This window comes from Pantoea sp. SYBGC1, from assembly GCF_057197005.1.
The window spans coordinates 338521-395687 of record NZ_JBXUNM010000001.1; the positions used below are offsets into that span (position 1 = coordinate 338521).

The following is a 57167-nucleotide window of genomic DNA, read 5'->3' on the forward strand; positions in this document are numbered from 1 at the left end:
TGGTGCGCTCTAATGGACTCGAACCATCGACCCCCACCATGTCAAGGTGGTGCTCTAACCAACTGAGCTAAGAGCGCAACACGCTGTCAGGGCGACAGCGGGGACGAATATTAACGGTACGCCGGAAAGCTGGCAAGGGAAAAAAACAGATAATCGGAACGACTGACCAGCATCTGTGCGAAGCGTCGCTTTTTTCAGCATTGCGGGCCAGATAAACGCCCGCTCAGCCACTTAGCGCGCCGCCCGCGCCAGAATAACCTCTGCGGGCAGACGCTGCATACGGCGAATACGCCAGATCATCATCGCGGCGGCAGAGGTCAGGCCCACAATAAAGCCGCACCAGAATCCGGCCGGACCCAGCGCCGGAACAATCCAGTCAGTCAGCGCCAGGATATAGCCTGCCGGCAGTCCCAATACCCAGTAAGCGATCAGCGTAATGAAAAAGATCGAGCGGGTATCTTTATAACCGCGCAGGATCCCGCTGCCGATAACCTGAATCGAATCGGAGAACTGATAGATCGCAGCCAGCAGCATCAGCTGGGCAGCCAGCGTAATGACCGCAGGGTTCGCCGTATAGAGCGCGGCGATATCGTGACGGAACGTGACGGTAAACAGGGCAGTGCAGGCCGCCATGGCGATGCCCACGCCCTGACCGGTCCAGGCGGCGGTGCGTGCACCTTCCGCCGAGCCTTCACCCAGCCGGTGACCCACGCGAATCGTGGTGGCTACCCCCAGCGACAGCGGCAGGACAAACATCAGTGAGCTGAAGTTAAGCGCGATCTGGTGTCCTGCGACATTCACAATGCCCAGTGGTGAAACCAGCAGCGCCACTACGGCAAACAGCGTAACTTCAAAGAACAGCGCCAGCGCTACCGGTAATCCCAGCGAAAAGAGCCGCGTGAGAATAGCGCGCGAGGGCGCTGACCAGCGTGAGGCCATGCGAATATCGCGCATCGCCGGCATACGCCGGAGCCAGAAGCGCATCACCAGAAACATCACCCAGTAGACGGAGGCGGTTGCCACGCCGCACCCCACGCCGCCGAGACGCGGCATACCAAAGTGGCCATAAATGAAGATGTAGTTCAGCGGAATGTTGGTCAGCAGCCCGAGAAAGCCCAGCAGCATGGCGGGTTTGGTTTTAGACAGACCGTCGCACTGGTTACGCGCCACCTGGAAAAAAAGATAGCCCGGTGCCCCCCAGAGCAGCGCATGCAGGTAACCTTCCGCTTTAATGGCCAGATCGGCGTCAATGTCATGCATTGCGCGGATAAGATAGCCCGCGTTCCATAACACAACCATAATGACAAGCGACACGGCCAGCGCCAGCCAGTACCCCTGGCGCACCTGCTCGGCAATGCGTTCACGTCGTCCGGACCCGTTGAGTTGCGCAACGGCTGGCGTCAGTGCCAGTAGCAGACCGTGGCCAAAAAGAATGGCGGGAAGCCAGATAGAGGTGCCAACAGCAACGGCGGCCATATCCGTGGCGCTTACCGCACCGGCCATAACGGTATCTACAAATCCCATCGCAGTCTGGGCTACCTGAGCGAGGATCACCGGGATTGCGAGGGCCAGCAGCTGACGCGCTTCTGTTAAATACTTCTGCACGTATCACCTGTTTAATTAAGAGAGAGAAATTATTCCCGGCGAATGCGCGCTCAATGCAGCCAGAGCCCGCACGCGGAACAAATAATGATAACAAATTTATTTGCCTTTTATGCAACCATTGCGCATGCGCAAATTAAGTTGTGCTGGCAGGCTGTGATAAGCTAAGACAAACGCGTGGAGAGGATAGTTATGTTTACGGGTATTGTGCAGGGCGTGGCGGAAATCGTCGCCATTGAAGAGAAAGAGCTGTTTCGCACTCATACTGTACGTCTTGATGCAGCCCTGCTGCCAGGGCTGGAGCTGGGGGCGTCTGTGGCGCACAACGGCTGCTGCCTGACCGTAACGGCCATCGAAGAGGATCGGGTCAGCTTTGACCTGATCAAAGAGACGCTGCGCATTACCAATCTGGGTGCGCTGCAGGTGGGTGACAGAGTCAATATTGAGCGTGCGGCTAAATTCAGCGATGAAATTGGCGGACACCTGATGTCGGGTCATATTATGACCACCGCTGAAATCTGCAAAATCATTCAGTCGGAAAATAACCGCGAAGTCTGGTTCAGACTGCAGGATGCAGAACAGATAAAATATATTCTGCGCAAAGGCTATATCGGTATTGATGGCATCAGCCTGACGGTCGGCGATGTAACCAAAACCAAATTCTGCGTCCACCTGATCCCGGAAACGCTGGAGCGCACCACGCTGGGAAGCAAAAAGCTGGGGCATAAGGTCAATATCGAAATCGATCCGCAAACGCAGGCGATTGTGGATACCGTTGAGCGCGTTATGGCGCAGCGTGAAGCCGCCCTGATTGCCGCGGCAACAGCGCCGGCCGGACCGGCAGAATAAACTTCAGTAAAGGCGCGCAGCGCGCCTTTTTAACCTAGCGCGCAACGCGCAGCCCGCCTTCATAGCCGCGACTGAACATCACCTGCCACAGCTGAATATCCCGGGCGCGAAAGGCACCTGCACACGCATTGAGATAGTAGCTGAACATACGCTTAAAACGCTCATCATAGCGGGCAGAGAGCTGCGGCCACGCCGCCAGGAAACGCGTATGCCACGCCATGAGCGTGGTGTCATAATCGGTCCCGAAGTTGTGCCAGTCTTCCATAATAAAATAAGGCTCACTGGCGTCCGCTATCTGTCGCACAGAGGGCAGGCAGCCATTCGGGAAAATATATTTATCGATCCACGGATCTACCCGCATATCGGTTCTTACCGCCCCGATAGTGTGCAGCAGAAAGAGGCCGCCGGGTTTCAGGTTGCGGTTAACCACACTGAAATAGGTCGCATAATTTTTCGGGCCAACGTGCTCAAACATCCCGACGGAAACGATGCGGTCAAACTGCTGCTCAAGGTCGCGATAATCCTGCAGCAGTATCGTGACGTCCAGCCCGGCGCAGCGCTGCTGTGCCATCTTTTGCTGCTCCTGGGAGATAGTGACGCCATATACGCTGACACCGTAGCGGCGGGCAGCAAACTCCGCCAGCCCGCCCCAGCCGCAGCCGATATCCAGCAGAGACATGCCGGGTTCAAGCTGCAGTTTACGGCAGATCAGATCCAGCTTGGCTTCCTGCGCCGCTTCCAGCGTGTCCGCATGATGCCAGTAGCCGCAGGAGTACTGCATATACGGGTCCAGCATCAGGCTGAACAGGTCATTACCCAAATCGTAGTGCGCTCTGCCGACCTGCCAGGCGCGCTTTTTTGATTGCAGATTGGTCAGCCGTGCAGCGGCGATGCGCAGCGTATCTTTGAAGTGGTGCGGCAGCTGGTGATCGAGATGATGTCTGAGCGCGCGCTGAAAAAACATATCCAGTCGTTCGCACGTCCACCACCCATCCATGTAACTTTCGCCCAGACCCAGTGAGCCTTCCTGTATCACGCGCTTAAAAAAGTCAGCATGATGAACCTGAATATCCCACGGTCGTGAACCATTAACGCGAATATTTGCCTGTTCAAGTAACTCCCGGGCAATACGAAACCACGCATTCTCTTCGGGAGTGACTGCTTCTGCACATGATGAACTCATAGCTTCTCCATCACCTTGTAAATAGGACCCGGGAAACAGAAGGATCTGCATCAGGTCTGTGAAAGAACGCAGGGTGGTGCCGTGCGCAGCTAAACCACATTAACAGAGGTATGAATAGTCCGGACTCACGCAATGCGCAGCGGCCTGGCCGCACGCAGAGGCTGTCCCGGTAAGACCGGGAGCGCTGTTCTTGTTATGAATATCAGAAGAGACAGCGACCTGCCGCGGGACGGCGGGCAGATCGCTCTCTGGCAAAATAGCACCAGACCGGCTTATGCGTTGTCTTCGCAGGGATGGGCGATATCGGCTGATTTTGCTGTTGCGCGCTGCCAGGCGAAGCCCATCCAGGCGAGCACCACCGTACTTACCATTACCAGCGTAGTGTGATAAAGCGCCTGCTGCAAACCAGCCGAGACAATCAGGCTGGCAAGGAAGCATAAGCCAAGCTGCAGCAGATTCTGTAAACCGGCTGCTTTACCGCTGGCGTGCGGGAACGGCGCCAGCGCGCTGGCAACCACAATCGGGTAGATAGCGCCGTTTGCCAGCGCCATCCCGCAAAAAGGCAGCAGCAGGGCAAAGAGCGACGGCGCGGGAAGCAGCGCAACGGCAAAGAGGCTCAGAATGCTCAGGCTGTAAATCAGCAGCAGCCACGGCAGCAGCTGCGCGCCCTGAAAGCGATTAAGCAGCGCACGACAGCCAAAACCGCCAATCAGGAAAGCCATCGTCTGCGGCACATAGCTGAGCCCGATATCGGCCGGGGTTAAGCCTGCGGCCGCCAGAATAAAGGGGGAGCCCGTCAGCCAGGCAAAGAAGCTGGCAGAGCAGGCGGAGTAAATCAGCACATTGCCACTGTAGGCGCGGGTAGCGAGCAGCGTCAGCCAGCCAGGCTGATCGCCGCGCGCCGCCTGAGAGATACGCGGCGAACGAAGTCTGAGGGTACCTGCCAGCAGCACCAGCGTAATCAGCGTCAGCACCAGGAAAATAGTGCGCCAGTGAAAATGACTCATCAGCCAGGCACCCAGCAGCGGAGCCAGAGCAGGAGAGAGCGCCACCAGCGGCATAATAGTGGCAAACACTTTATTGGCCTGCGCTTTAGGGTAGCGATCGATAACCAGCGCCTGCCAGCTCACGGCGGCGGCACAGACGCCCACAGCCTGAATAAAGCGCAGTGCCAGCATCAGCCAGACGTTGTCGGCCCACAGCATGGCCAGACAGCTCAGGGCAAATATTGAGAGGCCCGCCAGTAAAACCGGTTTGCGGCCAATTCGGTCAGAGAGGAGTCCCCAGCCCACCTGCGCACAGGCAAAGCCCGCCAGAAACAGGCTCAGGCTGGCGCTGATAACACCCGGAGCGGTGGCAAAATCACGCTGCATATCGCTGAATGCGGGCAGATACATATCCGTGGCGAGAAAGCCGAGCATGCTCAGCAGCGCCAGATAGGGCAGAAATCCTTTAGATGACATCACTATTTTTCTCATTCGGCAGGGAAACGCGGAGGAGTGTAAAAGGGTGCAGTCAGCTTTGTGAAACGCTAATATTTGCAGAGTGCTGTTAAATTTTTTGAAGGCAAAAATATGTGGTCTGAATATGCGCTTGAGGTGGCGGACGCCGTCGCCCGCACCGGCAGTTTCAGCGCGGCAGCGCAGGAGCTGCACCGCGTGCCTTCTGCTATCAGCTATACCATCAGGCAGCTGGAGAGCTGGCTGGCCGTGGAGCTGTTTGAACGCCAGCATCGGGAAGTGGTTCTGACGCCAGCCGGCGAGCATTTTGTGCGTGAAGGCCGCTCTGTTATCAAAAAAATGCTGGCGACGCGACGGCAGTGTCAGCAGCTGGCCAACGGCTGGCGCGGCCAGCTCACTATTGCCGTTGATTGTATCGTCAAGCCGCAGCGCACGCGCCAGCTGGTGAAAGATTTCTATCGCCACTTTCCCGATATGGAGCTGATCATCAGCTATGAAGTGTTTAACGGCGTATGGGATGCGCTGGCTGATGGCCGGGTTGACGTAGCCATTGGTGCCACGCAGGCGATCCCGGTTGGCGGACGCTTTGCTTTTCAGGATATGGGCGCCCTTAACTGGCGCTGCGTGGTCAGTCCGGATCACCCACTGGCGCAGAGCGCGCATCCTGACGAAGAGGCGCTGCGCGCCTGGCCGTCGCTGGTGCTGGAAGATACGTCGCGCGCGCTACCGCGCCGTATGACGTGGACGCTGGATAATCAGCGCCGGCTGGTGGTGCCGGAGTGGGAAACCGGAATCGACTGCCTGCAGGCTGGCCTGTGCGTAGGGATGATCCCGGGACACCTGGCGCGGCCGCTACTGGATAGCGGCGCGCTGGTGGAGCTGATATTGCCGCAGCCTTTTCCGGAGAGTCCCTGCTGCGTCAGCTGGGCCGGGCAGCGGGCGTCGCCGGCGCTGGCCTGGCTGCTGGAATACCTGGGAGATGCTGAGACGCTAAATCATGAGTGGCTCAGCGAGCGCCGCGCTTAGCGGCGATAGTCGCGAAACGGACCATCCCCGACCGAGCGACGCTCAATCAGGCTGGGCTGAACTTCAATCGTTTGCGGCTCTTCGCGTTTACTGGTAATGCGGTCCAGCAGCATCTCCAGCGCTTTTTCACCCAGCTGAGCTTTGGGCTGATGCACTGTCGTCAGCGCCGGCGTAAAGTAGCGGGCGTTGCGCACATTGTCATAGCCGATCACCGAAATATCCTGCGGAACGCGCAGGCCCATCTCATCGGCGGCGCAGATCGCGCCCATTGCCATGATGTCGCCGCCGCAGAACACAGCGGTAGGACGCTGCTTCTGGCTCAGGATCTGCTGCATCGCCTGATAACCCGACTCAGGTTCAAAATCGCCCTGCACGATCCACTCCGCACGCACCGCGATCCCCGCCTCTTGCATCGCCTGCAGGAAGCCGGCGTGCCGTCCGCCGCCGGTATTGCGCTCCAGCTGGCCCGGGATAGCGCCAATATCGCGATGACCGCGCTCGATCAGGTAACGACCGGCCAGGTAGCCGCCCTGAAAGGCATTATCCTGCACGGTATCGGTAAAATCACCGCGGGAAGCGCCCCAGTCCATGACCACCATCGGAATATTGCGATTCTCTTCCAGCATCTGAAGCAGATCGTCCGGATACTCAGAGCACATCACCAGCAGGCCATCTACCCGCTTTTGCGCCATCATCGACAGATAGGCGCGCTGCTTTTGCAGGTCATTGTGCGCGTTGCCCAGAATCAGCGTGTAGCCCTGAGCGAAGCAGTGATTTTCAATTGCTTCGATGATTTCAGCAAAGTAGGGGGCTTCACTGGACGTTGCCAGCAACCCCAGTGTTTTAGTGTGATTAACCTTCAGGCTGCGCGCCACGGCGCTGGGAGAATAGTGCAGCGCTTTAATCGCCTCCCACACGGCATTACGCGTCTCTTCAGCGACAAAGCGCGTTTTATTGATGACGTGCGAAACCGTGGTCGTTGATACGCCAGCGCGTTTTGCCACATCTTTAATTGTTGCCATGAAAATGGACCTCTTAAACCTATCGCAACTTTATGATAAGTATAGTGTTAAACGTTTGCGTCTGCGCAGGGTTTTCTGCCTCATTCCAGCGTAAAAATGGCTGATTCAGGGCGAGTAATTAACCGCAACAGATAATGACAGCAGCGTGCGCAAAAGGTGTTGCGCAACGAAAGGCGGCGATTCTAGCAAGGCAAGGGGCATAAAACGAGATTTTTACCTGCGGTCAGATGAAAATATTTAGAGTCCGACAACTGGCGTGTAGTCAGGCCGGGACGCGCGCGGCATGTTGCGCAACTGCTAACGAATGGTTTTAGGCGTCATCATGCGGCGTGCGCCAACATAGTGCTTCTGCCAGTAATCTTCACCCAGCGCGCTGATCTGGATATCTTTGCCGGTACGCGGCGACTGAATAAATTTGCCGTTACCCAGATAAACGCCAACATGATCGGCTGTGCCGCGATTATTGATGCGGAAAAACACCAGATCGCCTTTCTCCAGCATTTCGCGCTTGATGGGAGCGGCATCGCGCAGATGATACATTTCATTGGCCGTGCGCGGCAGCTTGAAACGGACCAGATCTTTATAGGCGTACCAGACCAGGCCACTGCAGTCGAATCCGGTAAGCGGAGAGGTGCCACCCCACTGATAAGGTTTGCCCAGCTGGCCCATAAGTTTAGTCATGGCGGTTTCACGCGCCTTCTGATAGCGCAGGCGGTGGGATTTGCTGAGCCTGATACCGGTCAGCGCATCATTACTCTCTTCCGCTGCCGCTGTTTTCCGGCTGGTACGCTGATGACCATATTTTTTGCTGGCAGAGAGGGCGGGCGCTTTTTTACGGGCGGTACGGGAAGTCACAGGCGGTTCTGCGTGCAGGCTTTTTTTCGATTTAACTTTTTGTACGGGCGTGACGCGTGTTTTTTTAGCCGAGGTTTTAACCGGACGTCGTTTGCGGCGTTCATCGTCGCGCGCACTCTTTTTCTCCGCTTTCTGCAGGCTGGCGTTAACCGGCTTGTGCGGTGAAGCAGCGGCCACGTTAAAAAACAGCTGAGCAAAAGCCAGTATGAAAAGCGTAATCAGTAAACGCATAGTCCGGTTACAGGTTCGGCAGGCTGCAGAAGCAGACCGCGGCAATATTAGAAAATTCTGATCAGCGATCAGCGCCGGATTGATTCTAATCCACTTTTTTTACAAAAGGTAAGGTCTTTTTTATTAAATCCATCAACACAAGGGCTGTGCAGCAAAAATGAGCGGTTTCAGGCGGTTAACGCAGCATATTTATTGCTAATCGTGTATTAATACACACTTCGTCATACGCCCGTGGCGGCAAACTTAACAAACATGGCGATTCATGCCGCAACGAGGCAAATTCCCGATTTCAGTCGCGGGATGAAGTCGCTACAATAAACAAACACGAAGTGAAGAATTAAGGAAGGCAAAAATGAGTACTGTTGAAAAAATTCAGCGCCAGATCGCAGAAAACCCGATCCTGCTGTATATGAAAGGATCGCCAAAACTGCCAAGCTGCGGCTTCTCAGCTCAGGCTGTTCAGGCGCTCTCTGCCTGTGGCGAACGCTTCGCGTATGTCGATATCCTGCAGAATCCTGATATCCGTGCTGAACTGCCAAAATACGCTAACTGGCCAACCTTCCCGCAGCTGTGGGTGGATGGTGAGCTGGTCGGCGGCTGCGATATCATCGTTGAAATGTTCCAGCGCGGTGAACTTCAGCCGCTGATCAAAGAAACCGCTGAGAAGCACAAAGAAGCGGAATAAATCAAAAGGCCGGCGCAGCGCCGGCCTTTTTTATTCTCTTACTCTGCCGCGCTTTCGCCTGCGGCTTCGCTCTCTGCTTCAGCGTCATTCAGCGCCAGCGGCCAGCCACCTAAACGCTTCCAGCGGTTTACCAGCTCGCAAAACAGCATTGCCGTCTGCTCTGTATCATAGAGCGCCGAGTGCGCCTGCGTGCTGTCAAAATCGATACCTGCCGCCTTGCACGCTTTCGCCAGCACCGTCTGTCCCAGTACCAGCCCGCTCAGCGCTGCCGTATCAAAGGTGGCAAACGGATGGAAGGGGTTGCGCTTCAGGCTGGCACGCTCAGCCGCCGCCGTGACAAAGCTGTGATCAAAGTTGGCATTATGCGCCACGATAATCGCCCGGTTGCAGCCGCTCTCTTTGAGCCCTTTGCGCACCTGTTTAAAGATGGCGTGCAGCGCTTCATATTCGCTCACTGCGCCGCGCAGCGGGTTTGCAGGATCGATACCGGTAAACGCCAGCGCTTCAGGATGAAGAAGGGCACCTGCAAAGGGTTCGATGTGGAAATGCAGGGTTTCGTCACGCTGCAGCCAGCCATCCTCATCCATTTTCAGGGTCGTGGCGGCAATCTCCAGCAGTGCATCAGTCTGCGCATTAAAACCGGCGGTTTCAACATCAATAACTACCGGATAAAAGCCGCGAAAGCGTTGGTTAAGGGCGTTCTGGGCGTTCGATTCAGACATCAGGATCTCATAGCAGTGAAAAGGGCAGCGCGCATTATGGCAAAAAAGGCGGGAGGGTGCAGCAGATGAGAAAAACCAGCCCGCAAATTTGCGGGCTGGCGTCAGGCATCAGTTACCAAGACCATTGCCGGCATGCTTGTTTTCAATCAGCTCAATTTTATAGCCATCGGGATCTTCAACAAACGCAATAATCGTGCTGCCACCTTTAACCGGGCCCGCCTCACGGGTGACGTTGCCGCCCGCGCTGCGGATGCGCTCGCAGGTGGCGGCGACATCGTCCACGCCCAGCGCGATGTGACCATAGGCGTTACCGAGGTCATATTTTTCCGTACCCCAGTTATAGGTCAGCTCAATGACCGCACCTTCGCTCTCTTCGGTGTAGCCAACAAATGCCAGAGTATATTTATATTCTGCATTTTCACTCTGACGCAGCACGCGCATACCCAGTACGCGGGTATAGAAGTCAATTGAGCGTTGCAGATCGCCAACGCGTAACATGGTGTGAAGTAAACGCATAACATCCTCTTTTTTAACATGGTCAGATTTTGACGCAGAAACAGTACAAGTATAGCGGGTGACGGGGCTGCCGCATCGTTATGCGGCAGCTGCCGGTTACAGCGTCGGGTAGTCGATGTAACCTTCCGCACCGCCGCCGTAGAAACTCTCCGGGCGCTGCGGGTTAAGCGGAGCATCCTGCTGCAGGCGGGCAACCAGGTCCGGGTTGGCAATAAAGTCGCGGCCAAACGCCACGGCATCAATCAGGCCGCGCGCGATCAAATCATCCGCTTTTTCCACGCTGTAGGCACCGGCACCGATGATCACACCGGGGAAAGCCGCGCGGACTTTTTCGCGGAACGCATCAGTGTAAGGTTTGCCACCCGCCCAGTCTGGCTCAGAAAGGTGCAGATAGGCCAGGCCGCGTTTGCCCAGTTCACTGATATACCAGAGCGCAGCTTCCTCTTCATCCGGGCCATTTTCCAGGTTCTGGAACGCCCCGACAGGTGAAACGCGGATCCCGACGCGATCGGCAGACCAGTTGGCGATCGCGGCATCCACCACTTCCAGCGCAAAGCGGCCGCGCTTTTCAATCGAGCCGCCATACTCATCGTCCCGCTTGTTTGAGTCAGGCGACAGGAACTGGTGCATCAGATAGCCGTGCGCTGAGTGCAGCTCAAGCAGGTCAAAGCCAGCCTCGCGGGCATTGGCTGCAGCCTGGCCGAAATCCTGCACAATCTGTTTAATTTCATCGACGGTCAGTTCGCGCGGCACGGAGGTCTCTTCGCGATACACGCTGCCGTCAGCGGCGCGCAGCGAGGTACGGGTACCGGCTGGCAGGGCAGACGGCGCAACCGGTGCATTGCCCTCGGGCTGCACGCTGTAATGCGAAATGCGGCCGGTATGCCACAGCTGAACCGCAACGTGGCCCTGAGCAGCGTGAATACCTTCGTTGATCATCTTCCAGGCATCAATCTGCTGCTGCGTATGCAGGCCCGGTGCGCCCGCATAGCCTTTAGCCTGAAAAGAGACCTGCGTCGCTTCAGTAATGATCAGGCCCGCTCCGGCACGCTGCTGGTAGTACTCAGCCATCATCGGCGTGGGAACATCACCCGGCTCAATGCTGCGCAGCCGCGTCAGCGGTGCCATAAATACGCGGTTAGGAACGGTAACTGCACCCACTTTCAGCGGGGAAAATAGCTGTTTGCTCGCCATAGTAATTCCTCTATTAGACCGGTCGTCTATAAACATCTGTTTTAAAAATGCGGGCCGTTAAGCCACTGTTCGATAGTGCTGAGTGCCAGATTAATTGGATCGGGCTCGCGGGAAATTTTACTCTGCAGGCTGGCGCCCAGCCAGAGCAGGTAGCAACGCTGCGCAAGCTGCACCGGAGTCTGATTAAATAGCAGCGGCTGTTCAGCCGCAGCCTCGGTCAGGCAGTGTGCGTAAGCGGCAATAATGGCGCTGGCGCCGCGCTGCAGCGCATCGCGCATCGGCTCTGAGAGATCGCATACCTCAGCCGACAGCTTGACGCCCAGGCAGCCCATAATAAGCCCCTGCTCAGTAAACAGCTGCTGGCCTGAACGAAAATGCGCCAGCAGCCGCTGACGCGCGGGCAGGGATGGCAGGGTCAGCTGCTGATTGATCTGCTGCAGATAATTGACGAAATAGCGCTCCAGCAGCGCGACGCCAAACGCCTCTTTAGAGCGGAAATAGTAATAGAAGGACCCTTTTGGCACGGCCGCCAGCGTGAGCACTTCGTTGAGTCCCATTCCGGTAAAGCCGCGCTGCAGACAAACCTGCTCGCCGGTAGCGAGCAGGTGTTCACGGGTTTCATTACGTTGCACACTTTTATTCATGAGCAGAAGCCTAGTAGACCAGTCGGTCTAATGCAAGCGTCAGCTTTTCTGCTGGCACGATTTGATCATATCCAGCTGCGGCTGATAAACCTGTGTCCGGATATCGAACAGGCCCAGCAGCGTATGAAACAGGTTATCCTGGGAGACCGGCTGCGTTGCGGCCTGCTGCCGCAGACAGGTTTCATCCAGATGAAACGCGCTGGCATAGCCGGGTGAAAACCACATCAGCAGCGGAATGTGCGTCTGCTGTGACGGGGCAAGCATCCAGGGCGCACCGTGCAGGTACATACCGTGTTCGCCCAGCGACTCGCCGTGATCCGAAAGATAGACCAGCGCCACGTTAAAGCGGTCGCTCAGCGCTTTCAGCTTGTCGATAGTCTGGCTCAGCATGCTGTCGGTATAAAGCAGGGTATTGTCGTAGGTGTTGACCAGCGCCTGCGGATCGCAATCCTGAATCTGATTACTGTCGCAGGTGGGTGTAAAACGGCGGAACGCAGCCGGATAGCGCAGATAGTAGGCCGGGCCGTGGCTTCCCATCTGATGCAGCACGATCACGCTGTCGTTATGTAAACTGTCAACGTAGTTATCGAAGCGATGCAGCAGCACGTCATCGAGGCAGAATCCGCTATGGCAGTATTGCGGTAACGACCACTGCGTCATGTCAGTGTGCGGCACGCGGTCGCAGGCGCCTTTACAGCCGCCATCATTCTCACGCCACAATACGCTGACTCCGGCGTGCGCCAGCACATCCAGTACGCCCTCCTGGTGATGTGCCAGGTCAGCATCGTAATGCTCGCGCGGCATCACCGAGAACATACAGGGTACAGAAACCGCCGTCTCGGTGCCGCAGGAGGTCGCATGCGGATAGTAAATCACCTGCTGCTTCTGCAGTTCCGGATTGGTCTGGCGCGCATAGCCGCCCAGCGAAAAGTTCTCCGCGCGTGCCGTTTCTCCGACAACCAGCACCACCAGCGTTTTTTTAGCCGCCTGCGCGATTAGCGGGCCTTTGCGGGCATCCTGACCGATTTTAATCAGCGCCTGGCTGCCCTGCAGATAGCGCTTATCAACATAGTGGCCGGCGCCGCTGATCACATTGGCTGGCGTGATCATTTTTACCAGCCCTTTGTTGTTACGGATCAGTGACGCATAATCTTTGTAGAACAGGGCTGCCATCAGCAGGATCACCAGCAGCGCCCCCAGCGCTCCCGCCAGCCGCTGCAGGATGCTCCACCACCAGCGCTGACTGCGTCTGACGCGCACGAAGGCGATCAGCAGCACCGGCAGCAGCCCCATTAGCAGCATCCAGACCAGCCAGCGCGGGCTTACCAGCGCATCCGCCTCCTGCACGCTGGACTCAAAGACGTTGGCCACCATATTGGTGTCGATCACCGTCTCAAAGCTGAACATAAAGTAGCTGGCTGCTGCACTGATCAGCACCAGGACAATCAACAGTGGCTTACGTACCCACGGCCAGGCAAACAGGCAAAACAGGAGATAGAATGCGGCCGTCAGCACGACCGGCATGCTGGCAGCAAAAAGGTAGTCGTGCAGTCGGGTATACGTAATGATTTTCCACGCCTGATGCAGAAACAGCGCGTTCAGAATCAACGCGAACAGCAGGGCAGCCAGCAGATTAAACCGGTTTTCGTGACACTGTAACTTAATGGCAGATTTCATTGAGGTTCATTATCAAGTCAGAATGGACGCACAATAGAGAAGAAATCTGAGGATAACCTTAAACGCCCTGCAGATGGCATTATTGTTAAAGTTAAATAACACTTATTGATTAGTTCAGAGAGCCGGGCAGGCACGCTTTCTTTTTGCCCGCCGCTTGCAGTTCACGCGGAAACTGTTATCACTATGTTATCCAGTAGCGAATCAGAGGCAGATGTGGCTGAACAACTCGAGTTTTTCCCGGTACCCAGCCCCTGTCGCGGCATCTGTCAGACCGATGCGCGCGGCTATTGTCGCGGCTGCCTGCGAAGTCGTGAAGAGCGTTTTAACTGGATGCGCTTCAGCGATGCGCAGAAGCGTGAAGTGCTAAGGCTGTGCCGGCAGCGCTATCTGCGCCTGCAGCGTCAGCAAAAGCCGGATGCGGATCAGGATCCGCAGCAGCCCTCGCTGTTTTAAACGCCGCTTCTGTCCTCATTTCGTTATACTCCCTTTTTTAACATTCAATGCAGGGAGTTTTGTTATGTTACAACCTCAGGCCATCTCCCCTCAGGGGCCGGCGTTCTCTCCTCTGGTAGTCGGCTACTGGCGGCTAATGGAGTGGGGGATGACACCACAGCAGCTGGTCTCATTTATTGAGTATCATCTCTCCCTCGGGCTGACCACGGTCGATCATGCGGACATCTATGGCGATTATCAGTGTGAGGCGGCGTTTGGGGCTGCGCTGCGCCTGGCGCCACAGCTGCGCGAACAGCTGCAGATTGTCACTAAGTGCGGCATCGCAACGCGGGCCAAACCTGAGCATCAAATCGGACACTACATCACCGATGCCAGCCATATTCTTCGCAGTGCGGAAAACTCGCTCACGCATTTTGCGACTGACTACCTCGACCTGCTGCTGATCCATCGTCCCGATCCGCTGATGGATGCCGATGAAGTGGCCGAAGCGTTTATGCAGCTGCATCAGAGCGGTAAAGTGCGTCATTTTGGCGTCTCGAATTTTACCCCGGCGCAGTTTTCGCTGCTGCAGTCGCGCCTGCCGTTCACGCTGGTGACTAACCAGCTGGAGATCTCGCCGCTGGAGCAGACCGCGCTGCTGGATGGCACGCTCGATCAGTGTCAGCAGGCGCGGATGCGTCCTATGGCGTGGTCCTGCCTCGGCGGCGGCCGTCTGTTCAGCGATCCACACTACCAGCCGCTGCGCGACGAGCTGAGCCAGGTTCAGCAGGAGATCGGTGCGGCCACGATTGAGCAGGTGGTCTATGCCTGGATCATGATGCTGCCATGCCGGCCACTGCCGATCATCGGCTCCGGTAAAACCGGCCGCATCGGTCAGGCGGCAGAGGCGGCTGCGCTGACGCTTAATCGCCAGCAGTGGTTCCGGATCCGTAAAGCCGCGCTCGGCTACGATGTGCCCTGAAGCGTAAAGCTTCGTCAACCTGCAGCAGCGCGGGCAAAAAGCGTCCAGACTTATCGGGTCTATCAACCGTAAGGAGACGTTATGAAAAGAACGCTTATTGCTCTTATGACGCTGGCCTGTTCGGCCGGTGCCAGTGCTGCTTCTCAGGAGGTCACGCTGCATCAGGTTTCCGCCCAGGGCGTCGGCGAGGCCGTGGGTAAAGTGACCATTACGGAAACGGACTACGGTCTGCAATTTACCCCGGCGTTATCCGGTATGAAACCGGGCATTCATGGTTTCCATGTGCATGCTAAAGGCAGCTGTGAACCTGGCGAGTCGCAGGGGAAAACCGTGGCCGCCGGCGCTGCGGGTGGCCATCTTGATCCGCAGAACAGCGGCAAGCACCTCGGCCCTTATGCCGACGGGCACCTCGGCGATCTGCCGGCTCTCTATGTCACAGATGACGGCAAAGCCAGCTATCCGGTGGTTGCACCGCGTCTGAAATCGCTCAGTGATATTAAAGGTAAGGCGCTGATGGTTCACGTGGGCGGTGATAACCATGCCGATCATCCTGAACCGCTGGGAGGCGGAGGGGCGCGTCTTGCCTGCGGCGTAATCTGATCGACAGCGGGTAGCGCAGTAAGAGCTGCCCGCTGCAATAAAATTCTGACACCGTTTAATGCTACTCAGTACGATTATTCCGCTCTATCATAGCGATACAGTCAGGGAACCACTCAGGGGCAGGAATGAAAAGCTTAGGGATAGTGCTACTGGCACTGTTACTTGCAGGGTGCGATCGGCCCAGGGATACGCAGCTGCGTCTCGACGCCAGCCGTCAGCTGCAGCGCAATATAGATACCAGTCCGCTGCGCGTCAGCTGCGAGCATATCGCCCGCGGCCGGGAGTGGCTGACGCCGCATAGCGTGCAGCAGCTGGAGAAGCACCATTGCCAGAACGTGCTGCGCAGCGCCAGCGAAACTAATTTCCTCAATACGGCAATCTATACGCAGACTATCCCGGTGGTCTGCGGCTCAATTCAGGGGCGCAGCTTTACCGGAACCACGCTGACCCGCCGCTTTATCTACTCTTATGATGAAAAAGCGCTGGTGATCAGGCCGGAGAGCGAACAGGATAAAAGCCGGTTTGAAGATCGTAAAACGCTGGCGCAGCTGCAAACCGATTTTCAGAATCAGTGGGCAAAATATTGTCGGTAACTACTCCGGCAGTGCCTGCTGTAGCTGAGCCAGCGCACGCTTCGCGAGTGGTCAGGGACTTTACAAGCAGTTAAGCCACATACCCTGGCGCAGCCGCCACAGGGCTGGCCTGCTATTTGTATTTTGTCCTGTAAACTCGCAAAATGGTGTAAAATCTGGCTTGATAGCTAGCAAGCTAATTATAAGGAGATGAAATGGATACGCCACTTGGAACCGACCTGTCGCGCCTGGTGCGCATCTGGCGCGCGTTAATCGATCAGCGCCTGAAGCCGCTGGAGCTGACACAAACGCACTGGGTGACTTTGCATAATATTCATCAACTTCCGCCAGAACAGTCGCAGATCCAGCTGGCTAAAGCGATCGGTATTGAGCAGCCTTCGCTGGTGCGCACGCTGGATCAGCTGGAAGAGAAGGGGCTGATCACCCGCTCTACCTGCGCAAACGATCGGCGGGCGAAACGCATCAGGCTGACCAAAGAAGCCGCACCGATTATCGGGCAGGTAGAGCACGTTATTGATGCAACCCGCGACGATATTCTGGCTGGCATCAGCGCCGAAGAGATCAATCAGATGGTTACGCTGATTGCGCGGCTTGAAAAAAATATTCTCGAACTACAGCATCGCGAAAAATAAAAAACCGACGCCAGGCGTCGGTTTTTTTGCGCAACAGAGTTAGCGCGGAGAGACCGTGACCTGGCTGCCGTTAGAGGCCAGTACCACGCGCTGGCCTGGTGAGTAGCGGCTCGCATCCTGCTTCTGCACGACCATGATGGTATTACCATCATCTTTGCGGATTTCCAGCTCAACGCCGTTAGATTTGTTAATGGCTCCCTGTACGCCCTGGCCCGCAACGCCGCCCAGTACCGCACCGCCTGCCGTCGCCAGGCTGCGACCTGCACCACCGCCGATGGTGTTACCCAGGAAACCACCCAGCACCGCACCGCCAATAGCGCCAATAACATTGCTGTCATCGCCACCCTGAATCTTAACCGGGCGCACTGACACCAGCGTACCGTATGATACATTTTGGACCTGCTTGGCTTCACTGGCGCTGTAAACATCGCCTGAGAGGGTGTCATTGCTGACACAGCCTGCCAGCGTTACACCAGCGAGGGCCACGGCTATGAAACGCTTAATCATCAGAAAGCTCCTTTATAAAAAACGCCATGTTCTCATCCTGCTCTGCACAGAGTATAAGACAGAAAGCGACGCATGGATGCCATGCCGCACAATCAGTACCAGAGTCGCAGCATAGAGTATGCCTCATCAACAAAAATTCAATCCGCCGGTAAAAATATTTCCGCTCTGCTGTACTGCGCATGGCAGAGTGAAAAGCAGAAAGTTATCATCATATTAGAAAGGCGGCATCAGCAGAGTGCCGGCGCCGGCACCCGCCGGATAACGAGGAGCTATCGTGATAAAGTCAGGACGCTATATCGGAGTAATGTCAGGCACCAGTCTGGATGGCGTAGATGTGGTGCTGGCGGCGATCGACCGTCACATGGTGGCGCAGCAGGCGAGTTACTGTCATCCTTTTCCCCCCGCACTGCGGCAAAAGGTACTGGCTATATGCCAGGGGCAGCCGCTGACGCTGTCGCAGCTCGGGCAGCTGGATACCGAGCTGGGTAAGCTGTTCGCCGAGGCGGTACTGACCCTGATGCGTCAGCAGGCGCTGGAAGCCGATGACATCATGGCCATCGGCTGCCATGGACAAACCGTCTGGCATGAGCCCGGCAGCGCCGCCCCTAATACGCTGCAGATTGGCGATAATAACCAGCTGGTTGCCGCCACCGGCGTGACCGTGGTAGGCGATTTTCGCCGGCGCGATATGGCGCTGGGCGGGCAGGGCGCGCCGCTGGTGCCTGCGTTTCATCAGGCGCTGCTTATGGACAGCAGTGAACGCCGTATGGTGCTGAACATCGGCGGCATCGCTAATCTGTCGCTGCTGATCCCGGGGCAGCCGGTACGGGGCTTTGATACCGGCCCCGGCAACATGCTGATTGACGCCTGGATCTGGCGTCATCAGGGAGTGAGCTACGATCATAACGGGGCCTGGGCCGCCAGCGGGCAGGTGGTGCCCGCGCTGCTGGAGCAGATGCTGAACGATCCCTGGTTTGCGCTGCCGCCGCCGAAAAGTACCGGCCGCGAATACTTCAATCCCGGCTGGATAGAGCGTCAGCTGCAGGCATTCCCTGCGCTGGCCCCGGAGGATGTTCAGGCTACGCTGAGCGAGCTGACGGCGCTGACAATTGTACAACAGATCCAGCTCAGCAACGGCTGCGATCGTCTGCTGGTATGCGGCGGCGGCGGTCGCAACCCGCTGCTGATGGCGCGGCTCGCGGCGCATCTTCCCGGCACCGAGGTGACCACCACCGATGCTGCGGGCGTCAGCGGAGATGACATGGAAGCGCTGGCCTTTGCCTGGCTGGCGTTCCGGACCCTCTCTGGCCTGCCAGGCAATCTGCCTGCGGTCACCGGAGCGCGTGAAATGAGCGTGCTGGGTGCTATCTATCCGGCAAATAGCCGGTCGACACGATAAGGAGAAGTCATGAAGAGATATATGCTGGCAGCAGGCTGCCTGGTGCTGCTGAGCGGCTGCGGTATGCTGCAGCAGCCGGCACCGCAGCCCGAAACGCTGCACTACCAGTGCGGTACGCTGCCGCTGACGGTCACGCTGGATAACAGTAAAGAAGAGGTCAGCTTTATTCTTGATGGCAAGCCGCTGACGCTGAAACAGACCGTCTCCGCATCGGGCGCGCGCTACAGTGACGACCACTACGTTTTCTGGTCGAAAGGCAACAGCGCTTTTGTTGAGCGCAATGACAGAATTATCATCAACGACTGCGAACTGCAGGACGCGGCGAACATCAACCGGCCTTAATATGATTAAGAGAGACGCTATGAGCGACAGCGACAGCCTGCAACAGATTGCCCATCTGCGCCGGGAATATACCCGCGGCGGCTTGCGGCGCAAAGATTTGCCGGACGATCCTCTGGTTCTGTTTGAACAGTGGCTGCAGCAGGCGTGTGCTGCGCAGCTGCCCGATCCCACCGCCATGACGGTGGCGACGGTGGACAGCAGCGGCCAGCCTTATCAGCGCATTGTGCTGCTTAAGCACTACGATGCTGCAGGCTTCGTCTTTTACACTAACCTTGGCAGCCGCAAGGCGCTGCAGCTGGCAGAAAATCCGCGCATCTCGCTGCATCTGCCGTGGCACTTTCTGGAGCGTCAGGTGATGGTGCTTGGCGAGGCAGAGAAACTCTCGCCGCTGGAGGTCATAAAATATTTCCATAGCCGCCCCCGCGATAGCCAGATTGGTGCCTGGGTTTCAAAACAGTCGAGCCGTATCTCCGCGCGTAGCGTACTGGAGAGCAAGTTTCTGGAACTCACGCAGAAATTTCAGCAGGGCGACGTCCCGCTGCCCACGTTCTGGGGCGGATATCGCGTGCGCTTTTCTGCCATTGAGTTCTGGCAGGGCGGCGAACACCGGCTGCACGATCGTTTTCTCTATCAGCGCAGTGAGAATGGCTGGACGATTGACCGGTTAGCACCGTAAAACCCGCTTTTCCCCGTTTCAGCGCTGGCGCCGTGTGCGTCAGCGCTTTATGCTATAGCCCTCTTTTTTTTCGTCTCCGCATCGTAGCGGAAAGCTGTGTACCAGCTTAGGTGCAGCCCGATCAATTTGGAGTCAGTGATGACCAGCAGTAACCTGATACAACAATTGCAGGAACGTGGCCTTGTGGCCCAGGTAACGGATGAAGAAGCGTTAGCAGAGCGACTGGCGCAAGGGCCAATTGCCCTCTATTGCGGCTTTGACCCTACCGCCGACAGCTTGCATTTGGGCCATCTGGTGCCGCTGCTCTGCCTGAAGCGTTTTCAGGATGCCGGTCACAAGCCGGTTGCGCTGGTAGGCGGAGCCACCGGTCTGATTGGCGATCCCAGCTTTAAAGCCGCGGAGCGTAAACTCAACACCAGTGAAACCGTAGGCGAGTGGGTAGAGAAGATCCGCAACCAGGTTGCCCCGTTCCTCAGCTTTGACTGCGGCGATAACAGCGCTATCGCCGCTAACAACTACGACTGGTTTGGCGGCATGAACGTGCTGACTTTCCTGCGCGATATCGGCAAGCACTTCTCTGTTAATCAGATGATTAACCGGGAAGCGGTTAAACAGCGTCTGAATCGTGAGGATCAGGGGATCTCTTACACGGAGTTCTCTTACAACCTGCTGCAGGGCTACGATTTTGCCGAGCTTTACAAGCGTTATGGCGTGGTGCTGCAGATTGGCGGCTCCGATCAGTGGGGAAATATCACCTCCGGTATCGACCTGACCCGCCGTCTGCATCAGCAGCAGGCCTTTGGCCTGACCGTGCCGCTTATCACAAAATCAGATGGCACCAAGTTCGGCAAAACGGAAGGCGGCGCGGTCTGGCTGGACGCGAAGAAAACCAGCCCTTACAAGTTCTACCAGTTCTGGATCAACACCGCTGACGCAGATGTCTACCGCTTCCTGAAGTTCTTTACCTTTATGAGCCTGGATGAGATTAACGCGCTCGAAGAAGAGGACAAAAACAGCGGCAAAGCGCCACGCGCCCAGTACGTGCTGGCCGAGCAGGTCACGCGCCTGGTGCATGGTGATGCAGGACTGGCTGCGGCCAGAAGGATCACCGAGAGCCTGTTCTCAGGCAGCCTGAGCGACATGACCGAAGCAGACTTTGAGCAGCTGGCACAGGACGGTATGCCGGTTATCTCGCTCAGCGCGGAAGACGATCTGCAGCAGGCGCTGGTTGCCGCGGAGCTGGTGCCGTCGCGCGGCCAGGCCCGGACGATGATCGGCTCTAATGCGGTCTCTGTAAACGGAGAAAAACAGGCGGATGCCGAGTATCGTTTCAGCGACAGCGACAAGCTGTTTGGCCGCTTTACGCTGCTGCGTCGCGGTAAAAAACACTACTGCCTGATAAACTGGCAGTAAGATGTCAGGGCCGGTTTCCGGCCCTTTTTCATGGCAAGGCAGTACAGGGTTATAATGAAAAATATTCTCGCAATTCAGTCTCATGTGGTGTTTGGCCACGCCGGTAATAGCGCGGCAGAATTCCCGATGCGTCGCATGGGCGCAAACGTTTGGCCACTCAATACCGTTCAGTTTTCCAATCACACGCAGTATGGTCACTGGACCGGTACGGTAATGCTGGCCAGCCATCTGACCGATATTGTCAAAGGTATTGCCGCCATCGATCGCCTTAAAACCTGTGATGCCGTACTCAGCGGTTATCTGGGTTCCGCCGAACAGGGCGAGCAGATTCTGGCGATTGTGCGCGAAGTCAAAGCCGCCAACCCGGACGCCTGGTTTTTCTGCGATCCGGTGATGGGGCATCCTGAGAAAGGCTGTATTGTGGCGCCGGGTGTGGCGGAGTTTCACTGCAAACAGGCGCTGCCCGCCAGCGATCTGATAGCACCTAACCTGCTTGAGCTGGAAATGCTGAGCGGACAAACGGTGGCTGACGTTGAGCAGGCGGTGGATGCGGCGCGTCTGCTGATTGCGCAGGGACCGAAAGTGGTGCTGGTTAAACATCTGGCCCGTGCCGGCCGGCGCAGCGATCGCTTTGAGATGCTGCTGGTTACCGCTGATGAGTGCTGGCATATCAGCCGTCCGCTGGTGGACTTTGGCGTACGTCAGCCGGTAGGCGTAGGCGATCTGACCAGCGGTCTGCTGCTGGTGGATCTGCTGCACGGTAAATCGCTGCAGCAGGCGCTGGAGCATGTTACTGCAGCGGTATATGAAGTGATGCTGAAAACCCATGAAATGGGTGAGTATGAGCTGCAGCTGGTCGCGGCACAGGATGTTATCGCGCAGCCGCAGCAGCATTTCGCGGCAGAAAAACTCTGATCGTACGGCAGGCCGGTTTCAGCGCCGGCCTGTCACACTGTTTACGCCAGACCCTCTGCCTGCAGCGCCGCCTGAACCGCCGGACGCTCACCCACGCGGGCAAACCACGCTTCCAGCGCCGGCATCTCATCCAGCTGCAGCTTCACCGCTTTCGCCCAGCGCGTCACCACATACAGATAGATATCGGCTACGGTATATCGCGTGCCCAGCAGCCACTGCTTATCTTCCAGCGCCGCATTGACCAGCTGAAACTTCTTCTCCAGCTGAGCACGCAGCTGCGGTTTGTACGCCTCTGGCGTATCGGGACGGAACAGCGGCGTAAACCCTTTATGCAGCTCGCTGCTGATAAAGCTCAGCCACTCCAGCGTATGGTAGCGCGTCAGGCTGCCGGTCGGGGCCAGCAGATGGTAATCAGGTTTGAGATCCGCCAGATACTGCACAATCGCCACGCCTTCAGTCAGTATCGTCCCGTCATCAAACTGCAGCGCCGGGACCTGACCTTTAGGGTTAATCTGCCAGTAATCCTCACCCTGTTCCGTCAGCTTCTTCTGCAAATCAACATTGACCTGCGTAAAGTCGAGGCCGCATTCGCGGGCGACGATATGGGGAGAGAGGGAACAGGCGCCGGGCTTGCAATAGAGTTTCATTGTTGCATCTCCTCAACAAATGATATGAGTGACGTGACAAATATGGCACGCCGGATAGCGGACTCTGAGTAAACTACAAGGGAAAAAGAGAGATGGGAAGGGGCTTATTCGCTGAAAAGCGGCTCCGGTGCGCAGTAACAGGCGTGCGCAGCGCGGAGCCGGAGAGCGTTACTCGCTGGCGCGCTTCAGCGCACCCTCAGCGGTATCCTGCGTCATACGGTTGAGCAGCGGGGCGGTAACCAGCATCAGCAGGGCAATCACAGCGGTGGCAATACCAATCTGCTGGAATACCTGGCTGTAGACCGCCAGTGAAGTGTGCGGATCGGTTACGTCCTGCGGCACCGCCATCAGATTGGCCACTTTACCGGCGATCATCGCTGCGCCTGCGGTAGTCAGGAACCATGAGCCCATGATAAAGCCCATCAGACGCTGTGGCACCAGCTGCGCGACCATGGCCAGACCCAGGCCGGAGATCATCAGCTCACCAATACTCTGCAGGGCATAGCTCAGGATCAGCCAGTTAACGGAGACAATTCCTGCCTGATTCGCAAAGCTGGCGCCGAGCGGCAACACCAGAAACGCGCCGGAGCAGAGCACCATGCCAATGGCAAATTTGTGCGGCATCGGCAGCTTATCGCCCAGCTTGTTATAGACTGCGGCCAGCAGCGGACTGGCGACCATGATCCAGAACGGATTCAGCGCCTGGAACTGCTCCGGCTCAAACGCGATGCCGAAAATGGCGTGTTCAACGTTGCGGATCGCAAAGAAGTTGAGCGAAGTCGGCATCTGCATATAGAGCACAAAGAAGACAATCGCTTCCACCATCAGCAGAAACGCCACAATCATTTTACGGCGCGCTGCACCCTGCAGCGTGAACGCTTCTTTGGCAAAGATCAGCACAATGCCCAGTGCAACAACGCCGAGCGTTATGCGTGCAATGCTTTGATGATGCAGCAGCCAGGTGGCGAGTGCGATCAGCACTGCAACGCCCACGATGGTCAGCAGCAGTTTACCCACCTGCAGCGGAGCAAAATCGGGCTTTGACCCATACTCTTTCACCAGCCGCTTAAAAAACAGGAAGTTAAGCAGCGTGATCACCAGCCCCACGACGGAGAGAGAGAAAGCGGCACCCCAGCCATATTTTGCTGCCAGCCACGGCGTCAGCATCATGGAGAACAGCGAGCCGATGTTGATCGACATATAGAACATGGTAAACGCGCCGTCGATGCGCGGATCGTCTTTGGCGTAGCAGGTCGAAAGCAGCGAAGAGGGGTTCGCTTTGAACAGGCCGCTGCCCACGGCAATGGTCGCCATGCCGACGTAAACCAGCGTGGTGTCATGCCCGGAAAATGCGATCAGCGCATAGCCGAGTGCCAGCACCATGACGCCCAGCACAATGACGCGCTTGGTGCCGAGTACTTTGTCGCCCAGCCAGCCGCCGATAGCCACCAGACCGTAAACCAGGGCGCTAAAGGAGGTAAACAGCGTAATGGAGTCCGCTTCAGACATCCCCAGCTGTTTGACCAGATAGACGGCCATAATGGCCTGTAAGCCGTAGTAGCCGAAACGCTCCCACAGCTCGATAGAGAAGATCAGATAAAATGCTTTAGGTTGCCGGAAGGCGTTGAGGCTTACTGCCTCGTCAGTGTGTTTGTTTGCAGTTGACACGTGTACCTCAGTTTATACATCGCCTGTTTTGTAACAGGAATTAAGTCTGCGTCGGTCTGGGTTATCCCGCGCAACATTGTTATTAGAAAGGAAAAACGGCGCCTAATTTGGCTGAATCGGGGCCACAGGGCAAGCATTTTTTACACGCTGGCGTAGCGGATGCCGGCAGAGCAATTGCTGCGGCTAAACGCAGTGGTTTAGTGTTTAATAGGGTGTAAAGCAATTGTAACAGAATAAACGCACAGCGCATAAGTTTGGTTAACCCCTTTACTGAAACAAACCGCCTGAGAGGCATAAAGCGGAACAACAGCCTGTTGAAGAATATTTGTACGATATATGATGCTACTGTAGCGTGAATTATGAGCACAATAGGTTGATTATTGAGCTAAAAGAGTGCGCCGGGGTTTCCGGAAAGCTAATTAGTTGATCCAGTGCACAAATTTTCCAATTAATTAGCCGCATGAAAAAAGAAATAGCGCGCTGTCAGTGCAGCAAACCTCTTTTTAGCGAAGGAAACGAACGAAAACGCTGAGGCCAGCCGGCGCTGAACGCTGTTCACGGCTTAACTGAAACATCAACTCACCCTTTCAGACGAATAAGCAGCTATGGGCAGACGCTGTTTATCATAAATTTCATATACTCATGTCAGTACAATTCCGGGGGCCGGCGCGAAACCGGCCAGATGTTGAGCGTACTGGCGGTGCAGTGCTGTCAGTAAACCATGAGGGAAAATGATGCCGTTGATACTAGGTGAGTTATCTGGTGCTCCGCAATGGGTGCCTGCTGTATTACTCGTCACACTGTCGCTCGCACTGGGTTTTCTGGCGCGATATATCCTTCTCAGCCTGATTCGTTACTGGCAGGGACGTGATAAAAAACTGTTTAAGTCTCTCGAAAAACATCTGCGCGGCTCGATGTTTCTTATTTTACCGCTGTTATTCATCAGCGCCGGCGTAGATTATGTGAATATTCAGCCGGAGTCACTGGGCTTTATTAATGCTGCTCTGCACATCTTTATTATATTATCCTTCTGCTCGCTGATGATCAGGATGATCAATGTCGCGCAGGACATGCTCTTTATCCGTTATGACATTAATATCTCAAATAACCTGCGCGCGCGAAAAATCCGCACGCAGATCATGTATGTAAAAAAAGTTGTGATTGTTGTGCTGGTGACGCTCTGCTTATCGTTGATTTTGCTCAGTTTTCCGGGTGTGCGTAAGTTTGGCACGACGATTCTCGCCGGGGCAGGCGTTGCCGGTATTATTATCGGCTTTGCGTTGCAGAAGTCGCTGGTCAATCTGTTTGCCGGTATTCAGATTGCCTTTACGCAGCCGATAAAAATTGATGATGCGGTGGTGGTAGAAAAAGAGTGGGGCTGGATTGAAGAAATTAATCTGACCTATGTTGTGGTGCGTCTCTGGGATCTGCGCCGGCTGGTATTGCCGATAACCTATTTTACAGAAAACCCGTTCCAGAACTGGACACGTAATAACGCGCAGATTTTAGGTTCCGTCTTTCTTTATCTTGATTACTCTATGCCGCTGGAACCGCTGCGCGAGCATTTTGAGAAAGTGCTCAATGAAACCCGGCTCTGGGATCGGGAAACGCAGGTGCTGCAGGTAACGGAAACAACCGAAAAAACCATGACGATCAGGCTGCTGATGACGGCACACAACTCGCCTACCGCGTTTGACTTACGCTGCTACGTGCGGGAAAAGATGATTGAGTTTATTCAGCAGCACTATCCGCAGTGTTTGCCACATGTACGGGCTACGCTGAGCCATCCGGAAGCGTAAACCCGACAGGAGAGCGCGGTGCAGCTGACCCCGGCACTGCGCTCAGATCTCCGTCTTATCACGGTATTCGCACAGATCTTCTATCAGGCAGGCGCCGCAGCGCGGCTTGCGCGCTATGCAGGTATAACGACCGTGCAGAATCAGCCAGTGATGGCAATCGACCTTAAACGCGGCAGGCACCACTTTAAGCAGTTTCTCTTCAACCTCTTCCACATTTTTACCCGGCGCAAAGCGCGTGCGGTTGCTGACGCGAAAGATATGCGTGTCGACGGCGATGGTGGGCCAGCCAAAGGCGGTATTCAGCACCACGTTAGCGGTTTTACGCCCGACACCCGGCAGCGCCTCAAGTGCGGCACGATCTTCCGGCACCGCGCCGCCATGCTGTTCCAGCAATATGCGGCAGGTTTTAATCACGTTTTCCGCTTTGCTGTTAAACAGCCCGATCGTCTTGATGTACTCTTTGACGCCGTCGACGCCAAGCGCCAGCATGGCCGCCGGAGTGTTCGCGACCGGATAGAGCCGGGCCGTGGCTTTGTTCACGCTGACGTCGGTCGCCTGAGCCGAAAGCAGTACCGCAATCAGCAGTTCAAATGGCGAGCTGAACTGCAGCTCAGTGGTCGGATGCGGATTGTTATCGCGCAGACGGGTCAGGATCTGCAGGCGCTTCTCTTTATTCACACCGCTTTCCCGATTTCACCCGGCGCAGCGTCAGCGCCGGCTTCAGCACGCAGCGCGGCGCGCTGTTTCATTTTCTGATCGATAAGGTATTTTCCCGCCAGCAGCATGCCGAGGCCGATAAAGGCGCCGGGTGGCAGCATAGCCAGCAGCATCGGTGAGTCAAAGTGCACGACTTCAATACGCAGCGACGTTGCCCACGGGCCGAGCAGCTGATCGGCACCGCTGAACAGCGTACCACTGCCAATCAGCTCGCGAATGGATCCCAGCGTAACCATGGCGCAGGTCGCTCCCATACCGATAGCGAACCCATCCAGCGCGGATAGCGGGATACTGCTTTTTGACGCTACCGCTTCAGCGCGGCCCACGACAATACAGTTGGTGACGATCAGCGGAATAAAGATCCCCAGTGACTGATAAAGACCGTAGGCGTAAGCGTTGATCAGCATCTGAACGCAGCTGACAACCGAGGCGATAATCATTACATAAATCGGGATACGGATATCTGCCGGTACCCAGCGGCGTGAGGCGGAGATTGCGCTATTGGTAATGGTCAGCACCAGCGTGGTTGCCAGCCCCAGCCCCAGCGCGTTGGTTGCGGTGGAGGTCACCGCCAGCAGCGGACAAAGCCCCAGCAGCTGTACCAGCGCGGAGTTATTTTTCCATAAACCGCCAATCAGCAGATTTTTCGCTTCACTCATGGTGTTTCTCCACATTCTGGCAGCGAACGCAACGTCGCTGGCAGCGTTTCAATATAGAGCGCCGTGCGTTTAGTGGCGTTAACCACCGCGCGCGGCGTAATGGTCGCACCGGTAAACTGATCGAAATCGCCGCCATCTTTCTTCACGGCAAAGTGCGGGTCATCGGCCCCTTTGACCTGTTTTCCATTAAAGCTGTTGATCCAGTCAGAGATGCGCAGCTCAATTTTATCACCCAGCCCGGGCGTTTCATGGTGTTCAATGACGCGCACGCCCAGCACGGTACCGCTGAAATCAGCGCCTACCAGGAGCTGAATGGCCCCGGAGTAGCCATCGGGGGCGGTGCTTTCCAGCGCTGCGGCCACCGGCTTGTCGCCTTTACGGGCAATATAGAGGTGATGCGGCTGCTCGTTACCCAGCGCCGCATTGCGCACCAGATAGCACTCCTGCTGGATAGCATTATCGTACAGCGCGGTCGGTACTACCTGATCCAGCAGATTTTTCTGCTGCAGCGCAGTCTGATGCTCAACGGTAGGTTTGGTCACATAGTTCACTACGGCGGTTACGCCGGTCGTCACCACTGCAAACATCCCCAGCGTCACCGCGTTTTTGCGAATAGCGTCGATCATACCTTAATCCTTCCGGTGACCATAAACGCGCGGCTGAGTGTAGTAGTCAATCAGCGGCACGCAGATATTTGCCAGCAGCACGGCGAACGCCACGCCATCCGGATAGCCGCCAAAGCTGCGGATTAGCCAGACCAGCAGACCGATCAGCGCACCGTAGATCAGTCGTCCCCGGTTAGTGGTCGAGGCGGTAACCGGATCGGTGGCGATAAAGAATGCGCCCAGCATGGTCGCACCCGAAAAGAGGTGAGTGAGCGGTGTATTGAGCGTCTCAGGCGAGAAGATCCAGCCAAGCGTGGCGCACACCGCCAGCGAGGCGAGCATGCTGGCCGGGATATGCCAGCGAATCGCATTTTTTGCCAGCAGCAGCATGCCGCCCAGCAGGTAGCCCAGGTTAACCCACTGCCAGCCGAGTCCCGCCAGTACCCCGGCGTAGATTGGCTGAGCGTGAAGCTCTTCGGCGCTGTGGCCGGCGCGCAGTCCGGTTTTAAACGTATCGAGCGGCGTCGCCTGGCTGATGCCATCTACCCCGAGCTGCAGCTGCTGCATGGTTTCGCCGGCCAGCGTATGGCCGCGAAACACCATACTGAGTGAATCCATCAGATCCGGTTTTACCGCCTGCAGCGCATCGGGCGGCAGCCAGCTGGTCATCTGCACCGGGAAAGAGATCAGGAGCACTACGTAGCCGACCATTGCCGGGTTGAACGGATTCTGACCCAGGCCGCCATAGAGCTGTTTGGCAATCAGAATTGCAAACAGGGTGCCCAGGACAATCAGCCACCAGGGCGCAAGCGGCGGCAGGCTGATCCCGAGCAGCAGCGCCGTCAGCAGGGCTGAGTTATCTGCCAGCACCGGCTTTACGGCGCTGTGGCGCAACCGCAGTATCGCTGCTTCAGTCAGCAGCGCCGTCACAATAGCCAGCACAACCTGGATAAGAAAACCGCTGCCAAAGAAATACCACTGCGCCGCCATGCCGGGCAGGGCCGCCAGTACCACCAGCAGCATAATGTTACCGGTGCTGCGGCGGTTATGGGTGTAGGGAGAGCTTGCGATACGAAAGGCCATTTATTCCTCAGTGGTCGAAGGCTGCTGCTGCGCTTTACGCGCTTTAGCACGGGCGACCGCCGCAGCGATGGCCGCTTTGCGTGGGTCTTCAGGTTCAGGTTCATCAGATACCGCCTGCGGCGGCGAGCTTTCTGACTGCGCGGCCGCTTTTTTCGCTTTGGCGCGGGCGATGGCGGCGGCGACGGCGGCTTTGCGCGGATCGTCTTCCGTTGCCGGCGCAGGCGTTTCGGCGACCGGCTCGTCTGCGGTTGTGGCCTGCGCGGCCGCTTTTTTTGCTTTGGCGCGTGCAATGGCGGCGGCGACGGCGGCTTTGCGCGGATCCTCCTCCGTTGCCGGCGCAGGCGTTTCGGCGACCGGCTCCTCTGCAGTTGTGGCCTGCGCGGCCGCTTTTTTTGCTTTGGCGCGTGCAATGGCGGCGGCGACGGCAGCTTTGCGCGGATCCTCCTCCGTTGCCGGCTCAGGCGTTTCGGCGACCGGCTCCTCTGCGGTTGTGGCCTGCGCGGCCGCTTTTTTCGCTTTGGCGCGGACAATGGCGGCGGCGACGGCGGCTTTGCGCGGATCCTCCTCCGTTGCCGGCTCAGATGCCTCTGCTGCCGGCATCGCAGCAGGAGTGGCCTCAGGACGCTCAGTTGCCGCTTTTTTCGCTTTCGCCCGCGCAATCGCTGCTTCTACTGCCGCTTTACGCGGGTCGCTCTCTGCCGCAGCCTCGCTCTCTGGCTGAGCCGCTTTTTTCGCTTTCGCCCGGGCGATTGCGGCTTCCACCGCCGCTTTACGCGGGTCGCCTGTCTGACGGGTAACCGGCTGCGTCTCTGCCTGGGTTGCTGCCTGCTGCGCCAGCGCCTGTGCGTGACGCGCTTCGCGTTCAGCTATTTCCTGCTCTGGCGTTTTCGCCTGACGCGCTTTAATACGTGCCGCAGCGGCGTCGCGTTCGCCCTTATCGCTGCGCGCAACGCGCTGCTTCGCCTCTTTGTGACGCGCCTCGCGCGCCAGTTTCTCGCGTTCTAACCGTGCCTGACGCGCCTCAAAGCGTGCCTTAGCCTCTGCCGTGCGCTTCGCTTCAAGATCGATGGCACGCAGCTCAGCTTTTTCCTGCCGGTAATACTGAACCAGCGGAATATTGCTCGGGCAGACGTAGGCGCAGGCACCGCATTCAATACAGTCATCGATATTATGCGCGCGCGCTTTTTCATGATCGCCGCCCTGGCTATACCAGTAAAGCTGCTGCGGCAGCAGCTTCGCCGGACAGGCGTCGGCGCAGGCGCTGCAGCGAATGCAGGATTGCTCTTCCTGCGGCGCAGCCATTTCGCTGGCGGCAGGCGCCAGAATACAGTTGGTAATTTTCACAACCGGCACGTCGAGGGAGGGCAGGGTAAAGCCCATCAGCGGCCCGCCCATGATCACCATCTGACGCGGCCCCGGCTGAAAACCGACCTGACGCAGCAGATGACTCACCGGGGTGCCAAGACGACCCCAGACGTTGCGCGGTTGCGCAATCGCGTCGCCGGTCAGCGTGACCACGCGCTCGGTGATGGGTTCACCATCAATAATCGCACGCTTAACCGCCCAGGCGGTGCCGACGTTCTGCATCAGCACGCCAATATCCGTTGAGCGTCCGCCGTGCGGCACTTCCCGCCCGGTCAGGATTTTGGTCAGCTGTTTGGCCCCGCCAGAGGGGTATTTTGTCGGGATAACCCGGATCTCAATATCGCGCTCGCCGCGCAGGGCCTGTTTCAGGGCGGCAATCGCTTCAGGCTTGTTATCTTCAATACCGACCAGAACGCGTTCTGCCTGCAGTACCCAGGCAAGGATCCGGCAGCCTTCCAGCACTTCAGCGGCGTAATCCTGCATCAGCCGGTCGTCAGCGGTGATATAAGGCTCGCACTCTGCGGCATTGATGATTAACGTTTTGACACCCTGCAGGCCGCCACGCAGTTTAGTGGCGGTGGGAAACCCGGCGCCACCCAGGCCCGCTACGCCAGCGCTGTGAATGCGTCGGATAACCTCTTCCCGGCTCAGCGCACGGTAGTCGGGCTGCGCAGCACGTTCAATCCAGCGGTCTTCGCCGTCAGCGCGCAGGAAAATGCACAGCTCTGAGAGCCCGGACGGGTGCGCCGTCATGTGCGGCGCGATAGCCTCTACGGTGCCTGACGTTGGCGCGTGTACGGGCAGCATGCGTCCGCTGCCAAAGGTGAGCGGCTGGCCGCGCAGCACGCGGTCGCCCGGCGAGACACAGATCTCACCCTCATGGCCAATATGCTGTTTCAGGGGGATAACAAACTGTTCAGGCAGCGGCAGCGTGCTCAGCGGCGTACCGTTGGACTGTGTTTTCATTTCCGGCGGATGAATACCGCCCTGAAAATCCCACAGCTTCTCTTTGCGAAACAGATTTAACAGATTAAGCATGATGTTCTGCCGGGATCACTTTTACAGGAATGGTGTTGAGATCCCACTTCCAGCTTGCTGGGGTAGTGGCGACCGGGCGCATTTCAATGCAGTCAGTCGGGCAGGGAGCCACACACAGGTCGCAGCCCGTGCAGACGTCGCTGAGCACGGTGTGCATGGCGCGCGTGGCGCCGACAATCGCATCCACCGGACACGCCTGAATGCACTTGGTGCAGCCGATACAGTTCTCTTCGTCGATCCACGCCACGGTACGCACCGGCGTAAGGGTTTCGGCACCGCCATCGAGCGGCTGCGGCTCAACGTTCAGCAGCTCCGCCAGCCTGAGCATGGTCTGCTCGCCACCCGGAGCGCACTTGTTGATCGCTTCTCCGTTATTGCCGACAGCATCCGCATAGGGACGACATCCGGGGTAGCCGCACTGACCGCACTGGCTTTGTGGCAGTACGGCATCAATCTGTTCGACAATAGGGTCTTCTTCAACTTCAAAGCGGCGCGAAGCGTAGCCGAGCAGGCCACCAAAAATCAGTCCCAGCGCGCTGAGCACAGCGATTGCTATCCAGATAGCGGTCATATCAGAATTTCACCAGACCGGTAAAGCCCATAAACGCCAGCGCCATCAGGCCAGCGGTGATCAGGGCGATAGAGTTACCTTTAAACGGTGCCGGCACGTTAGCCAGCACCAGACGTTCACGCATGCCGGCAAACAGCACCATCACCAGTGAAAAGCCCAGTGAGGCGCTAAAACCGTAGAGCGCAGCCTGCAGAAACGTATGGTTAAGATTAACGCTCAGTAATGGCACACCCAGTACCGCACAGTTGGTGGTGATCAGCGGCAGGAAGATCCCCAGCAGCCGGTAGAGTGACGGACTGGTTTTCCGCACCACCATCTCTGTAAACTGCACCACGACGGCAATCACCAGGATATAGGCCATCGTGCGCAGATAAACCAGATCCAGCGGGATCAGAATCAGATGGTTAACCAGCCAGGCACACACCGAAGCGAGCGTAATAACAAACGTGGTGGCGAGTCCCATGCCAATGGCCGTTTCCAGTTTTTTTGACACGCCCATGAACGGGCAAAGGCCGAGGAATTTGACCAACACGAAGTTGTTCACCAGCACTGTGCCAATAAAGAGAAGCAAGTAATCGGTCATGGTTTAACCCGGGAAGCCTAAAGGCGTTTATTATCCGGAAATGAGAGCTACATCTCAACCTTTACCCCGGCGAGAGCAGCTCTGAAAGCACGCAGAATTAAATTCCTGACGAATTACGCAGCATTACGGGGCAGTGAAGGTCTGTTTAACCCGTCGGGAGCGCTTGAAGTAGGGCACAAACAGGGCCGCGGCCAGCAGCGTCAGAAGCAGGGTCTGCAGCGCTTTGCCGTCTGCAACCGGCGTGAAGGCAAAGGTTTTCAGCGCCAGCACGATGGTCATCAGCAGCCACAGGGTGTAGTGCCGTGGCAGGCGCCGCGAACGTCTGCAGAATATCCAGCATACCCAGATGCTGTAGAGCCAGACCGCAGCGGCCGTCAGCAGGGAGACCAGCCACTGTGATAACAGCAGATTAGCGTGTGAAAACAGCGTGGTACGCAGCTCGCTGTCAAACAGCGGGCGCAGATAAAGCGCGACAACCAGCGCGCTGGTTAGCATGGTCATAATCAGCCAGGCCAGCGGCAGTAACAGCCAGCCCCCAATGCGCGGTGAGTGAACAGATTCAGACATAATTAAACCACATAGCGCCACACTGATTTAGGCACGCAGCCCAGATCGTATAGTCGGCCACCAGAGACCAGTTCAGCACGGCGATGATCGGCAGCACGATACATATTGATGAGGTCATTATCATCAGTCAGCGAATAGTTGAGATGATCGTAGAGTTTTTCCAGACTCTCAAGATTATTCACTTTGCGAAATTTTAGCAGGTAATCCAGCGCAGTCATGATTGCCATTGAACAGAAGAACGAAAGAAGGCTCAAGTATAGGGAGCGCGCCGCTGCTGTCTATATATCGGTGTTAAAAAAATTTAAAATTCAGACCAGGCGGAGTAATTACTTCATCAGCTGCGATTTTTTGAGTGAAGTTTCGGAGTATAACAGCAAAACATCTATTCCACAGACACCTTATTCCCTTTGCTGTGAGAAAATCTAACAGGTGAGAACGGCAACATTTATTGCGTTTATTTTTCGACAATAATTAAGTCATAACAGCTGAATAAGTTAATCAGGCCAGCGTAGCCGCTGACGGAGTGTGCGGGTTATCACAAAATTGCTTATTGCTTTATGAACAACAGCATAACCATTCTTTACGCAGCGGTTGTAATCGCTTCCAGCCCGTTCAAATCTAACCAGTTCTGTTTATTACAGTTATTTGCCCCTTCAGATATTAAAACTCAGCTGTTTTATCCATAAACCTGATGCACTCTGATGATGCCATATGGGCGTAACTCCTTTAAATCATTCTGTTTTGTGAGTTATGTCGCGCTAGTTTTAGCTGAATTACGTCAGGCTTAATCTGCGTTTGTACCCCGACTACACACTCTCTTCAGAGGAATGAAAACTATGTGGAAACGTTTACTCCTTACCGCCATGGTGAGCGCCGCGCTCAGCACGCCGGTGCTGGCCGCTGATATGACAGTGGGATTCTCGCAGGTTGGTTCAGAATCGGGCTGGCGTGCAGCTGAAACCAGCGTCGCGAAAAGCGAAGCTAAAAAGCGCGGCATTACGCTGAAAATTGCTGATGGTCAGCAGAAGCAGGAAAACCAGATTAAAGCAGTACGTTCGTTTATTGCTCAGGGAGTGGACGCCATCTTCATCGCGCCGGTGGTGCAGACCGGCTGGGAACCGGTACTTGAAGAAGCAAAAGATGCCAAAATTCCGGTCTTCCTGCTGGATCGCGCCATTGTCGTGAAGGACAAATCTCTCTATATGGCAGTGGTGACAGCGGACAACGTGCTGGAAGGCAAGCTGATTGGCGACTGGCTGGTAAAAACCGTTGGCGACAAACAGTGTAACGTCGTAGAGCTGCAGGGAACGGTCGGCGCCAGTGTGGCTATCGATCGTAAAAAAGGATTTGCCGAAGCGATAGCCGGACATAATAACATTAAAGTGATCCGTTCTCAGTCCGGTGACTTTACCCGCAGTAAAGGTAAAGAGGTGATGGAGAGCTTTATTAAAGCTGAAAATAACGGCAAAAATATCTGCATGGTCTATGCCCACAATGATGATATGGCAATCGGTGCCATTCAGGCGATAAAAGAAGCGGGCCTGAAGCCAGGCAAAGATATTCTGACCGGTTCAATTGATGGCGTACCGGATATCTATAAAGCGATGCTGGCCGGTGAGGCAAATGCCAACGTCGAGCTGACGCCGGATATGGCCGGACCGGCGTTTGATGCGCTGGAGAAGTTTAAGAAAGATGGCACCATGCCACCTAAAATCATTAAAACGGAGTCGAAGCTCTTCCTGCCGGCGGATGCCCAGACAGAACTCGATAAAAAGAAAAACATGGGTTACTGATCCCCGCAGCCGCCCTGCGGGGCGGCTCTGCTGACATCAGCGAGGTAGAGCCTGATGAGCACCATCAATGATACACCGCTGCTCACGCTGAGCGGCATCAGTAAAAGATTTCCCGGCGTAAAAGCGCTGGATAATGTCTCATTCACTATCCGCAAAGGCGAGATTATGGCGCTGCTGGGTGAGAATGGCGCCGGCAAATCAACGCTGATTAAAGTGCTGACCGGCGTCTATTCACGCGATGCCGGTAGCATCACCCTTAACGGAGAAGCTATCACGCCCCACAGTACGGCGGATGCGCAGCGCGCCGGAATCGGCACGGTCTATCAGGAGGTTAACCTGCTGCCAAATATGTCGGTGGCGGACAACCTCTATATCGGCCGCGAGCCAAAGCGCTTTGGCATGGTCGATCGCCGGAAAATGAACCGTGATGCCGATACGCTGATGCGCAATTACGGCTTCGCGCTGGATGTGACGCGCCCGCTTGGACATTACTCTGTCGCCATGCAGCAGATTATCGCTATCTGCCGCGCGGTCGATCTGTCGGCACAGATACTGATTCTGGATGAGCCTACGGCCAGTCTGGACGCCAGTGAAGTGGAAATGCTGTTTACGCTTATGGCGCAGCTGCGTGCCAGAGGCATGAGTCTGATCTTTGTGACCCACTTTCTTGACCAGGTGTACCGTATTACCGATCGCATTACCGTGTTGCGCAACGGCCAGTTTATCGCCACGCGTGATACCGCTTCGCTACCGCAGATAGAGCTGATTAAGCTGATGCTGGGGCGCGAGCTGCTGGAGACCGCGCTGCAGCGACAGGGCAGCACCCTGCGCAGCGATCAGCCGGTAGTGGCGTTTGAGGATTATGGCAAAAAAGGCACTATTGAACCTTTCAGCCTGCAGGTCAGGCCGGGTGAGGTGGTTGGTCTGGCGGGCCTGCTGGGTTCAGGCCGTACTGAAACCGCAGAGGTGCTGTTTGGCATCCGGCGTGCCGATCGCGGCACCGCGCGTATTAAAGGCAAGCTGCAGACTATTCGTACGCCGGCGCAGGCCTCCCGTCTGGGTATGGGATTCTGTCCTGAAGATCGCAAAACGGATGGCATTATTGGTGCGGCTTCCGTGCGTGAGAATATTATTCTGGCGCTGCAGGCGCAGCGCGGCTGGCTGCGTCCGATTAAGCGCCGCGAGCAGCAGGCGATTGCCGAACGTTTTATTAAAAGCCTCGGCATCCGTACGCCGCATGCCGACCAGCCGATTGAGTTGCTGTCAGGCGGCAATCAGCAGAAGGTACTGCTGTCGCGCTGGCTGGTGACCAAACCGCAGTTTCTGATCCTGGATGAGCCAACGCGCGGCATCGATGTCGGTGCGCACGCTGAGATTATTCGTTTGATCGAGTCGCTCTGCGCGGATGGTCTGGCGCTGCTGGTCATCTCTTCTGAACTGGAAGAGCTGGTTGGCTACGCCGATCGCGTCCTGATTATGCGCGATCTGAAGCAGGTGGCTGAAATTCCACTCGAGCAGCTCTCCGTGGCGTCCATTGTGAACGCTATCGCCGAGGGAGGTGCACAACATGCCTGAATCGTCTATGACACAGTCAAAACCTGAAAGACGTAAGCTGAAGTTGCCACCGGGTATGCCACAGCTTGCGGCACTGATTCTGGTGCTGCTGATTGACAGCCTGGTCGCGAATAACTTTTTTGCCATTCATATTCAGGATGGTCGTCTGTTTGGTAGCCCGATCGATATTCTGAACCGCGCCGCGCCGGTGGCGCTACTCGCCGTGGGCATGACGCTGGTCATCGCTACCGGCGGGATCGATCTCTCTGTGGGCGCAGTAATGGCTATTGCAGGCGCAACCGCAGCCACGCTGACCGTTGCGGGACATAGCCTGGGCGTGATTGTACTGGCAACGCTCGGAACCGGCCTGCTATGTGGCCTGTGGAATGGGGTGCTGGTGGCGCTGCTGAAAATTCAGCCGTTTGTGGCCACGCTTATTCTTATGGTAGCGGGGCGGGGCGTAGCGCAGCTGATTACGCAGGGGCAGATCGTGACGTTTAACAGCGAAAGCCTGGCGTGGTTTGGCAGCGGTTCGCTGCTCTGGTTGCCGGTGCCGGTCTGGATCACGCTGCTGGTGGCGCTGGCTGTCTGGCTGCTGACGCGCAAAACAGCGCTGGGCCTGTTTATCGAAGCGGTAGGTATCAACCTGCGCGCGGCGCGCAACGCAGGCGTCAACGGCTGGCTGGTGGTGATGTCGACCTATGTGATTAGCGGTTTATGTGCTGCGGTGGCCGGGCTGATTGTCGCGGCTGATATCCGGGGTGCTGACGCCAATAACGCCGGCCTGTGGCTGGAGCTGGATGCCATTCTGGCCGTGGTAATTGGCGGAGCCTCGCTGATGGGCGGTCGCTTTAATCTGGTGCTGTCGCTGATTGGCGCACTGATTATCCAGTCGATGAATACCGGGATACTGCTGTCAGGGTTCCCGCCGGAACTGAACCAGGTGGTGAAAGCGGTGGTTGTGATGTGCGTGCTGCTGCTGCAGTCGCCGCGGTTTATCGCCATGCTGAAGGGGAGGCGTTCAAAATGATAAAGCGTCATTTGCCATTGATGATTACGCTGCTGGTGTTTGTGGCGGGGTATCTGTTCTGTCTGAGCCAGTTTCCGGGCTTCGCATCAACACGGGTTATCTGCAATATTCTGACGGATAACGCGTTTCTCGGCATTATCGCCGTGGGCATGACCTTTGTGATTTTGTCCGGCGGGATCGACCTCTCCGTTGGCGCGGTAATCGCCTTTACCGGCGTGTTTCTGGCGCGCATTATCGGTGATTTCCATCTTGATCCGCTGCTGGCGTTTGCCCTGGTTCTTGCGCTGGGGGCGCTGTTTGGCGCCATGATGGGCTGGCTGATTGATGCGCTGAAGATCCCGGCGTTTATTATTACGCTGGCAGGGATGTTTTTTCTGCGCGGCTGCAGTTACCTGGTGTCAGAGAACTCCATTCCGATTGATCATCCCCTTTACGCAACGCTGTCAGGCCTGGCGTGGAAAATCCCCGGCGGCGGGCGGCTGAGCCTGCTGGCGGTAATTATGCTGGTGGTGGTCGCAGGCGGTATTATTCTGGCGCACCGTACCCGATTTGGAAATCAGGTATACGCCATTGGCGGCAATCTTACCTCGGCGCAGCTGATGGGCGTTTCGACCCGCGCGACGACCATTAAGGTGTATATGCTCTCTACAACGCTGGCAACCCTGGCCGGTATTGTGTTCTCTATCTATACCTCCGCCGGTTACGCGCTGGCCGGGCTGGGCGTAGAGCTGGATGCGATTGCTTCGGTAGTGATTGGCGGTACGCTGCTGTCCGGCGGCGTTGGCACCGTGCTCGGCACGCTGTTTGGTGTACTGATTCAGGGACTGATCCAGACGTGGATTAATTTCGACGGCACGCTGAGTTCGTGGTGGACCAAGATTGCTATCGGCATCCTGCTGTTTGCGTTTATCGCGCTGCAGCGCATGTTAACCGTGATGTGGGATCGTCAGCAAAACGCCCCGGTAAAACGCCTCACCCCGTAGGGGGCGTATTCAGCACCATTCTGCCCCGCCGGGCGCGCATTCAGTACCATTCGGTCCCGTAGGGGGCGCATTAATGCGCCCTTGGGCGATACCGGCTCCCGGGCCATGCGCATTCATGCGCCCCTGGGCGATACCGGCTCCCGGGCCATACGCATTCATGCGCCCCTGGCCGAGATCGGCTCCCGGGCCATACGCATTCATGCGTCCCTGGCCGACTACCACGGCCGGTAAAGCCCGGGGCGATCGCAAAGGAACCCGGCGTCCTGCCGATCGGCCGCGCCATCCCTGGCGCGGACGCTTTGCTCTCCGCCCCGGGCTTCACCGGCCTGCCAGCACCCTCGCTCGTTGCCAGAGCCCAATCTTCACACATCAGGTATCCGCTGCCACCAGGGCGGCATTAATGCCGCCCCTACAGCAGACCACCATCATTCTGCCCGTAGGGGGCGCATTCATGCGCCCCTGGCCGAGATCGGCTCCCGGGTCAAACGCATTAATGCCGCCCCTACAGCACACCATCACCATTCTCCCCGTGGGGGGCGCATTTATGCGCCTCTGGCCGAGATCGGCTCCCTGGCCGTTTTTAACCCGCGAATTTCAGGCATTAAAAAGCCGCGACGGTGCGCGGCTCAAGGCTGGGTCAGTAATCAAAATCAGCGGGCTAAACGGTAATAAACTTCGTTCCAGCGCAGCGCGTCCTTAAACGCAGGCAGGCGGGTTTCTTCATCGATCACCATCACTTCAATGCCGTTCAGCTCGCCGTAGAGATACATATCCTCCAGATCCAGCGCCTGGCTGAATACCGTATGGTGCGCGCCGCCGCCGAGGATCCACGCTTCTGACGCAGTTGCCAGCGACGGCTGGGCACGCCACAGCGCGCGGGCAACCGGCAGCTTCGGCAGCGGTTCAGGCTGTTCAATCGCATCCACTACGTTAACCAGCAGGCGGAAACGATCGCCCAGATCAATTACGCTGGCATTGATCGCGCGTCCGGCAGGCGTGGAGAAAATCAGACGCGCCGGATCGGCCTTACCGCCAATTCCCAGGAACTGAACGTCAATCAGCGGCTTCTCCTCTTTGGCAATAGAAGGGCAGACTTCCAGCATATGCGAACCCAGCACCAGATCGTTGCCTGGAGAGAAGTGATAGGTGTAATCCTCCATAAAAGAGGTGCCGCCTGCACGCGTGCCCGCCTGCACTTTGAGAATGTGCAGCAGCGCTGCGGTCTTCCAGTCGCCTTCGCCGGCAAAGCCGTAGCCCTGGCCCATCAAACGCTGCACCGCCAGCCCCGGCAGCTGCGTCATACCGTGCAGCGTCTGGAAGTTGGTCGTGAACGCTTTACAGCCTTCATCCTCCAAAAAGCGCTTCAGGCCCAGCTCAATGCGCGCTGCGTCCAGCACGTTCTGCCGCTTGTCGCCGTTAACGGCTGCCGCCTCGCTGAAGAGATACTGACTTTCATACTCATCGATCAGCGCGCTGACGTCACCGTCGCTGACGCCATTGATCACCTCAACCAGGTCGCCCACGCCCCAGCCGTTAACGGCGTAGCCAAACTGGATCTGTGCGGCAACTTTGTCGCCTTCGGTTACGGCAACTTCCCGCATGTTATCGCCAAAGCGGGCGACTTTAAGCTGCTGGCTGGCCTGTTTTGCCAGCGCGGCGTTGATCCAGCGGGCGATACGCTGCTGGCTGGTACGATCCTGCCAGTGGCCGGTGATGACGTTGTGCTGCAATCCCATGCGGGCGCCGATGAAACCGAACTCGCGGCCGCCGTGTGCGGTCTGGTTCAGGTTCATAAAATCCATATCCATGCTGTCCCACGGGATCTCTGCGTTGAACTGAGTATGGAACTGCAGCAGCGGCTTATTGAGAACGCTCAGTCCGCCGATCCACATTTTTGCCGGCGAAAACGTGTGCAGCCAGGTGATGATGCCGACGCACTGATTGTCGTGATTCGCTGCCCGGCAGAGCGCCAGCGCTTCATCCGGCGATTTGACCAGCGGCTGCAGCACCAGCGGCACCGGCAGCGTGCCAGCCTGATTAAGTCCTTCCATCACCTGACGGGCGTGCTCTTCCACCTGGCGCAACGTTTCCGCGCCGTAGAGGTGCTGTGTACCGATAACAAACCACACCTGCTGTGTGTTATGCTGTTCCATTAAACCACTCCTTTACTGTGCGGATAGGGTGCGCGGCGCGTACTGTGGTTCAGCTGCCTCACACCAGTTTTGATAACGTTGATAGAGCTGCTGATATGCCGCTACGCGCTGTGCGTCGGGCTGCAGCGTGACAGCAACCGGGCTGGCCATCACCTGCTGCGCGGCAGGTACGTCGGGATAGACTTCCGCCGCCACGGCCGCAAAAATTGCCGCGCCCAGCGCGCAGCACTCGTCTGAAGCGACAATATCCAGCGGACGGTTCATCACATCACAACACGCCTGCATAATGGCAGGGGACTTGCGGGCAATCCCCCCCAGCGTCAGGATGCTCTTTACCGGAATCGCCTGCTGCTCAAAACACTCCATAATCGCCCGCGCACCAAACGCCGTGGCGGCGATCAGACCGCCAAACAAAGCCGGCGCATCGGTGCCCAGGTTGAGATCGGTGATCACACCTTTCAGCCGCTGGTTTGCATCCGGGGTGCGGCGTCCGTTAAACCAGTCCAGCACCACCGGCAGATGATCGAGCTGCGGATTAGCGGCCCACGCTTCGGTGAGTTCGCGGATCAGTTCCTGTTGCAGCGCAGCCAGCTGCGGCTGCAGCTCAGGGTGGCGCTGCGCAGCCTGCTGCAGTGGCCAGCCGAGCAGGCGGCTGAACCAGGCGTAGATATCGCCAAAAGCAGACTGGCCCGCTTCGCAGCCAATGGCGCCGGGGACGACGCTGCCGTCGACCTGGCCGCAGATGCCCCGGATAGCGCGATCGCCGACGGTTTCGCTGTCTGCAATCAGAATGTCGCAGGTCGATGTACCGATAACTTTAACCAGCGTGTAGGGCTGAGCACCGGCACCAACCGCACCCATGTGGCAGTCAAAGGCGCCGCCAGAGATGACCACCTGTTCAGATAACCCAAGGCGGGCAGCCCATTCAGCGCTCAGCGTGCCAACCGGCAGGTCAGCGGTCCAGGTATCGGTAAACAGCGGCGAGTCGAGCTGTTCTGTCAGCATTGGATCAAGTGCGTTGAGAAAAGCCACGTCCGGCAGGCCCTGCCACTCCGGATGCCAGAGCGATTTATGCCCGGCAGCGCAGCGCCCGCGGCGCAGCTTATCGGGGGCGGTCGTGCCGCTTAGCAGCGCCGGCACCCAGTCGCAGAGTTCAACCCAGGAGACCGCAGCCTCCCGCACGGCCGCATCCTCCCGCGAGACGTGTAAGATTTTGGCCCAGAACCATTCCGATGAGTAAATGCCGCCGATATAGCGGGTGTAATCGGTAAAGCGCCCGCTGTGGCAGAGACGGGTGATCTCTTCAGCTTCCTCGATCGCGGTGTGATCTTTCCACAGCACAAACATGGCGTTGGGATTCGCCGCAAATTCCGGACGCAGCGCCAGTACATTGCCGTTGCGATCGACAGGGGCCGGTGTTGATCCGGTTGTATCCACGCCGATCCCGGCAACCGCAGCGCGCTGCGCGGGCGTTAACGCCTGAATCACGCTGACCAGCGCCTGTTCCAGCGCATCGATATAGTCCTGCGGATGATGACGAAACCGGTTGGCGTGCGCGTCGCAAAACTCGCCCTGCGCCCAGCGCGGATAGTTGACCACCGCTTTTTCCAGCTCTTTGCCGCTGTGGCAGTCAACCGCCAGCGCACGCACCGAGTCACTGCCAAAATCCAGCCCAATTGTTATGGCGCCAGCACCCATCGGGATTCTCCTGTGTGAGTTATCTGGGTTCTATCCTGCGAGGCAATGCCATAAGCCGTTAGTCATCAGCGGCTGAGAATATGTACTTTTCTGTCATCGGAGAGGTTGTGTGATCGGCCGCAAAAGTCAGGCACCGATTAATTTTGCTGAATGTATGGATATTTTTGCCTTCGTTTTGCTATGTGATACCGCTCTACATTTTGCGCCGCGTTTCCCGCTACAACTAGCCCAGCGTTTGCACAGCCTTTCAGCAATCCTTGAGCTAACGCGCTGATTTTGCGCTGTACCCAAAAGCAGAATTCAGATGGTAGCGTTTACACAAAAACGTTAATAACAGCGATAAAACACCATTGTGCCGGAGAGCATCATGCATAAATTCACTAAAGCGCTGGCGGCCGTCAGCCTCGCCGCGGTTATGTCACATTCCGCTATCGCCGAGACGATGAAGCTCGGTTTTCTTGTTAAACAGCCAGAGGAGCCGTGGTTCCAGACCGAATGGAAATTTGCCGACAAAGCGGGCAAGGATCTGGGTTTTGAGGTGATTAAAATTGCTGTACCTGATGGTGAAAAAACGCTTAACGCCATCGACAGCCTGGCGGCCAGCGGCGCAAAAGGGTTTGTCATCTGCACCCCCGATCCCAAACTCGGGTCGGCCATTATGGCAAAAGCGCGCAGCTACGATCTGAAAGTGATTGCGGTAGATGACCAGTTTGTCACAGCGAAAGGCAAGCCAATGGAGACCGTTCCGCTGGTGATGATGGCGGCAACGAAGATCGGCGAACGTCAGGGTCAGGAACTCTATAAAGAGATGCAGAAGCGCGGCTGGGACGTTAAAGAGACCGCGGTGATGGCGATCACCGCTAACGAGCTGGATACGGCGCGTCGCCGTACCGGTGGCTCTATGGCGGCCCTGAAAGCAGCAGGCTTCCCTGAGAAGCAGATTTATCAGGTTCCTACCAAATCCAACGATATTCCCGGCGCGTTTGATGCCGGTAACTCCCTGCTGGTGCAGCACCCGGAAGTCAAACACTGGCTGATTGTCGGTATGAACGATAACACCGTGCTGGGTGGCGTGCGCGCCACTGAAGGCCAGGGTTTTAAAGCGCCAGATGTGATTGGTATCGGCATCAACGGCGTGGATGCGATCAGCGAACTCTCTAAAGGCTCTGCGACCGGTTTCTATGGTTCGCTGCTGCCCAGCCCGGACGTTCACGGTTATAAGAGCAGCCAGATGCTCTACAACTGGGTCACTAAAGGCGAAGAGCCCGCCAGATTTACTGAGGTGACGGATGTGGTGCTGATCACCCGCGATAACTTCAAAACCGAACTGGCGAAGAAAGGATTGATGTAACGCACAGGGTGCGCATTTATGCGCACCTGAAATCCGACAGGCACTATCAGGAGTTTCCATGGAGACCGATCAGGCATTTCTCTCTTTTCATGGCATCAGCAAAACCTTTCCTGGCGTAAAAGCCCTGCAGGATATCGGTTTTGAGTGCCGCGCCGGTGAGGTGCACGCGCTGATGGGCGAAAACGGCGCGGGAAAATCGACGCTGCTGAAAATTCTCAGCGGCAGCTACCAGCCTACAAGTGGCGAAATCCGTATCAAAGGCGAGGCGAAGCGCTTCAGTAATACGGTTGAGGCGCTGGATGCCGGCGTCGCTATCATCTACCAGGAGCTGCACCTGGTGCCGGAAATGAGCGTGGCGGAGAATATCTATCTCGGCCAGCTGCCGCATAAACGCGGCCTGGTAAACCGCAAGCTGCTGCGCTACGAAGCGGGACTGCAGCTGAAAAATCTCGGGATGGATATCGATCCCGACATGCCGCTGAAATATCTGTCGCTGGGGCAGTGGCAGATGGTGGAGATCGCCAAGGCGCTGGCGCGCAATGCCCGCATTATTGCCTTTGATGAGCCGACCAGCTCACTCTCAGCCCGTGAAATTGAGCATCTGTTTCGCGTTATCCGTCAGCTGCGCGCTGAAGGACGGGTGGTGCTGTATGTGTCGCACCGCATGGAGGAGATTTTTGCCCTGAGCGATGCGATTACCGTGTTTAAAGATGGCCGCTATGTGCGCACCTTTACGGATATGCCCAACACCCATCATGACGATCTGGTCGAGGCGATGGTCGGGCGCAACCTGGGTGACATCTATGGCTATGCGCCCCGCGAGCTGGGCGCGGTGCGTCTTCAGCTCGACCAGGTCGAGGCGAAAGGGGTGCGCATGCCCATCTCGTTCAGCGTGCGCGCCGGAGAAATTGTAGGACTGTTTGGTCTGGTGGGCGCCGGACGCAGCGAGCTGATGAAAGGACTGTTTGGCGCCACGCAGCTGCGCAGCGGCACGGTTTCGCTTGATGGCAGGCCGCTCGCGATCCGTCAGCCGATCGACGCTATCCGGGCGGGCATTATGCTCTGTCCCGAAGATCGCAAAGCGGAAGGCATTATTCCGGTGCATTCCGTGCGGGAGAACATCAATATCAGCGCGCGGCGGCATAACCTTACGGCGGGCTGCCTGATCAAGCCCGGCTGGGAGACGAAAAACGCAGAAAGCCATATCCGTTCACTCAATATCAAAACGCCTGGCCCGCACCAGCTGATCATGAATCTCTCCGGTGGCAACCAGCAAAAGGCGATTCTGGGCCGCTGGCTCTCAGAAGAGATGAACGTGATCATGCTGGATGAGCCGACGCGCGGTATTGACGTTGGCGCAAAACATGAGATCTACAACCTGATTTATCAACTGGCAGGCAAAGGGATTGCGGTGCTGTTTGCATCGAGCGATCTGCCCGAAGTCATGGGCCTCGCCGACCGCATTATTGTCATGCGCGAAGGTGAAATTGCCGGAGAACTGACGCACGACACGGCAACCGAACAGCTGACGCTCAGTCTGGCGATGCCGAAAACCCCTCAAACGGCCGCCGTGGCCTGATGTACAGGAGAGCAACAATGGCTTCATCTACCACTTCCAACACGCCACCGGTGCAGCGCAGCGGCCTGCAGCTGGGGCGTATCTGGGATAATTTCGGCATGCTGGTGGTTTTTGCACTGCTGTTTATTGTCTGCGCCATTTTTGTGCCGAACTTCGGCACCTTTATCAATATGAAAGGGCTGGGCCTGGCGATGTCGATGTCCGGCATGGTGGCCTGCGGTATGCTGTTCTGCCTGGCGTCGGGAGACTTTGATCTCTCCATCGCCTCGGTTATCGCCTGCGCCGGCGTAGTGACGGCGGTGGTGATCAACATGACCGAAAGCCTGTGGATTGGCGTGGCTGCCGGGCTGCTGCTTGGTATGGCAACCGGTTTTGTTAACGGATTCGTTATCGCCCGGCTGAAAATCAATGCCCTGATCACCACGCTGGCAACGATGCAGATTGTGCGCGGCCTGGCCTATATCTTCTCTGACGGTAAAGCGGTAGGGATTGAAGATGAGCGCTTTTTTGCGCTGGGTTATGCCAACTGGCTGGGCGTGCCGGCGCCTATCTGGCTCACGATTGCTACCATGATCGCGTTTGGCTTCCTGCTGAATAAAACCACCTTTGGTCGCAATACGCTGGCGATTGGCGGCAATGAAGAAGCCGCCCGGCTGGCCGGCGTGCCGGTGGTGCGGACCCGCATCATTATCTTTATCCTTTCCGGGCTGGTTTCAGCGGCGGCGGGCATTATTCTGGCCTCGCGCATGACCAGCGGTCAGCCCATGACCTCGCTGGGCTATGAGCTGATTGTGATCTCTGCCTGCGTGCTGGGCGGCGTCTCGCTGAAAGGCGGCATCGGTAAAATTTCTTATGTGGTAGCGGGGGTGCTGATCCTGGGCACCGTAGAGAATGCGATGAATTTACTGAATATCTCGCCATTCTCACAGTATGTCGTGCGTGGTCTGATACTGTTAGCCGCAGTGATTTTCGATCGCTACAAACAGAAAAACAGAGCCGTTTGATTCCGTCGGCGCAACGGGTGTTGCGCCGCGCGTCATGCAGAGAGTGAGGGCACTATGTACCATCGCGAACCCCCCAGTGAACAACAGAACCCCCTGCTGCCGGGCTATCCGTTTAACGCCTGGCTGGTCGCGGGACTTACGCCGATTAACGCGCAGGAGCCGCTCGATTTTTTTATCGACCGTCCGCTGGGGATGAAGGGCTATATTCTTAACCTCACCATTCGCGGTAAAGGCCGGGTCTTCGATGGCGAATCCGCCTTTGACTGTGAGCCGGGCGATCTGCTGCTGTTTCAGCCGAAAACGCCCCATTATTATGGACGGGCGCCCGATAGCCCGTGCTGGCACCATCGCTGGGTCTATTTCCGGCCGCGCGCCTACTGGATTGACTGGCTGGAGTGGCAGGAGCAGAAGCAGGGCGTGGGCCGGCTGCGCCTGACCGAAGCGTTATGCGGCGAGTTCGATCGCCTGTTTGCCAGTATTGAGCAGACCCATAATTCCGGTCGCCGCTTTGCTGAAGAGCTGGCCATGAACCTGCTGGAGCGTCTGCTGCTGCGTGCGGTGGAAGAGGATCCGCGCAGCCATCAGCAAATCCGCGATCCGCGCGTGATTGAAGCCTGCCAGTACGTAACCAACCACCTTGCCAGCGAAGTCAAAATTGAAGAGGTGGCTCGGCATGTCTGTTTATCTCCTTCGCGGCTGGCGCATCTGTTTCGCGAACAGATGGGCATTAATCTGCTGCGCTGGCGAGAAGATCAGCGGGTGATACGCGCCAAGCTGCTGCTGCAGACCACACAGGAGCCTATCGCCTCCGTGGGGCGGGAGGTGGGCTATGACGATCAGCTCTACTTTTCGCGCGTATTCCGTAAACGCACAGGCGTCAGCCCGAGTGATTTCCGCCGCCGCAGTCAGGATGCGCACGACGCGCTCGAAGCGCAGCAGAACTGGCCGGAATCCGGCCGGGCGATCTCTTTCAGCTGATTCCGCCTTGTTCTCACCGGCTGATTCGTCTTAAATCAGTCTGGTATATGACAAAAGGAGTGAGAATGAGCGATAAACTACGTGTCGGCCTGATGGGTTATGGTTTCGCCAGTAAAACCTTTCATGCCCCCTTAATCGCCGGAACAGCTGAAATGGAACTGGCAGCGATCTCCAGCAGTGATGCCGGTAAAGTGCACGCTGACTGGCCCTCCGTACAGGTCGCCGCCGATCCGCAGGCGCTGCTGGACGATCCCACCCTGCAGCTGATTGTGATCCCCACCCCCAATGACACCCATTTTCCGCTGGCCAAAGCGGCCCTGAATGCCGGCAAGCATGTGGTTGTTGATAAACCATTTACCGTCACGCTCTCGCAGGCGCGTGAGCTTGATCAGCTGGCAAAATCGAGAGGGTTGCTGCTCTCGGTCTTCCATAACCGCCGCTGGGACAGCGATTTTCTGACGCTAAAAACGCTGCTCGGCGAGGGCACGCTGGGCGAGGTACGCTATCTGGAGTCGCATTTTGACCGCTTCCGCCCGGAAGTGCGCCAGCGCTGGCGCGAAATGAAAGGGCCGGGCAGCGGTATCTGGTTTGACCTCGGCCCGCACGTGCTGGATCAGGCGCTGCAGCTGTTTGGCATGCCGGTGGCGATCAATGTGGACATGGCAGAGCTGCGCCCGGGCGCGCAAACCACTGACTACTTTCACGCGGTGCTGACCTATCCGACGCGTCGCGTGGTGCTGCACGCCAGCATGCTGGTGGCAGCAGAGTCACCGCGCTTTGTGGTACATGGCACGCGTGGCAGCTACGTAAAGTATGGCCTCGATCCGCAGGAGGATCGTCTGAAATCGGGCGCCAGACCGCCGCAGCAGGAGTGGGGCTACGACATGCGTAACGGCACGCTGACGCTGGCAGAAGGCGATATGCTGGTGGAACAGGAGCTGCTGACGCAGCCGGGTAACTATCCGGCCTACTATGCGGCAATCCGCGATGCGATAGCCGGCACGGGGCAGAACCCGGTGCGGGCTGAAGAGGCGATACAGGTCATGGAGCTGATTGAGCTGGGTCTGCAGTCTGCAGAGAAGCGTCAGACAATGTCACCACGCTGATGTTTCGCGCCGCCCTGCGGCGGCGCGTGTTTCAGCTTTAGCCCGCTACGCGCTGGCGCAGCGCCGTTTTCTCCGCTTCGCTCAGAAACGCAATCGCTACGCCATTCTCCTGCGCCTGGCGGATCTCTGCCGGCGTGAGACCTGCTGCAGGGGCCGCAACCTCATATTCATGCGCCAGCTCCACGCCCTGAACCGCCGGATCGTCAGTATTCAGCGTGGCCAGAATGCCGTGCTGCAGAAATGCTTTCAGCGGGTGTTTCTCCAGCGAGGAGACGGTGCTGGTCTGAATATTTGAGGTCAGGCAGGATTCGATGCCGATACGCTGCTCAGCCAGGAAATCCATCAGCGCGCGATCCTCTATCGCTTTAACGCCGTGACCGATACGCTCCGCGCCCAGTTCACGAATCGCCTGCCAGATACTCTCCGGACCCGCCGCTTCGCCGGCGTGTACGGTGATACGGAAGCCGGCGTCACGCGCCCGGTTGAAGTGGCTCAGAAACTCACTGCCGGGGAAGCCCAGCTCATCGCCGGCCAGATCCACGGCGGTGATGCCGTCGCGATGGGCCAGCAATCCTTCCAGCTCGCGCAGGCACGCCTCTTCGCCAAAGGTGCGGCTCATAATGCCAATCAGATTAACATCCACACCGTACTGCTTCACGCCTGCGCGTACGCCGTCAATCACCGCTTCTGTCACGCCCGCCACCGGCAGGTTATGGGTCATCGCCATATAGCCCGGCGAGAAGCGCAGTTCTGCATAGTGAATGCCGGCACGCGCCGCATCTTCAACGTTTTCCAGCGCAATGCGACGGCAGGCGTCGAGATCGCCCAGCACTTTGACGCCCCAGTCGAGCTTTTGCAGAAAACTCACCAGATCGGGCTCGTTTGCGGTGACCTGCACGTGAGGGCGCAGCGCGTCAAGAGAGCTGGCGGGCAGAGAGAGATTAAACTGGCGGCCGAGATCGAGAATAGTTTGGGCGCGGATATTGCCATCAAGGTGGCGGTGAATATCGGTAAGAGGAAGCTGCTGGTCGATCATGGCGCACTCGCTTGTCAGGAATAAAGTGCAGAGCATTATAAAAATATCTTGCGCAACTGCGCCAGCGATTTGCGCAAAGCAGGATGCAGATGGTGAATATTAAAGCGGTAAAGCGCCGCTTCTTCCCGCAGGATGAAGCGGCGCGCAGTGCCGGTTACTGCGGCATACCTTCACTGGTTGGCATACCCAGCATATAGCGGGAGAGGAACTGCTCCAGTGACATCTTGTCGCCGTTCATCGTTACCTGCCCGTTTGCATACTGCAGGCTGGTCACAATGTTATTATCCTGCTGCTGCGTCAGACGGAACATCTGACCCATCGCCGCCACGCCTTTAACCTGCTGATCCGCCAGCTTCTGCGCATCGTCGCCCTGATATCCCTCGGCCAGGCCGACATGACGCATCGCTTCTGTCGCCATTGGCATATTGATATTCAGTTTGCCATCCAGCGTTTTCAGCATACGATCTACCGCAGCACCCAGGCTCTGCGCCTCGCCGCTGACGGCAGCGGGATCGTTGAAGCCGATGTTCAGGTTGAACGTGCTCTCACCCTTATCATTTTTCCAGCTCAGCGGCGCAATGCTGACCGCCGGCGCGCCTTTCAGCAGCAGCGGCAGGTTGTTACGCAGAATGGTCTGCACGCTGGCCTGATAGCGAATCGGATCGTCGGCAACACCCGGCTGGCGCAGCAGATCCTGCATCTGCGCGTTGTAGGTGTCGGAGAAGGTTTTCACCGCCTGCGCATCAAACTGCGAAAATTTCATCGCCAGGCGCGCTTCACCAAACGGCTGCTGCTGCAGGTTGATATCACCCACTTTATAATCGATAGTGCCGCCAATTTTGCCCTCTTTATTGTCAAAAGAGGATTTACCGTCGATTTTCTGCAGCGTCATTCCCTGCTGGCCGTTGATGCTGGCTTCCAGTTTATCCAGCGTGATGGTCTGATCGCCCACGCGCACGCCTTCCGGGCTCAGGTGAGTATCACCGCCCAGCGCCAGACCGTTAAGCGTAAACAGCACTGGCTGCTCCAGCTGGTTTTTACTGGTAACGGCAATGCTGGAGAACTCACCTTTCAGGCTGACTTTATCACCTTTGCTGTCGGCGCTGACGTCGAGCTTACCGCCATTGGTGGCCAGCCGGTCACCGGTCTGCGCATTGCTGTAATCCACCGGCAACAGCGTCAGTGCCGTATCGGTAGCCCCGCTGTAGCCGATGCGCGTATCGGCGGCGACCAGTGATTTGCCGTCGGTCAGCGCGAACAGCTTTTTCACCGCATCGGTATTAGCAAGCTCGGAATGCACCGAGGCCATCGCGGGCAGAATATTGCCGCGCTTCAGTTGCGCAAAGGGGAAAGGACCGTGATCGATGGTCTCATTCAGCACAATGGTCTGGCCCGGCTTAAGCAGCGGATTATCCACCGTTTGTGAACTCGCCTGAATAACCAGTTTCGTGCTGCTGCTGAACAGACCGCGCTGATAGTCCTGATAGCTCAGCGTCAGGCGGCTGTTGGGGGACCAGGTGTTAATCTGGCTGTTGGCCTGTTGCAGCATCTCATCCTTGTGGCTCTCAATCTGCTTGCCGGTAAACCACGCTGCGCCGGTCCAAACCACACCGAGCGCGACAATCACACCTGCTGCAACCTGAGTCTTTTTCATCGCTGAGTCATCCTTATCCTTGCGTCCGCGTCCCGTCGGGGTGACGCGCCGGGTGAAGAAAAACGCCCGCAGGCGTTTAAAGTAATAGTCTGAAAGGATAGCAGTTAACGCGCGCAGCGTCAGCCGTCTGCAGTGAGCATGCTAAAGACGCGCGCCAGGCGTCCGCTGCCTGAGGCCGTAATCGGGGGCTCGCTGGCGGCGACAAAACAGGATTCGCCGGGCTGCAGGACAAGCTGGCTATCCGCGCTGGCGAGCCGCGCTTCCCCCTCAATACAGAACAGCAGGGCGGCGCTGGCCGGTGCCAGCGGTTGCGCCACGGCGGAAAGCTGGTGGATGGCAAAGGAAAAATCATTGACCGGCACCGGAAAACAGAATGCCTGCGCGTCGCGCTCAGGCTTCAGCCGCAGCGTATCGGCGGCGCGGGGGGTAAAGTTCAGGTTAGCCAGCAGCTCCGGCATATCGATAAATTTTGGCGTCAGGCCGGCGCGCAGCACATTATCTGAGTTAGCCATGACCTCAAGTGCAGTGCCCTGCAGGTAAGCGTGCGGCGTGCCGGCAGAGAGAAACATCGCGTCGCCGGGCTGCAGCTGCAGCAGGTTAAGCAGCAGTGGTGCAAACAGACCGTTATCGTCCGGGTAATCAGCCGCCAGCTGCCGCACAGTCAGCCACGGCTCCTCATCGCGCGCCGCAGCCGCTGAACAGAGGATCGCCAGCGCGCGCCTTTTTTCATCCCCCTGCAGCGAGAACAGCGTGGCAAACAGGCGGGCAAGGGCGTCCGGGCCGTCCTGCTCAATAAAGTGCCCGATATGCGGATGGGCGCCCGCTACCGCGCTCAGCAGCGATACCATTTCGGGTCGCTCGCGGAAGCCGTTCAGCGCCTGAAAAGGGGTCAGCGCATAGAGCAGTTCCGGTTTATGGCTGGCATCTTTATAGCTGCGCTGCGGCGCATCCACCGGGATGCCGGCTGCGTTTTCACGGGCAAAACCGGCGGCAGCTGCGCGCTTATCGGGATGTGCCTGCACCGAGAGCGCTTTCGCCGCGCAGAGCACTTTGAACAGAAACGGCAGTTCACCGAACCGGTCGGCAACGGCGCTTCCCAGCATGGCGACCGGATCGCGCGCGATGAGATCGCGCAGCGAAGCGTGCCGGCCGTCAACAATCAGCGTGGACGAGCTTTTCGGATGCGCGCCCATCCACAGCTCTGCCAGCGGCCGGCCCTGCGGATCGGCAATACCATAAAGTTCCGTTAACGCCGTTGTGCTGCCCCAGTCATAGTACTGCAGTGAGTTGTTCAATTTATGCATGTTGCACCCTCAGCTGAACAGTTATTGCCCAGTAAAGCATAAAATTTCAGCAATTAGCGCGACCTGTGTGCAGGAAACGCGATGTGCCCGCATACTGTTTTATTGAATCGGATAACAATCCGGCCTGAAGCGGGGCGGTAAGAGGCCGCGCCCGGGGATTGCTTTCACTACTGAGAAAGGAGAAGAGGGCTATGGCAGCCAGTCGCACTGAAAAAGATTCAATGGGTCCTGTTGATGTGCCGGCAGATAAACTCTGGGGGGCACAGACCCAACGCTCGCTGGAGCATTTTCGTATCTCAACCGAGAAAATGCCGGTTGAGCTGGTCCGCGCGCTGGCGCAGACCAAGCGGGCAGCGGCAGAGGTTAACCGCGATCTGCAGCTGCTGCCGGACGATCGCGCAACAGCCATTATCCGCGCGGCGGATGAAGTACTGGCAAACCAGCACGCCGATCAGTTTCCGCTGGCGATCTGGCAGACCGGCTCCGGCACGCAGACCAATATGAATATGAATGAAGTACTGGCTAACCGCGCGAGCGAGATCCTCGGCGGCGAGCGCGGTATGGCGCGGCTGGTGCACCCTAATGATGATGTCAACAAAAGCCAGAGCTCTAACGACGTTTTTCCTACCGCTATGCACGTGGCGGCCGTTACGGCACTGCGCGAGCAGCTCATTCCGCAGCTGAAGGTGCTGAAAAGCACGCTGGCCGGTAAAGCGGATGCATTCAGCGATATTGTGAAAATTGGCCGTACGCACCTGCAGGATGCCACGCCGCTGACGCTGGGGCAGGAGATCTCAGGCTGGGTGGCGATGCTGGAGCATAATCTGAAGCACGTTGAAAACAGCATTCCCCATCTGACTGAGCTGGCGCTGGGCGGCACCGCCGTAGGCACCGGCCTGAATACGCATCCTGAATATGCCGTCCGCGTGGCGCAGGCGCTGGCCGCGCTGACCGGTCAGCCATTTATCACCGCACCCAACAAATTTGAAGCGCTGGCGACCTGCGATGCGCTGGTACACGCGCACGGTGCGCTGAAAGGTCTGGCGGCGTCGCTGATGAAAATTGCCAACGACGTTCGCTGGCTCTCATCCGGCCCGCGCTGCGGCATCGGCGAAATCAGCATCCCGGAAAATGAGCCGGGCAGCTCCATTATGCCGGGCAAAGTCAATCCGACCCAGTGCGAGGCGATGACCATGCTCTGCTGTCAGGTGCTGGGTAATGACGTAGCGATCAATATGGGCGGCGCGTCCGGCAACTTTGAGCTGAACGTATTCCGGCCTATGGTCATCCATAACTTCCTGCAGTCGGTACGGCTGCTGGCCGACGGCATGGACAGCTTTAATCATCACTGCGCAACCGGTATTGAGCCGGTACGGGAGCGTATCGATCAGCTGCTTAATGAGTCGCTGATGCTGGTGACCGCGCTGAACACGCACATTGGCTATGACAAAGCGGCCGAAATTGCTAAAAAGGCCCATAAAGAGGGGCTGACGCTTAAGGCGGCCGCGCTGCAGCTCGGTTATCTCGATGAGGCGCAGTTTGATGCCTGGGTGCGCCCGGAAGAGATGGTTGGCAGCATGAAAGCGTAATCCTGCAGGTGGCGGCCGTTTCGTCAGGCGAGGCGGTCGCTCCAGAGGTGCAGGCGCGGGATGATCAGATGCAGCGGCTGCGCCAGCGGTTTATAGCGGTGGGCGATATTCTCTGCATCATAATCCAGCAGTTCGCCCAGTACCGGCACCTGCGTTTTGTCACGGCACAGTACCAGCAGCGGAGAGGGGCAGGCCAGCTGCGTCTGTTTCTTCTCGCTGGCGCGCCAGACGCGGGCAATAGGCTGCACTTTGACCGGCCGCTTGATTTTCAGCTTTGCGCCTGCGGGCAGCGATCGCACCAGCTCCAGCTCCAGCTGAACTTTTTCTGCCCACTGCTCGCGCGTCCAGGGAGCCTGAGCGCGATTCGCTTTCAGGCTGCGTTCCAGCTGCTCAATAACGGCTTCCCGCGTCAGATTTTTAATGATGTTTTTGTTTGCCCAGCCAAAGCGCAGCGTATCCGGCGCATTGAGCAGGGGCACGCTGCGGTAGGCGTTCAGCGTAATCAGCCCGCGCAGATGCTGATGCACAAATTCAAAGCGGGCCTCGCTCGGCAAGCCTGACTCCACGGTGATGAGCTGCTCCAGCCGCTGTTTGAGCGCGTTGATTTCGCTGACCTGCTGCGTGATCTGCTCAGCGGCCTGCTCGTCCGCCTCAATACAGATTGCACCCGGCAGCCGCACGGCCGCTTTGGTACTGATCTTTTCTGACTGATGCTGCATAAACAGCCGGCAGTAGTGGGTGAGGGCCATCTCGCGCGCGCTTTTGCCCAGGTGCTGCGTCACCGCTATTTTATCAATCTCATCATGTTCGTGACCTTTTTCAATGGCCGGCAGGCTGAACACGCGCGCCACCAGCAGCGGCTGCTGTTCAATGCTGGTGCGCAGCGCACCAAGGCGCTGTTCCAGCGTATTAACGCACTCATGTAAGTCAGCGACTAAATCGTAGCGAGCCATACTCTCCTCCTTTGTTACAACATCCTTAATGTACCTGTGCGTGCACCGCTGACAAGCCTCTATTTTAGTTACAACAAACTTATAAAATTCAGTTTTACCGGGATCAGGCCGCGGAGATCAACACTAGCCTGACAGGAAGAGAGTTCAGCCTGCAGAATATCCATGTTATAACAACGCTTTACCTGATACGGAAAGCCCGTGCACTATCATTCAAAACCCGCGATACCCGCTGTTATTACGCTGGGTGCGGTCCAGATCCTTTCATGGGGTGGGTCGTTCTACCTGATGGCAGTGATGGCCGCGCCGATTATTGCTGAAACCGGCTGGTCTCAGCAGTGGGTTTATGGAGCGCTGTCGCTCGGTATCCTGGTCTCCGGCTTGCTGGCTCCACTTAGCGGTCGACTGATCGCCCGTGGTTACGGGCCGCTGATACTGGCAGGCGGCGGTGTGGTAATGGCGTCAGGGCTGGTGATTATGGGTCTGAGCTACCAGCCGGGCTGGTTTTTTGCCGCATGGCTGCTGATTGGCACAGGAATGGCCATGAGCCTTTACGATGCGCTGTTTGCAACGCTCGGCACGCTCTATGGCGGACAGGCGCGCAGCGCTATCACCGGCGTAACGCTGATTTCGGGCTTATGCACCACGCTGGTCTGGCCGGGAACAGCATGGCTGATTGCGTTCGCCGGCTGGCGTGATGCCTGTTTCATCATTGCTGCGCTGCTTACTCTGCTGGTCTTTCCCGCCTACCGCTATGCGCTGCCGGCGCCGGTCGTGCAAACCGGGAGCAGGGAAGGCCGGACTGGCGTAGCCTCTGATACTCTGCAGAGCGCTCTCTCGCCGCGACTTTTCTGGCTGCTGTGCGCCATTTTTACCCTCGCTTCGGTTATTATGACCGCCATCTCGGTTCAGCTTATTACGCTGCTTCAGTCCGGCGGCTATTCGCTGAGCGCAGCGCTGGCGCTGAGCGCCATTCTCGGTCCCTGTCAGATCGGATCGCGGCTTCTGGATGTGATGTTTAAGCGTAGCCATCCTATATGGACCGCTCTGTTCTCTGTGGGACTGGTGGCAGCAGGGCTGCTGCTGCTGGCGCTGTTTCCGGCAATGGCGCTGGTCGCTATGGTACTGTATGGCGCCGGAAACGGTTTGCGGGCCATCGTTCGCGGTACGCTGCCGCTGGCCGTTGTCAGACCGGAACAGTATGCCGTTATCACCGGTCGTATGGCGCGCCCGGCGCTGATCGGACAGGCGCTGACGCCGCTGGCGGGAGGCTGGCTGGCTGAGCATGCCGGCGCTGACGTGACCCTCTGGGTACTGTGCGGGCTGGCGGGTATAAACGTTGTGCTGGTGGCGCTGCTTAAGCAGCAGTTACCGGCGCAGGCGTCGTCCGTGCAAAACTAAGCAGCTTGTGCGCTAACCGGGCCGCAGATGGGGAATCCGTGCCCTGTGCGGTGGGGGTTGCTTCTAAAAAGCAACAGTGTTTGTTATATTTATTGCTCATTGTTCACTCATTGACGCGCTATAAAAACAAAAAGATAAGCCGCAACTCAGGATATTGAAATGTTAGATTATCGCTTCCCGACAGCTCTGCAGATGGTTTTAAGCGTCGCGATGGCGGAGCAACTGGGAAAACGCTCGACCAGCGCTATTCTGGCGTATGGTCTGGAGGCAAATCCCAGCTTTATTCGTAAACTGATGGTTCCGCTGACGCGCGACGGCATTATTGTTTCGACGCTGGGTCGTACCGGCTCCATTCACCTGGGCCGGCCCGCAGCGGAGATCACGCTACGCGATATCTATACGTCAGTCATTGAAGACAAAAAACTGTGGGCGTCGCGGCCGGATGTTGCACCGCGCTGTCTTGTCAGCGCCAACCTCTGCTGGTATTTCAAATCGATTGCTCAGGAAGCGGAAGAGGCATCGCTGAAAGTGCTGGAGACGCGCAC

At 57.3% G+C, this 57167-nt stretch carries 54 protein-coding genes and 1 tRNA gene (1 of these 55 running past the window's edge); 26 read left to right on the plus strand and 29 right to left on the minus strand.

The window, feature by feature from the left end:
• Both AC2CF9_RS01635 and AC2CF9_RS01640 read right to left on the minus strand, forming a co-directional pair.
• Positions 1 to 77, minus strand: a tRNA-Val gene (locus AC2CF9_RS01635).
• A 154-nt stretch (positions 78 to 231) separates the two neighbouring features.
• The gene (locus AC2CF9_RS01640; protein ID WP_150017437.1) at positions 232 to 1605 is read right to left on the minus strand and encodes an MATE family efflux transporter; all 1374 of its coding nucleotides are present in this window, start codon (positions 1603 to 1605) and stop codon (positions 232 to 234) included.
• A 189-nt stretch (positions 1606 to 1794) separates the two neighbouring features.
• Between AC2CF9_RS01640 and AC2CF9_RS01645 the strand changes: the two genes are divergently transcribed.
• Entirely contained in the window at positions 1795 to 2451 is a 657-nt protein-coding gene (locus tag AC2CF9_RS01645; RefSeq protein ID WP_039384122.1) for a riboflavin synthase, read from the plus strand.
• 34 nt (positions 2452 to 2485) lie between these two features.
• Here the strand turns inward: AC2CF9_RS01645 and cfa are convergent, their stop codons facing one another.
• Positions 2486 to 3634 carry a cyclopropane fatty acyl phospholipid synthase gene (cfa, locus tag AC2CF9_RS01650; RefSeq protein WP_484556098.1) on the minus strand — a complete coding sequence of 383 codons (1149 nt, stop codon included), beginning with the start codon at positions 3632 to 3634 and terminating at the stop codon, positions 2486 to 2488.
• 272 nt (positions 3635 to 3906) lie between these two features.
• Positions 3907 to 5100 (minus strand): purine nucleoside transporter PunC, encoded by a 1194-nt coding sequence (gene punC / locus AC2CF9_RS01655; RefSeq protein ID WP_150017439.1) that lies wholly within the window; start codon positions 5098 to 5100, stop codon positions 3907 to 3909.
• 108 nt (positions 5101 to 5208) lie between these two features.
• On the opposite strand from punC, the gene punR reads away from it, so the two are divergent.
• Positions 5209 to 6120: a DNA-binding transcriptional activator PunR gene (gene punR, locus AC2CF9_RS01660; RefSeq protein ID WP_150017440.1), complete on the plus strand. Its 912-nt coding sequence runs from the start codon at positions 5209 to 5211 to the stop codon at positions 6118 to 6120.
• Here the strand turns inward: punR and purR are convergent.
• Both purR and AC2CF9_RS01670 read right to left on the minus strand, forming a co-directional pair.
• Complete coding sequence (gene purR / locus AC2CF9_RS01665; protein ID WP_039384130.1) at positions 6117 to 7142, minus strand: HTH-type transcriptional repressor PurR; 1026 nt, start codon at positions 7140 to 7142, stop codon at positions 6117 to 6119. The two genes, punR and purR, sit on opposite strands and share 4 nt — an antisense overlap.
• 297 nt (positions 7143 to 7439) lie before the next feature.
• The gene (locus AC2CF9_RS01670) at positions 7440 to 8228 is read right to left on the minus strand and encodes a C40 family peptidase (RefSeq protein WP_484556099.1); all 789 of its coding nucleotides are present in this window, start codon (positions 8226 to 8228) and stop codon (positions 7440 to 7442) included.
• Between the two features lie 352 nt (positions 8229 to 8580).
• Between AC2CF9_RS01670 and AC2CF9_RS01675 the strand changes: the two genes are divergently transcribed.
• Complete coding sequence (locus AC2CF9_RS01675) at positions 8581 to 8913, plus strand: Grx4 family monothiol glutaredoxin (protein WP_021506217.1); 333 nt, start codon at positions 8581 to 8583, stop codon at positions 8911 to 8913.
• 38 nt (positions 8914 to 8951) lie between these two features.
• Here AC2CF9_RS01675 and rnt read toward each other — a convergent pair whose 3' ends face one another.
• From rnt to eptA, 5 genes are all read right to left on the minus strand, one after another.
• The gene (gene rnt, locus AC2CF9_RS01680; RefSeq protein WP_150017442.1) at positions 8952 to 9635 is read right to left on the minus strand and encodes a ribonuclease T; all 684 of its coding nucleotides are present in this window, start codon (positions 9633 to 9635) and stop codon (positions 8952 to 8954) included.
• Positions 9636 to 9743: 108 nt separating this feature from the next.
• The gene (gloA, locus tag AC2CF9_RS01685) at positions 9744 to 10151 is read right to left on the minus strand and encodes a lactoylglutathione lyase (protein WP_039384137.1); all 408 of its coding nucleotides are present in this window, start codon (positions 10149 to 10151) and stop codon (positions 9744 to 9746) included.
• A gap of 96 nt (positions 10152 to 10247) precedes the next feature.
• Positions 10248 to 11345 carry an alkene reductase gene (nemA, locus tag AC2CF9_RS01690; protein WP_113655489.1) on the minus strand — a complete coding sequence of 366 codons (1098 nt, stop codon included), beginning with the start codon at positions 11343 to 11345 and terminating at the stop codon, positions 10248 to 10250.
• A gap of 41 nt (positions 11346 to 11386) precedes the next feature.
• Positions 11387 to 11989: a TetR/AcrR family transcriptional regulator gene (locus AC2CF9_RS01695; RefSeq protein WP_484556100.1), complete on the minus strand. Its 603-nt coding sequence runs from the start codon at positions 11987 to 11989 to the stop codon at positions 11387 to 11389.
• A gap of 39 nt (positions 11990 to 12028) precedes the next feature.
• Positions 12029 to 13666 carry a phosphoethanolamine transferase EptA gene (eptA, locus tag AC2CF9_RS01700; protein WP_484556101.1) on the minus strand — a complete coding sequence of 546 codons (1638 nt, stop codon included), beginning with the start codon at positions 13664 to 13666 and terminating at the stop codon, positions 12029 to 12031.
• Positions 13667 to 13849: 183 nt separating this feature from the next.
• Between eptA and AC2CF9_RS01705 the strand changes: the two genes are divergently transcribed.
• The 5 genes from AC2CF9_RS01705 to slyA all read left to right on the plus strand — a co-directional run bounded on the left by AC2CF9_RS01705 (position 13850) and on the right by slyA (position 16905).
• A complete protein-coding gene (locus AC2CF9_RS01705; protein WP_162287178.1) occupies positions 13850 to 14119 on the plus strand; it encodes a DUF1289 domain-containing protein in 270 nt (89 codons plus the stop codon).
• A gap of 64 nt (positions 14120 to 14183) precedes the next feature.
• A complete protein-coding gene (locus AC2CF9_RS01710; protein WP_484556102.1) occupies positions 14184 to 15080 on the plus strand; it encodes an aldo/keto reductase in 897 nt (298 codons plus the stop codon).
• Between the two features lie 81 nt (positions 15081 to 15161).
• Positions 15162 to 15680, plus strand: a complete 519-nt coding sequence (sodC, locus tag AC2CF9_RS01715; RefSeq protein ID WP_484556103.1) for a superoxide dismutase [Cu-Zn] SodC — start codon at positions 15162 to 15164, stop codon at positions 15678 to 15680.
• Positions 15681 to 15805: 125 nt separating this feature from the next.
• A complete protein-coding gene (locus AC2CF9_RS01720) occupies positions 15806 to 16273 on the plus strand; it encodes a hypothetical protein (RefSeq protein ID WP_484556104.1) in 468 nt (155 codons plus the stop codon).
• A gap of 194 nt (positions 16274 to 16467) precedes the next feature.
• Positions 16468 to 16905, plus strand: a complete 438-nt coding sequence (slyA, locus tag AC2CF9_RS01725; protein ID WP_039384157.1) for a transcriptional regulator SlyA — start codon at positions 16468 to 16470, stop codon at positions 16903 to 16905.
• A gap of 39 nt (positions 16906 to 16944) precedes the next feature.
• Here slyA and slyB read toward each other — a convergent pair whose 3' ends face one another.
• Positions 16945 to 17412, minus strand: a complete 468-nt coding sequence (slyB, locus tag AC2CF9_RS01730) for an outer membrane lipoprotein SlyB (RefSeq protein WP_150017448.1) — start codon at positions 17410 to 17412, stop codon at positions 16945 to 16947.
• 277 nt (positions 17413 to 17689) lie between these two features.
• Here slyB and anmK point away from each other — a divergent pair, with 277 nt between their 5' ends.
• The 5 genes from anmK (at position 17690) to pdxY (ending at position 22157) form a co-directional block, all read left to right on the plus strand.
• A complete protein-coding gene (anmK, locus tag AC2CF9_RS01735; protein ID WP_150017479.1) occupies positions 17690 to 18811 on the plus strand; it encodes an anhydro-N-acetylmuramic acid kinase in 1122 nt (373 codons plus the stop codon).
• A gap of 21 nt (positions 18812 to 18832) precedes the next feature.
• A complete protein-coding gene (locus tag AC2CF9_RS01740) occupies positions 18833 to 19153 on the plus strand; it encodes an MliC family protein (RefSeq protein WP_484556433.1) in 321 nt (106 codons plus the stop codon).
• A 19-nt stretch (positions 19154 to 19172) separates the two neighbouring features.
• Positions 19173 to 19829, plus strand: coding sequence for a pyridoxamine 5'-phosphate oxidase (gene pdxH / locus AC2CF9_RS01745; RefSeq protein ID WP_039384163.1), 657 nt, complete (start codon positions 19173 to 19175; stop codon positions 19827 to 19829).
• Between the two features lie 138 nt (positions 19830 to 19967).
• A complete protein-coding gene (tyrS, locus tag AC2CF9_RS01750) occupies positions 19968 to 21242 on the plus strand; it encodes a tyrosine--tRNA ligase (RefSeq protein ID WP_150017450.1) in 1275 nt (424 codons plus the stop codon).
• A 54-nt stretch (positions 21243 to 21296) separates the two neighbouring features.
• A complete protein-coding gene (gene pdxY / locus AC2CF9_RS01755; RefSeq protein ID WP_484556105.1) occupies positions 21297 to 22157 on the plus strand; it encodes a pyridoxal kinase PdxY in 861 nt (286 codons plus the stop codon).
• Positions 22158 to 22198: 41 nt separating this feature from the next.
• Here pdxY and gstA read toward each other — a convergent pair whose 3' ends face one another.
• Both gstA and dtpA read right to left on the minus strand, forming a co-directional pair.
• On the minus strand, positions 22199 to 22804 hold the full coding sequence (gene gstA / locus AC2CF9_RS01760; RefSeq protein ID WP_484556106.1) for a glutathione transferase GstA: 606 nt from the start codon (positions 22802 to 22804) through the stop codon (positions 22199 to 22201).
• 168 nt (positions 22805 to 22972) lie between these two features.
• A complete protein-coding gene (dtpA, locus tag AC2CF9_RS01765) occupies positions 22973 to 24472 on the minus strand; it encodes a dipeptide/tripeptide permease DtpA (RefSeq protein WP_484556107.1) in 1500 nt (499 codons plus the stop codon).
• A gap of 734 nt (positions 24473 to 25206) precedes the next feature.
• Between dtpA and AC2CF9_RS01770 the strand changes: the two genes are divergently transcribed.
• Positions 25207 to 26271: a mechanosensitive ion channel family protein gene (locus AC2CF9_RS01770; protein ID WP_190314978.1), complete on the plus strand. Its 1065-nt coding sequence runs from the start codon at positions 25207 to 25209 to the stop codon at positions 26269 to 26271.
• A gap of 42 nt (positions 26272 to 26313) precedes the next feature.
• Here AC2CF9_RS01770 and nth read toward each other — a convergent pair whose 3' ends face one another.
• From nth to ydgT, 9 genes are all read right to left on the minus strand, one after another.
• Entirely contained in the window at positions 26314 to 26949 is a 636-nt protein-coding gene (gene nth / locus AC2CF9_RS01775; protein WP_039384179.1) for an endonuclease III, read from the minus strand.
• Positions 26946 to 27647, minus strand: coding sequence for an electron transport complex subunit E (locus tag AC2CF9_RS01780; protein ID WP_150017459.1), 702 nt, complete (start codon positions 27645 to 27647; stop codon positions 26946 to 26948). The genes nth and AC2CF9_RS01780 overlap by 4 nt, the downstream gene beginning before the upstream one ends.
• On the minus strand, positions 27644 to 28273 hold the full coding sequence (rsxG, locus tag AC2CF9_RS01785; protein WP_065649444.1) for an electron transport complex subunit RsxG: 630 nt from the start codon (positions 28271 to 28273) through the stop codon (positions 27644 to 27646). The genes AC2CF9_RS01780 and rsxG overlap by 4 nt, the downstream gene beginning before the upstream one ends.
• Before the next feature lie 3 nt (positions 28274 to 28276).
• Positions 28277 to 29335: an electron transport complex subunit RsxD gene (gene rsxD, locus AC2CF9_RS01790; protein ID WP_484556108.1), complete on the minus strand. Its 1059-nt coding sequence runs from the start codon at positions 29333 to 29335 to the stop codon at positions 28277 to 28279.
• Positions 29336 to 31738, minus strand: coding sequence for an electron transport complex subunit RsxC (gene rsxC, locus AC2CF9_RS01795; RefSeq protein WP_484556109.1), 2403 nt, complete (start codon positions 31736 to 31738; stop codon positions 29336 to 29338). It lies immediately after the preceding gene.
• On the minus strand, positions 31731 to 32309 hold the full coding sequence (rsxB, locus tag AC2CF9_RS01800) for an electron transport complex subunit RsxB (RefSeq protein WP_150016071.1): 579 nt from the start codon (positions 32307 to 32309) through the stop codon (positions 31731 to 31733). The genes rsxC and rsxB overlap by 8 nt, the downstream gene beginning before the upstream one ends.
• 1 nt (position 32310) lies before the next feature.
• Positions 32311 to 32892, minus strand: coding sequence for an electron transport complex subunit RsxA (rsxA, locus tag AC2CF9_RS01805; RefSeq protein ID WP_065649440.1), 582 nt, complete (start codon positions 32890 to 32892; stop codon positions 32311 to 32313).
• A 123-nt stretch (positions 32893 to 33015) separates the two neighbouring features.
• Positions 33016 to 33459 (minus strand): DUF2569 domain-containing protein, encoded by a 444-nt coding sequence (locus AC2CF9_RS01810; RefSeq protein ID WP_484556110.1) that lies wholly within the window; start codon positions 33457 to 33459, stop codon positions 33016 to 33018.
• A 2-nt stretch (positions 33460 to 33461) separates the two neighbouring features.
• Positions 33462 to 33677 carry a transcription modulator YdgT gene (ydgT, locus tag AC2CF9_RS01815; protein WP_150016073.1) on the minus strand — a complete coding sequence of 72 codons (216 nt, stop codon included), beginning with the start codon at positions 33675 to 33677 and terminating at the stop codon, positions 33462 to 33464.
• Positions 33678 to 34295: 618 nt separating this feature from the next.
• On the opposite strand from ydgT, the gene ytfQ reads away from it, so the two are divergent.
• The 4 genes from ytfQ to yjfF are packed head-to-tail and all read left to right on the plus strand — an operon-like array spanning position 34296 to position 38819.
• A complete protein-coding gene (gene ytfQ, locus AC2CF9_RS01820; protein ID WP_071668782.1) occupies positions 34296 to 35252 on the plus strand; it encodes a galactofuranose ABC transporter, galactofuranose-binding protein YtfQ in 957 nt (318 codons plus the stop codon).
• A gap of 54 nt (positions 35253 to 35306) precedes the next feature.
• Positions 35307 to 36827 carry a galactofuranose ABC transporter, ATP-binding protein YtfR gene (gene ytfR / locus AC2CF9_RS01825; protein WP_484556111.1) on the plus strand — a complete coding sequence of 507 codons (1521 nt, stop codon included), beginning with the start codon at positions 35307 to 35309 and terminating at the stop codon, positions 36825 to 36827.
• 7 nt (positions 36828 to 36834) lie between these two features.
• Positions 36835 to 37836 carry a galactofuranose ABC transporter, ATP-binding protein YtfT gene (gene ytfT / locus AC2CF9_RS01830; protein ID WP_370513317.1) on the plus strand — a complete coding sequence of 334 codons (1002 nt, stop codon included), beginning with the start codon at positions 36835 to 36837 and terminating at the stop codon, positions 37834 to 37836.
• Positions 37833 to 38819: a galactofuranose ABC transporter, permease protein YjfF gene (gene yjfF / locus AC2CF9_RS01835; protein ID WP_484556112.1), complete on the plus strand. Its 987-nt coding sequence runs from the start codon at positions 37833 to 37835 to the stop codon at positions 38817 to 38819. Before ytfT ends, yjfF begins: the two co-directional genes overlap by 4 nt.
• 650 nt (positions 38820 to 39469) lie before the next feature.
• On the opposite strand, the gene araA is transcribed toward yjfF, so the two are convergent.
• Together araA and AC2CF9_RS01845 are read right to left on the minus strand one after the other, a co-directional pair.
• A complete protein-coding gene (gene araA / locus AC2CF9_RS01840; protein WP_484556113.1) occupies positions 39470 to 40972 on the minus strand; it encodes an L-arabinose isomerase in 1503 nt (500 codons plus the stop codon).
• 12 nt (positions 40973 to 40984) lie between these two features.
• A complete protein-coding gene (locus AC2CF9_RS01845; protein ID WP_150016078.1) occupies positions 40985 to 42670 on the minus strand; it encodes a ribulokinase in 1686 nt (561 codons plus the stop codon).
• A gap of 367 nt (positions 42671 to 43037) precedes the next feature.
• On the opposite strand from AC2CF9_RS01845, the gene AC2CF9_RS01850 reads away from it, so the two are divergent.
• The 5 genes from AC2CF9_RS01850 to AC2CF9_RS01870 all read left to right on the plus strand — a co-directional run bounded on the left by AC2CF9_RS01850 (position 43038) and on the right by AC2CF9_RS01870 (position 48688).
• Positions 43038 to 44021, plus strand: coding sequence for an arabinose ABC transporter substrate-binding protein (locus AC2CF9_RS01850; RefSeq protein WP_150016079.1), 984 nt, complete (start codon positions 43038 to 43040; stop codon positions 44019 to 44021).
• 58 nt (positions 44022 to 44079) lie between these two features.
• Positions 44080 to 45600, plus strand: coding sequence for an L-arabinose ABC transporter ATP-binding protein AraG (gene araG / locus AC2CF9_RS01855; RefSeq protein WP_484556114.1), 1521 nt, complete (start codon positions 44080 to 44082; stop codon positions 45598 to 45600).
• A gap of 17 nt (positions 45601 to 45617) precedes the next feature.
• Positions 45618 to 46604, plus strand: a complete 987-nt coding sequence (gene araH, locus AC2CF9_RS01860) for an L-arabinose ABC transporter permease AraH (protein ID WP_039384220.1) — start codon at positions 45618 to 45620, stop codon at positions 46602 to 46604.
• A gap of 54 nt (positions 46605 to 46658) precedes the next feature.
• Positions 46659 to 47582: an arabinose operon transcriptional regulator AraC gene (araC, locus tag AC2CF9_RS01865; RefSeq protein WP_484556115.1), complete on the plus strand. Its 924-nt coding sequence runs from the start codon at positions 46659 to 46661 to the stop codon at positions 47580 to 47582.
• A 65-nt stretch (positions 47583 to 47647) separates the two neighbouring features.
• Positions 47648 to 48688, plus strand: a complete 1041-nt coding sequence (locus tag AC2CF9_RS01870) for an oxidoreductase (RefSeq protein WP_484556116.1) — start codon at positions 47648 to 47650, stop codon at positions 48686 to 48688.
• A gap of 37 nt (positions 48689 to 48725) precedes the next feature.
• On the opposite strand, the gene add is transcribed toward AC2CF9_RS01870, so the two are convergent.
• From add to manA, 3 genes are all read right to left on the minus strand, one after another.
• Positions 48726 to 49724: an adenosine deaminase gene (gene add, locus AC2CF9_RS01875; protein WP_150016614.1), complete on the minus strand. Its 999-nt coding sequence runs from the start codon at positions 49722 to 49724 to the stop codon at positions 48726 to 48728.
• Between the two features lie 154 nt (positions 49725 to 49878).
• Positions 49879 to 51378 carry a YdgA family protein gene (locus AC2CF9_RS01880; protein WP_484556117.1) on the minus strand — a complete coding sequence of 500 codons (1500 nt, stop codon included), beginning with the start codon at positions 51376 to 51378 and terminating at the stop codon, positions 49879 to 49881.
• 119 nt (positions 51379 to 51497) lie between these two features.
• Positions 51498 to 52682, minus strand: a complete 1185-nt coding sequence (manA, locus tag AC2CF9_RS01885; RefSeq protein WP_484556118.1) for a mannose-6-phosphate isomerase — start codon at positions 52680 to 52682, stop codon at positions 51498 to 51500.
• A 191-nt stretch (positions 52683 to 52873) separates the two neighbouring features.
• Here manA and fumC point away from each other — a divergent pair, with 191 nt between their 5' ends.
• On the plus strand, positions 52874 to 54271 hold the full coding sequence (gene fumC / locus AC2CF9_RS01890) for a class II fumarate hydratase (RefSeq protein WP_484556119.1): 1398 nt from the start codon (positions 52874 to 52876) through the stop codon (positions 54269 to 54271).
• Positions 54272 to 54294: 23 nt separating this feature from the next.
• Here fumC and tus read toward each other — a convergent pair whose 3' ends face one another.
• A complete protein-coding gene (tus, locus tag AC2CF9_RS01895; protein ID WP_039384232.1) occupies positions 54295 to 55224 on the minus strand; it encodes a DNA replication terminus site-binding protein in 930 nt (309 codons plus the stop codon).
• 198 nt (positions 55225 to 55422) lie between these two features.
• Between tus and AC2CF9_RS01900 the strand changes: the two genes are divergently transcribed.
• Entirely contained in the window at positions 55423 to 56622 is a 1200-nt protein-coding gene (locus AC2CF9_RS01900; protein ID WP_484556120.1) for an MFS transporter, read from the plus strand.
• A 159-nt stretch (positions 56623 to 56781) separates the two neighbouring features.
• On the plus strand, positions 56782 to 57167 hold the 5' portion of the coding sequence (locus AC2CF9_RS01905) for an RrF2 family transcriptional regulator (RefSeq protein ID WP_039384233.1). It continues 100 nt past the right edge of the window; 386 of the gene's 486 nt are visible here — the first part of the coding sequence; its start codon is at positions 56782 to 56784; its stop codon lies off the right edge, out of view.

Coding starts and splice junctions, on each gene's coding strand:
- AC2CF9_RS01645 (WP_039384122.1), top strand. CDS start 1,795: ATGTTTACGGGTATTGTGCAGGGCGTGGCGGAAATCGTCGCCATTGAA.
- cfa (WP_484556098.1), bottom strand. CDS start 3,634: ATGAGTTCATCATGTGCAGAAGCAGTCACTCCCGAAGAGAATGCGTGG.
- punR (WP_150017440.1), top strand. CDS start 5,209: ATGTGGTCTGAATATGCGCTTGAGGTGGCGGACGCCGTCGCCCGCACC.
- purR (WP_039384130.1), bottom strand. CDS start 7,142: ATGGCAACAATTAAAGATGTGGCAAAACGCGCTGGCGTATCAACGACC.
- AC2CF9_RS01670 (WP_484556099.1), bottom strand. CDS start 8,228: ATGCGTTTACTGATTACGCTTTTCATACTGGCTTTTGCTCAGCTGTTT.
- AC2CF9_RS01675 (WP_021506217.1), top strand. CDS start 8,581: ATGAGTACTGTTGAAAAAATTCAGCGCCAGATCGCAGAAAACCCGATC.
- rnt (WP_150017442.1), bottom strand. CDS start 9,635: ATGTCTGAATCGAACGCCCAGAACGCCCTTAACCAACGCTTTCGCGGC.
- gloA (WP_039384137.1), bottom strand. CDS start 10,151: ATGCGTTTACTTCACACCATGTTACGCGTTGGCGATCTGCAACGCTCA.
- nemA (WP_113655489.1), bottom strand. CDS start 11,345: ATGGCGAGCAAACAGCTATTTTCCCCGCTGAAAGTGGGTGCAGTTACC.
- AC2CF9_RS01695 (WP_484556100.1), bottom strand. CDS start 11,989: ATGAATAAAAGTGTGCAACGTAATGAAACCCGTGAACACCTGCTCGCT.
- eptA (WP_484556101.1), bottom strand. CDS start 13,666: ATGAAATCTGCCATTAAGTTACAGTGTCACGAAAACCGGTTTAATCTG.
- AC2CF9_RS01705 (WP_162287178.1), top strand. CDS start 13,850: ATGTTATCCAGTAGCGAATCAGAGGCAGATGTGGCTGAACAACTCGAG.
- AC2CF9_RS01710 (WP_484556102.1), top strand. CDS start 14,184: ATGTTACAACCTCAGGCCATCTCCCCTCAGGGGCCGGCGTTCTCTCCT.
- sodC (WP_484556103.1), top strand. CDS start 15,162: ATGAAAAGAACGCTTATTGCTCTTATGACGCTGGCCTGTTCGGCCGGT.
- AC2CF9_RS01720 (WP_484556104.1), top strand. CDS start 15,806: ATGAAAAGCTTAGGGATAGTGCTACTGGCACTGTTACTTGCAGGGTGC.
- slyA (WP_039384157.1), top strand. CDS start 16,468: ATGGATACGCCACTTGGAACCGACCTGTCGCGCCTGGTGCGCATCTGG.
- slyB (WP_150017448.1), bottom strand. CDS start 17,412: ATGATTAAGCGTTTCATAGCCGTGGCCCTCGCTGGTGTAACGCTGGCA.
- AC2CF9_RS01740 (WP_484556433.1), top strand. CDS start 18,833: ATGCTGGCAGCAGGCTGCCTGGTGCTGCTGAGCGGCTGCGGTATGCTG.
- pdxH (WP_039384163.1), top strand. CDS start 19,173: ATGAGCGACAGCGACAGCCTGCAACAGATTGCCCATCTGCGCCGGGAA.
- tyrS (WP_150017450.1), top strand. CDS start 19,968: ATGACCAGCAGTAACCTGATACAACAATTGCAGGAACGTGGCCTTGTG.
- pdxY (WP_484556105.1), top strand. CDS start 21,297: ATGAAAAATATTCTCGCAATTCAGTCTCATGTGGTGTTTGGCCACGCC.
- gstA (WP_484556106.1), bottom strand. CDS start 22,804: ATGAAACTCTATTGCAAGCCCGGCGCCTGTTCCCTCTCTCCCCATATC.
- AC2CF9_RS01770 (WP_190314978.1), top strand. CDS start 25,207: ATGCCGTTGATACTAGGTGAGTTATCTGGTGCTCCGCAATGGGTGCCT.
- AC2CF9_RS01780 (WP_150017459.1), bottom strand. CDS start 27,647: ATGAGTGAAGCGAAAAATCTGCTGATTGGCGGTTTATGGAAAAATAAC.
- rsxG (WP_065649444.1), bottom strand. CDS start 28,273: ATGATCGACGCTATTCGCAAAAACGCGGTGACGCTGGGGATGTTTGCA.
- rsxD (WP_484556108.1), bottom strand. CDS start 29,335: ATGGCCTTTCGTATCGCAAGCTCTCCCTACACCCATAACCGCCGCAGC.
- rsxC (WP_484556109.1), bottom strand. CDS start 31,738: ATGCTTAATCTGTTAAATCTGTTTCGCAAAGAGAAGCTGTGGGATTTT.
- rsxB (WP_150016071.1), bottom strand. CDS start 32,309: ATGACCGCTATCTGGATAGCAATCGCTGTGCTCAGCGCGCTGGGACTG.
- rsxA (WP_065649440.1), bottom strand. CDS start 32,892: ATGACCGATTACTTGCTTCTCTTTATTGGCACAGTGCTGGTGAACAAC.
- AC2CF9_RS01810 (WP_484556110.1), bottom strand. CDS start 33,459: ATGTCTGAATCTGTTCACTCACCGCGCATTGGGGGCTGGCTGTTACTG.
- ydgT (WP_150016073.1), bottom strand. CDS start 33,677: ATGACTGCGCTGGATTACCTGCTAAAATTTCGCAAAGTGAATAATCTT.
- ytfQ (WP_071668782.1), top strand. CDS start 34,296: ATGTGGAAACGTTTACTCCTTACCGCCATGGTGAGCGCCGCGCTCAGC.
- ytfR (WP_484556111.1), top strand. CDS start 35,307: ATGAGCACCATCAATGATACACCGCTGCTCACGCTGAGCGGCATCAGT.
- ytfT (WP_370513317.1), top strand. CDS start 36,835: ATGACACAGTCAAAACCTGAAAGACGTAAGCTGAAGTTGCCACCGGGT.
- yjfF (WP_484556112.1), top strand. CDS start 37,833: ATGATAAAGCGTCATTTGCCATTGATGATTACGCTGCTGGTGTTTGTG.
- araA (WP_484556113.1), bottom strand. CDS start 40,972: ATGGAACAGCATAACACACAGCAGGTGTGGTTTGTTATCGGTACACAG.
- AC2CF9_RS01845 (WP_150016078.1), bottom strand. CDS start 42,670: ATGGGTGCTGGCGCCATAACAATTGGGCTGGATTTTGGCAGTGACTCG.
- AC2CF9_RS01850 (WP_150016079.1), top strand. CDS start 43,038: ATGCATAAATTCACTAAAGCGCTGGCGGCCGTCAGCCTCGCCGCGGTT.
- araG (WP_484556114.1), top strand. CDS start 44,080: ATGGAGACCGATCAGGCATTTCTCTCTTTTCATGGCATCAGCAAAACC.
- araH (WP_039384220.1), top strand. CDS start 45,618: ATGGCTTCATCTACCACTTCCAACACGCCACCGGTGCAGCGCAGCGGC.
- araC (WP_484556115.1), top strand. CDS start 46,659: ATGTACCATCGCGAACCCCCCAGTGAACAACAGAACCCCCTGCTGCCG.
- AC2CF9_RS01870 (WP_484556116.1), top strand. CDS start 47,648: ATGAGCGATAAACTACGTGTCGGCCTGATGGGTTATGGTTTCGCCAGT.
- add (WP_150016614.1), bottom strand. CDS start 49,724: ATGATCGACCAGCAGCTTCCTCTTACCGATATTCACCGCCACCTTGAT.
- AC2CF9_RS01880 (WP_484556117.1), bottom strand. CDS start 51,378: ATGAAAAAGACTCAGGTTGCAGCAGGTGTGATTGTCGCGCTCGGTGTG.
- manA (WP_484556118.1), bottom strand. CDS start 52,682: ATGCATAAATTGAACAACTCACTGCAGTACTATGACTGGGGCAGCACA.
- fumC (WP_484556119.1), top strand. CDS start 52,874: ATGGCAGCCAGTCGCACTGAAAAAGATTCAATGGGTCCTGTTGATGTG.
- tus (WP_039384232.1), bottom strand. CDS start 55,224: ATGGCTCGCTACGATTTAGTCGCTGACTTACATGAGTGCGTTAATACG.